Source organism: Streptomyces sp. WAC03905, assembly GCF_057371075.1.
Genome location: NZ_JBXYDZ010000003.1, coordinates 1,134,010 through 1,191,680, shown reverse-complemented (window position 1 = coordinate 1,191,680; position 57,671 = coordinate 1,134,010). Strand labels below are relative to the sequence as shown.

Here is a 57,671-nt window from a genome sequence, read left to right as displayed (position 1 = left end):
GCTCTTGTTGCCGGCGGCGGCGGACTTGGCGTCGGCCCCGGCCTTCAGCGCCGCCGCGCCGCCACCGTCCTCCTCGGCGGGTGCCTTCTTCATCTCACAGGAACTCAACTGGGCTATGTCCGCCGGCGGTTCGGCCACGCGGTCGATCGCGTCGGACACGCCCTTGATGGTCTTCTCCCGCTGTCCCTTGAGGTCCCCGAGGAGGGCCTTCTCCTGGGCCTCGCCCGCGGCGAGGCGCCGGTAGGCCTCCGCCACCTGGTCGTCCAGCTTGGCCAGGTTCGCGTCGACCTCGGCCTTGGCCTGCTCGGGCACGGCGGTGAGCTTGTCCCCGACGTCGGGACAGTCGATGGTGGTCGTCATCTGCGTCCTGCGGTTGCCGTCCTGGCCCGCGGACGCGTTGCCTGCGATGAAGGCGACCCCGCCGCCGCCCAGCACGAGCGCGGAGACCACTCCCACGATCTTGGTCGTCAAGCGGTTGCGTTTGTGGCCCTTTTGCCTCATGCGATCACTCACTTCGTCGGTGGGACATTGTCGGAGAGCCCGTCGAAGTCGACCAGCCCGGTGTCCTCCAGGACCGTGATGTGGTCCAGCACCGTGGCGTTGGCGGACGTGGCGAGGGCTCGCACCATGGAGTTGCGGGTCTGTGCCCGGATCCCGGCCAGCAGGCCGAACACCTTGCCGTGCGCTCGGCGCAGCAGCTGGGTGAACAGCCGTTCGTACTCGTCTCCCTTGGCGCGGTTCATCTGGCCCAGCCAGTCCTGCTGCTGGGCGGAAGGCTGGTTGGGCAGGTCGATGCCGAGGGCCTGGCCGACCTGGATGACCTGTCGGTCCAGTTCGGTGTGACCGTCGACGAGGTGGTCCCCTGCCGTCCGGATCGCGGGGCGCGAGCCGCGCTGCTGGGCCTGCCGCCCGGCGGGCAGCTCCCACAGCCCGGCGAGGCGGACCTTGCGGACGAAGTCCCGGTCCGCGGCCGTCAGCGGCCCGTAGGCCGTGCTCACCGTGCCGAGGCCGTCGTCATCCGCCGCCGCCGGTGCGGCGGCAGCGGCCGTGGCCCGGCTGCCGAACTTGTCCACCGGGACCAGCAGGGCGACCAGGGTGAGCGCGAGGGCGGTGATGACGACGCCGCTCGCGATCGAGTACCTGGTGGCCGTGGACCAGCCTCGTGTGGTTCTCCGCCGCAATGACAGCAATGTGCCTCCTCGCTCCGTGGGGCCGGGAAGGTGGCGGGGCAGGGAGGTTCCGCAAGCATGGTGCGGTGCAACACCCGCTTTCCCGGGGGTGACACGGGACGGTAGTGCCCGGTGTGACGCCCCCGCCGGAGCACATCACCATCGGACAAACACTCTGGCGCTTTCCGGAAAGGCTGATATCTTGCCGCGCGGGCGCCCGGGGCGTGCCGCACGCCCCCGCCTGCTCCGCGAGGGCGGCGGCCAAGGCGTGTCCGACGTCTCCTACACCTCCGGCGCAGGTGCCCCGTGGCGGGCGGCGATCGCCGTCGCGCGCGCGTGCTGGCCGTCGCGCAACCACTGCGGGGCCAGTACCCCGGCGCCCGGGACGAGTTGCCACAGAGCCCATTCGGCGTGCCGGCGGTCCTGGAAACGCACCTCCAGCCGCAGCCGGGCCCTCCGCATCGGCCTCCGCCTCCTCGGCGAGAACGGCCACCGCGCCGCCCGCCAGTTCCTCCCGCCGGGCCGCGTCCACCCGTACCAGCACGGTGACCTGGTCCGCGTCCGCCCGGAACCGTCTGCCGCGCTCCTGCCAGACCCGGTCCAGGTCGACGCGCTCCGGCCGCCGCGCCGGTTCGTCCCGTTCCTGCGCAGCCAGGACCCGCGCCAGCCGGTAGGTGCGGTCCGCCCCGGCCCGTGTGGCCGGCAGGTAGCCCTGGCCGCCCACCGTAACCAGGCCGACCGGGTCCACCGTGCGCCACTCGGGGGCCTGGTCCGCGGCGCGTAGTGGATGCGCAGCCGGTGGCCGGCGAACACCGCGCGCCGGACCTCCGTCACCACGGCGTCGGGCAGCTCCTCGGTGACCAGCCGCCGCGCCAGGGCGTCGGTCTCCGGGTCGATCAGCAGGCGCCGCGCCGCCACCGTCCCCGCCGGTACGGGACTGGTCCTCGTCGCGGGCCAGTACGGATCCGACCCGGACGGCGCCGTCGTCCCGGGACCGGAGCGCACCGGGCCCGGGACGGCGCCCTGCGGATCAGGCGGACGCAGCCGCGAGCACCACCTCACGCGCTCCCAGCGGGGCGCGCTCGGGCCGCTCGGCCGGGGCCGGGGGCTCCGGCGCGGCCGTTCGGGTGTCCGTCAACAGGGCGATGAGGGAGGTACGGGCCCGGGCGACGCGGGAGCGGACCGTGCCGATCGGGCATCCGACGGCCTCCGCCGCCTCCGCGTAGGGCAGGCCCAGCAACTGCGTGAGCACGAAGGCCTCCCGCCGCTCGGCCGGGATCGCGGCCAGCAGCTCCGCCAGGGCGATGCCGTCCTCGAAGCCCGGTACGCCGTGCGGCTGCGCCTGCTCGGCGGCCGTCTGCCAGTCGCAGCGGTCCGACAGCCGCGGCCGCGCGGCGGCGTGGCGCAGGCTGTCCACGACGGTGCGCCGGGCTATGGACAGCAGCCACGTACGCGCGGAGGAACGGCCCTCGAACCGGTGCAGTCCGGCGAGCGCGCGCAGGAACACGTCCTGGGTCAGGTCGTCGGCCGCCTGCGCGTCGGCGCTCAGGTAGGCGACGTAGCGCCAGACGTCGCGGTGGAGTGCGCGCACAAAGCGGTCCGTCTTCGCGCGGTCGCCGTCGCGGGCGTCGAGCGCCAGCCGGGTCACCGCCTCGTCGGAGGCCTCCGTGTGGCGGGCGGGACGCGCGCCGGTGGTACAGGAAGGGGTGGTCGGGGCAGCAGTCATCGCCAAAGGTCCTTATGTGCAAGGGGAGTCCGGCGCCGCGCGTGCGACGGGGCCGGTGAGGGCACGGCCTGCCCGCAGGCACGGCCGAGGGCCCGAGGCGCGGCAGCCACGTGCCTGGTGCGGGAGACGAGACGCACGAGGTAGGGCAGTGGCGGTGCGGGGCGTGCGCGAGAGGGGTCGCGCACGCGGACGCGGCTCGGGTGACCAGCTGTCAGAGGACAGCGGTCGCCGTCGGCGGACCCCTTGAGGTGATGGCATGGACGAGCAACAGCCGGCGCGGTGCCCGCGGGCGCCGCCTCCGGCGCACCCGCGGACGCGGCCGGTGCGCGACGACGGCCGGTCGCAGCAGCAGGCACATCGGGACCCACAGCCGTGCGGCCGCGGCACGCAGCACGCGGAAGAGGGCCCGCTCGCCGTGGGCGAGCCACAGGCCGCACAGCACGGCGGCCAGCAGGTGGGCGACCAGCATTCCGGCCGGTGACATGAACACCGGTGCCACGAAGGAGGATCCATGGCCCCCACCGGCCATGTGCAGGGCCGCCGGGGCGGAGGCCGCGTCGGCCGTCCCGTGCCCGGCGTGGTGCGCGTGCCCCGCCACTTCCACGGCCGCGGACTCCGGCGCGGGCCGCACGAGGGACTGGGCCAGGGAGAATCCGGAGTGGAGCACGGCCTGTACGGCGACGGCGGCGCCCGTGACGGAGAGGATCCCGCGCTCACGGCCGGCGAGGGACCAGGCCGTCGCCGCCGCCGCTCCGAACCCGACGGGCAGCGCCCACCAGGGCACCGCCGCGCCCGACATGAGCACGTGTCCCGTCGCCGCGAGCAGCACGCAGAGGGCTGCGAACATCGCAGCCCTCAAGGCGCGTAAACAGCGGACGACCGGCTCCATGGCGGGGCTCATCCTCGCACCGGCCTCCCGAGCCGCACACCGGGGTACGCACTTCCGGACAAGTTTCCGCAACTCGGCCGTGGCACGGCCGGACCGACTGCCTCGTGTGGTGCAGGGCACAGCGGAACGCGGGAACCCGCCCGCCGTTCCACCCGACTGACTACCCGTTCGATCGAGGAGTTCAACGTCCCGGGAGGGGAGACTTCGTGGTGTCGGAAGGCACGGCGACGGTATCGCCGGCAGGGCAGGACGGCGCGGCGGGCGGACGGCTGACGGCGCTCCTGACCTGCGCCATGGCGTTCTCGATGCTGCAACTGTTCCTGCTGGGGGCGCTCGGCCCGCGTCTCGTGGACGAACTGGGCGTATCACCTGCACTGTTGGGTCTGACCACGACGATCGGCTTCGGAACGGCCGCCGCCCTCTCTCCGGCGGGCGGCCGGATCGTGGACCGGATCGGCCCGCGGCGCTCGCTCGTCGCACTGCTGCTGCTCTCCGCGGCCGCTCTCGCCCTGATCGGCGCCGCCCCCGGCGCCGGCCTGCTGCTGGGCGCCGTCGCACTGGGCGGCGTACCGCAGGCGCTGGCCAACCCCGCCACCAACAAAGCCGTCCTGCGCGCCGTCCCGCCCGCCCGGCGCGGCGCCGTCACCGGCCTCAAGCAGTCCGGCGTACAGCTGGGCGCCTTCGCGGCCGGGGCGCCGCTGGCGGCGCTCGCGGGCGGGATCGGCTGGCGGGGCGCGGTGTGGACGGGCGCGGCCGCCGCCCTGCTCACCGGGCTGTGGGCACTGCGGGTGCTGCCCGCGGACCCCCCGCCGCCGCCCGCCGGCCCCCGTACGGAACTCGTCCCGCGCGCGATGGTGGCCTGGCTGGCCGCCTTCTCGCTGTTCCTCGGCGCGGGCATCGCCTCCGTGAACACCTACCTCGCCCTCTTCGGCGCGCAGCGCCTGGGCCTGGGGCCGACGACCGCGGGCGCCCTGGTCGCCGTCCTGGGAGTGGCCGGGATCGCCGGCCGCGTGGGCTGGTCCAGGGCGGCCCGCCCCGGACGGGCCGAATGGCTCCCCGGATGGCTCGCGCTCGGCGCGCTGGGCGCCGCCGCCCTGCTGGGAGCCTCACTCCTGCTGGGCCCGCTGGTGTGGGCCGGCGCGGTGGCCGTCGGAGTCTTCGCCGTCTCCGGCAACGCGGTCTCGATGGTGCTGGTCCTCCAGCGGGCCGCCCCCGGCCGGGCCGGACAGGACTCCGCGCTGGTCGCGGCCGGGTTCTTCGCCGGATTCGCCCTGGGTCCGCCGCTGTTCGGGCTGCTCGCGCAGAGCGGACGGTACGGACCGGGCTGGTTCCTGGTGGCGGCGGAGTTCGCGGTCGCCGCGGCCGTCGCGTTCCTGTGGGCGGTACGGGACCGGACCCGCCGCGGGGGCACGCGGTGAGCGCCGGCACCGGCCGGGCCCTGGCCGCGGTCATGGAGCGGGTCGCGGTGACCGCGGCCCACGTGGGACACCGCTTCCCGCTGTACGCCGACCCCGCCGACGGGCGGTGGACCACGACCGGCCGCGGTTCCTGGACCGGCGGCTTCTGGGCCGGGCTGCTCTGGCTGCGGGCGCGGTACACCGGGGCCGCGTCCGACCGGCGGGCCGCCGCCGCGTGCACGGCCCGGCTCGCGCCGTGGGCCCGCGCCGACACCGCCACCCGCGGCCTCATCTTCTGGTACGGCACCGCCGCGGCCGGCGACGACGCCGGGGCCGCCTCGATCCGGGCCCTGGCGGCCAGGGCCTGCCTGGCGGACTGGGACCCGGAACTCGGGATCCTGCCCTGGGGCGACGCCCTCGGCGGGCCCCGCCTGCTCGCCCGCGTGGACGCCGTACCCGGCACGGTGCCGCTCCTGGCGGCCGCCGGACCGGGCGGTGCGGACGCGGCGGCCGCCCACCTCCACCGTCACCTGGACCTCTGCCTCGGCCCGCCCGGCGGCGCGGACGACGAGGCGACCGCGGGGCCGCGGCCCGCCCTGCGTTTCGAGCCGGACACCGCCCGGTGGCTGCCGCGGGAGGACCCGCCGCCGGGCTGGAGCCGGGGGCGGGCCTGGCTGCTGCTGGCGGTGGCCGACGCACTGCTCTCTCCGCCCGGCCCGGCGGCCGACCCCGTACGCCTCACCGGGGCGGCCGCCCGGCTCCTCGCCGGGGGCGCCCTGCTGACCGGACATCCCGTCCCCCGGGCCGACACCGCCCTCCCGGACGGCCCCCGCGACACCTCGGCCGCCGCGATCACGGCCGTCGCCCTGCTGAAACTGGCCCGGACCCCCGGCCCCCGCGCGGAGCAGTACGCGCTGCGGGGCGCGGAGATCCTCGACCACCTCGTCCGCTTCCACCTCACCGCCGACGGCGGCGGCCGCCCGGCCGGAATGCTGCTGGACGGCTGCTACGACGCGGCCGCCGGGACGGCCGTGCGCCACGAACTGGTGTGGGGCGACTTCTTCCTGGCCCTCGGCCTGGCCGCCCTCCACGGAGTCGTGGACCTCACCCGTACATAGGGGACGCGCGACGCCCCGGAGGACGTACCGGCCTCAGTGCTCGCAGAGGGAGAACTCCCGCTCGAAGAGCTGCTCGTTGTGTTCGTCGACGAAGAACTTCCGCTCGTGCATCAGCTGTTCGCGGTACTCCTTCGCCTGCTCCAGGGTCATCGTCGAGGTCTCGGCCCAGGGCTGCTGCGGCGGCACGTCGGACGTCGAGACGATCCGCCGCGACGGGTCGACCAGGAAGAAGGCGAGGATCTTGCGGTGTCCCGGGCGCGTGGGATCCGCGAGGCGGAACGCGTCGACGCGGTGCTGCAGGACGTTCGGGAACGCCAGGCAGCGGCCCGCCGGCGTCGCCGTCGAGCCCAGCGGCTGGTTCAGCGCGTCCTCGTCCTCCAGGCCGTAGACCTCGCGCAGGCCGTCGTCGTCGTTCTGCTCGTAGTCCGGGTCGTCGAGCGCGGCCCGGAAGCCCAGCCGGCTCTCGGTGATGTTCTCGCTGTCCCAGTAGTAGAGGGCGGTGGAGACGATCCGCTCGTTCAGCATCCCCTCGACGTGCCAGGAACCGCCCGCGTACTCCGGCCGGTCCGGGGTCAGGTGGATCGTGGCGAGCTTGACGATGACCTGGAGGCCGCGCCCGCGCAGATCGACCCGGTCCGACTCCGCGAGCGGCTCGGGCGCGGTGAAGGCCGGGGCGTCCGGCACGACCGGCCGCCGGGTCTCCCACCACTGCTCGTGGGCGTCCGCCCACGCGTTCCGGGCCTCCTTGTACGCCGCGTCGTCGCTGAAGTCGGACTTGTGCGGGTACACCGGCTCCGAGTCGTACCACCCGTAGGGGTCGGCCTCGATCCGCAGGGGCCGCGGGTGACGCAGGTCCGTGAGGACGTTCTCCAGCAGCGGGCGCATGCGCGCGAACAGGTCCGGCAGGACCGAGACGAGCCCGGCGTGGGTCTCGGGGTGGACGTTGTTGACGTACGAACGGAAGGCGACGCCGCCGTCCTCATCGACGTCGACATCGGTGGGCAGCCACTGGAACTTCTCGGAGAACTCGTACTTCGACCAGCGGTCCGTCGGGTTCTTCCAGGCGCTCTCCGGAGCCCCGCTCGCCTCCCGCACCAGGCAGAACAGCGAAGGATGCACCAGGTCCAGCACCTGGCCGTCGGACCCGGGGTGCCAGTCCTTCTCCGCTTCGGGCACCTCTTCCAGCACCCGCACCGCCTCCCGCAGCCGGGACCTGAGCGCGTCGTCGACCAGCGAGTCCGACTGCCACACCCCGTCGACGGCGGACACCTCGACGCCGGTCCGCGGGTCCCGCAGCGAGGCGTAGTACCGCAGTTCGTCCAGCACGTAGCGGACCTGCGCCTCGGTGAGGCCCTGGGCGACCGCCTCCCGTGTCCACCGGGCGGTGATCTCGGCGTCGTTCATCTTGTCGAACCACCCCGGCTTCGACCGGATGAGCGCGCTGCACTGCATCATCTGGACCTCCCGCAGCGTTCGGGGTTTCGCGAACGCTATGGAACGTGACGTGTTGAAGGGCAGCGGGAAGGCAGACATGCCGGTCAATTCTCTCGGTCCTCCGAGTCGGTGTGCGGTGGCCGGAAGAATACTTCAGCGCACTGACACCGGCCCCGACCCGCTACCCGGCACGGCCGTGCCCCCGCAGCACACGGCTTGACGAGCCCCCCTTCCGTACAGGCGCCCTGCCAGGCGGCTGCCCGGCGCGCGGCCCGCGCGCACACCAGGTCGAAGGCCCGCTGTGCCTGGCCATGACGGCGGGATGGAACGCTACTGCCCGAGGATCCGGGCGCCTGCGGCAACGAGGCCAAGGTGGGCGACGGTCAGCAGGAGCCACCCTCCGAAGCCCATGCGCCAGCGGTTGCGTGCCAGCGCCTGCCATTCGAGAGCGACGCTCCCGATGGTGACGGCCAGCAGCGGGATCCAGAGCAGGGCCCACCAGGACCAGACGCCGCCGTAGTGGAGCACGGCACCGGTCGCTCCGGTGAGGGGCACCTGCAGCTGCCAGGAAGGCGTTCGCTGCGCGGCGTCGGTGGGCTCGGCAGTGGAGGGACGGTGCATCGCTGACGACCTTTCATTCGGTGATGCGTCCGGAAATGGCCACATGTGCTCAATGGTCCGTCAGTTCGATGGGGGGCGGAGTATGCAGGGGTGAGGAGAACGTCAACGAGGAAAAGGCGGCGGCGCAGATGGGAATGAAGAGGTTCGCAGTCGTGGGAGCGCTGGCGCTCCTGTCGACCGTGGGCGTGGATGGCGCGTTGGCGGCGCCCGCCGAGGACCCTCCCGAGCCCGTGCCCAGCGGTGGGGAGGTATTGGTGAGCCCTGGTGGGCGAGTGGCGGTGACGACCGAAGCCGTGAGGTCCGGGGACGCCTTCAGCGGGGTCAGGATCACCTCCGCCGCCTTCGCCGCCGACGGCGTCTTCCGTAGGGACGACAGTCTGCTCAAGGCGGTGGCAACGGTCGCCTGTACGGCCGAGCCCGGTTCGTACCAAGTGCGGTTCGGCGCGTCCCCGACCGAGGACATCGGCGGTGAGATCAATCGTCTGTGGGGGACGGTCGTCGTGGCTCCGGCCGGGCCTGAACAGCGGGCGGAGTGTGCGCGGCAGGTGGCGGCGCGCCCGCCGGAGTCGATGGAGGAGCGCTATCCCGCCGACTCCTCCTGGCCGGCATCCCCGTGGGACGTACGTTCCGTACCCGCAGGCGGGGAACTGGAGGCCAAGGACGGCCTGGAAACGGGCAGCGACGGCATGGTGGAACTGTCGTCACCCGGCTTCACCGAGCCGGTGGTGATGCACGGCGACAAGCTGGTGTCCGCCACGGTCCGGATCCGGTGCGACGCCGAGCCCGGAATCCACGTCGTGCACTGGAACGAGAAGGGCAGGCCGGCCAAGGAGTGGGCCCGCTACCGTGTGACGTCCGCACCGGCGAACTGCAACGACGCGGCGTCCGCGCCCGAGGGGACCGGGGCCCGAGCATGGAGGCCCTGGACGTACGGCACGGCAGTCGCCCTCGCGGCCGGTGGTGTGGGCGCAGCACTGTGGCTCCGGACGCGGCGGGTCCGCTCGGCCCGGTGAGCCGCGGGACGTCCCGCCCCCTGCCGTTGTGGCGGCTGCGGCCCGCCAGGCGTGCGCAGAGGACCCGGCTCGGCTGGTCCCCAGGCACCGCGGGGGCCGGCACGTCACCCCATTCGGTCGGTCCGGTCGGTCACGGTGTTCTCGCTGTGGGACGGTCGACTCGGCAACCCGCAGCTGCGCGGCGGGCCCTTGGCCCACGTGCAGTGCTCCTCGTGCTCGAAGGGAAGAACGTCCATGTCGCACTCGCCGTCACCCACTCCCGAGCAGCACCTCGTCTCAGCGAAGCGGGGGCTCGGACTGCCGGTCATCGTCGTCATCTGCGGGTCCACCCGCTTCATGGACGCGATGACCGAGGCGGACCTCCAGGAGACCGTGGCCGGTCGGATCGTGGTCCGTCCGGGCTGCAACATGAAGGAGCCGCACCCGCTGTGGGCCGACGCGGCGGAGGCGGCGGAGCTGAAGCACCGCCTCGACGACCTGCACCGCGCGAAGATCCGCCTCGCCGACGAAGTGCTGGTCGTCGGCGACCACATCGGGGACTCAACCCGCTCGGAGATCGACTACGCCCGGGCCCTGGGCAAGCCGATCCGCTTCACACACCCCGAGGTCGAGAACGGTCGGCACGCCCCTGGGACCGGCGAGAGCTGCGCCGGGGTCACGGCCTCCGGCCCGTAGGTGCTCGCTGCGCGGGTCCAACCCGCCCATCACAGTGGTCGGGCGCGCGGCGCCCCGGGGTTCCCGCCGCTGCGAAACCCCCGGGTCGGCTCAGGCGGGCTCGTCCTGGAGGTTCAGCTGCCAGGACACGCCGAAGCGGTCGTTGACCCAGCCGAACCGGGCGCTGAAGCCGTACGCGCCCACGGGCATCAGTTCCCGGCCCTGGTCGGCGAGGGCCGCGTAGAGCCGGTCCAGCTCGGCCGCGGTCCCGCACTCCACGAAGAGGGAGACCGCCGGAGTGAAGCCGAACTCGTGCTTGACGTAACTGTCGATGCACATGAACCGCTGTCCGGCGAGCGCGAACGTGGCGCGCAGCACCGTGCCCTCCTCGCCCGGGCCCTCGGGACCGTAGCGGGTGATGTCGACGACCTCGGAATCCTCGAAGAGGGAGGTGTAGAAGGTCAGCGCCTCCTCGGCCCTGCCCTCGAACATCAGGAACGTGGTGATCTTCTGCGGTGCCGAGGCCATCGAGCCGGTCCTCCGGGTGACGGGGCGGGTGCGGGTACGGGTACGGGTACGGGTGCTTCGCGGCCGAGGGTAGGACACGGCACCGACAACGGCTCCCGCGACGCGCGACGCGGCAGGTGCCAGCCAGGAGGGTGGTCGTGGTCGGCGGATGAGAGGGGTCCTGAACGGGGACGGGCAGGCCCGCCTACTGTCGGTCACGCGCCGTCCGTTCGGGCCGCGCACCGTTCACACAAGAGGTCTGCCCTTCATGAGTCTCAGCATCCGCAACCGGATCGCAGGAACCGTCACCGCCGTCACCGTCGGCGAGGCCATGGCGGCGGTCAAGGTCCGCCTGGAAGGGGGCCAGGACATCACCGCGGCCATCACCGCCGACGCCGTCAAGGACCTCGGCCTCGCCGCGGGCTCCGCGGTCACGGCCCTGGTCAAGGCCACCGAGGTGGCCCTGGCCACCGGAGCGGTGGAGAACATCTCCATCCGCAACCAGCTCACCGGCACCGTCGTCGACGTGGCCGCCGGCCCGGCCATGGCGGTGGTACGCGTGGACGTGAACGGCGGCGGCCTGACCGCGGCCGTCACCGCCGAAGCCGTCGAGGCGCTGGGCCTGGCCGCCGGCTCGTCCGTCGTGGCTCTGATCAAGTCGACCGAGATCTCCCTCGCCACGGCCTGATCCGTCCTCAGATGTCCGGTGCGGCCAGCGCACCGAACCACACGTGGGTGACCGCGCTGACGTAGCGCGCCCCGCACCGGTCCGACGGGACCACCAGCTGCGCCCCCGCCTCGTCGAGGTCCTCGCCGTCGAGGCGGGTCGCCAGCAGCACCGGGCTGTCGCGGAAGTCGGCGTCCAGCTCGGCCCACGCCAGCACGCTGTGGTGGCCGTCGCCGCCGCTGACGGCGAGCAGGAACCGGGACCGGTCCTTGCGGCGGTCCGCGTCGTAGGCCGGGCCGGCCCCCGCGACCACGTCGCGCAGCAGCGCTCCCTCGAAGACGTGACGCTGCGGACCGTTGGTTGCGCAGTCGAACACCACCTCCGCGCGGTGCTGTTCCCATCCCCGAAGGTCCGCGACGCTCAGCGTCGCCGGGTGGTCCAGGTCCCCGTGCAGCATGAATGTGGCCATGGCAGTGCGATGCCCAGGAACCCTCCCTCCGGAAACGTATCTGCCACCCGCATCTCACGATGTGACTGGCAATTCGGCGGCTTCTACGCGGGCTCGGCTTGCATTCTCTGCCACACCACGTCCCGGGTCACCGGCAACCGTGTGAACCGCACCCCGGTGGCGTCCCGCAGGGCGTTGGCGAAGGCCGGGGCCACGGGGTTGAAGGGGCTCTCGCTCATCGACTTGGCGCCGAGCGGGCCGATGGCGTCCGAGGTCTCCATGAAGTGCACCTCGGTACGCGGGACGTCCGCGTACTGCGGAAGGCGGTAGCGGCGGAACGTCGCCGTGGTCACCTCGCCGCGCTCGTCCACCCGTACCGTCTCGAAGAGGGTCGCTCCGAGCGCCTGGGCCACGCCTCCCTCCACCTGGCCGCGGCACTGCATCGGGTTCATGACCTTGCCGGCGTCCGCCGCGTGCACGCTGCGCAGGATCCGCATCTCGCCGGTGTCCGGGTCGACCGCCAGACGGAACCACTGCGCGTTGAAGGCGACCGAACGCGGCGAGCCGCTCCAGTGGCCGTCCGCCGCGATCTCGTCCAGCCTGCCCGCCTGGTACGCGGCCTCGTACAGCTCCTTGAGGGTGACGACGCGGCCCGCGCAGTCGAAGGCCTCCGCCCCCAGCACGCACAGGTGCCGGGCCACGCCGGTGTGGCGGGCCGCGAAGGTCTTCAGGCGCTGCGCGAGGGAGTCGGCCGCCAGCATCACGGCCTTGCCCGCCACCACCGTGCCGGCCGAGCCGAACGCGCCCGTGTCGTGGCGGACCACGTCGGTGTCGGACTGGCGGACCGCGATCCGGTCGACCGTGGTGTTCAGCGCGCCGGCGGTGATCTGCCGGTGGACGGTGGTCGTGCCGTTGCCGAACTCGGCGGTGCCCACCGCGATGTCGTACGTGCCGTCGCGCAGCAGGGTGACGCGCGCGTCGGCGAAGTGGCCGCCCGGGGGACCGGTCGCGATCATCGCGACCGCCGAGCCGGTGCCGGTGAGCCAGCCCTCCGGCACGTCCTCGTGGCTCGTGTCCTCGGCGACGGCCCTGCGGATGACGTCCATGCACTGCTTCATCCCGTACGAGGCGATGAAGAGGTCCGGTTCGTGGCCGATCGGGGTGACGATGTGGTCGCCGGCACCGATGACGTTCTTCTCGCGCAGTTCGAGCGGGTCCATGCCGAGCCTGACGGCGAGTTCGTCCATCACCGATTCGAGGGCGAAGAGGACCTGGCCCAGGCCGTAGCCGCGGAACGCCCCGGCCGGCACGCCGTTGGTGTAGACGGAGTACGCCTCCACCTCCTTGTTCGGCGCCTTGTAGACGGCGAAGGACTCGCCGACGCTGTGGAACATGACCGCCGGGCCGTGGTTGCCGTAGGCGCCGGTGTTGGAGACCACGCGGATGCGCAGCGCGGTCAGGGTGCCGTCGGACCTGGCCCCGATCCTGATGGTGATCTTGAAGGGGTGGCGGGTGGTGGCCCCGTGGAACTGTTCGGCCCGGGTGAACTCCAGCTTCACCGGGCGCCGCAGCTTCAGGGCGGCGAGGACCACGATGTCCTCGGTCAGCATCTCCTGCTTGCCGCCGAAGCCGCCGCCCACGCGGCCCGCGACGACGCGGACCTCGTCCTCGCCCAGGTCGTACAGGGCGCACAGCGCCCGCCGGGTCAGGAACGGCGCCTGGGTGGAGGAGCGGACGGTGATGCGTTCGCCGTCGCCCTCCTCCTTCGGTTCGAAGTACGCGACGCTGCCGTGGGTCTCCAGGCTGGCGTGCTGCACGCGCTGGGTGTGGAAGGTCTCCTCGTATACGACGTCCGCCTCGGCATAGCCCCGCTCCATGTCGCCGATGGTGTGGTGGACCTCGCCGCACACGTTGTTCCCGGCGCGGGCGATCCCCGACTCGGGCCCCTTGGGGTGGAGCACGGGGGCACCCGGGAGCATGGCCTCCTCCGGGTCGATGACGTACGGCAGTTCCTCGTACGTGACGACCACACGGCGGCAGCCCTCTTCGGCGGCCTGCTCGCTGTCGGCGACCACCGCGGCCACGCGCTGGCCGACGAAGCGCACCACGTCGTCCAGGACGCGGGTGTCCATCGGGTCCTCGGTGGGATGCTCGTGCCGCGCCGAGGAGTAGAGCCGGTCGGGCGCGTCGTGGTGGGTGAACACGGCGTGCACACCGGGGACCTGCAACGCCTCGGTGGTGTCGATGGAGACGATCCGGGCGTGCGGGTGCGGCGAGCGCAGCAGCTTCATGTGCAGCAGCCCCGGCACCTCGACGTCGAAGGTGTAGCGCGCGGTGCCGGTGACCACCTGGGGGCCGGCGGGCGCACCGAGGCTCCTGCCGACCGCCTCGCCCGCGCAGGGGCTCTCGGTGTGCTTGACGCCGCGCACCGCGTCCTCGATGGCGCGGTAGCCCGTGCAGCGGCAGATGTTGCCCTTGAAGGCGCGCGGGAGGTCCTCCAGCTTGCCGTCGTCGTGCGCGGTGCCCCGCTCGGCCCGGAGGGCGGAGGTGGTCATCAGGAACCCGGCGGTGCAGAAGCCGCACTGGAAGCCCTGGGCGTCGAGGAACTGCTGCTGGACGGGGTGGAGTTCGCCGTCCGCCCTGGCCAGGCCCTCGACGGTGGTGACGGCGCGGCCCCGGGCGCGGACGGCCGGGTACAGGCAGCTGTGCACGGGCTGCCCGTCCACGTGGACGGTGCAGGCACCGCAGTCGCCCTGGTCGCAGCCCTTCTTCACGCCGAACCAGCCGCGCTCGCGCAGATAGGTGCGCAGGCACTGGCCGGCGCGCGGCTCGGTGCCGAAGCGCTGCTCGTTGATCTCGATCTCGTACGTCATCGGTGTTCCTCGGGGGTAGCTCGCGGCGGATCTCCTCGGCCTGGAGCAGGGCCATGTGCCGACGCCAGGCGGGCAGGCCGTGGATGTCGTCGAACCACTCGTCGGCCCGGACGGTGCCGTCGATCGCCGCGCGCAGTTCGGCGGCGGTCGGCGGCAGCGCGAACCAGAAACGGAAGGGTCGGGTGGTGGCGGCGCTGACGGTGACCGCGAGGGAGCCGTCCGCGGGGTCGCTCGCGCCGATGACGAGGGAGCCGGAGCGTCCGAGTCCGTAGAGGGAGGCCTGCCGGAAGGCCGTACGGCAGTCCAGTGCCCGCGCGGGAAGCCGTACGGAGCGCAGCAGCTCCCCGTCGCGCAGCACCTTGGTGCCGGCGCCGGTGATGAAGTCGGGGACGGGCAGCCGGCGCGTGGCACCGTCCTGGCCCTGGAGCAGGACGGTGCCGTCGAGGGCGGCGGTGAGGGAGATCATCGGGCCGGCCGGGAGGCCGTTGCAGAGGTTCCCGCCGACGGTGGCCATGTTCCAGATCTTGAAGCTGGCGAGGAACGCCCGGCAGCACTGCTCGAAGAGCGGGGCGGCGGTGGTCGGCAAGGTCCGGGCGAACCGCGAGAGTTCCGTGATCGTGCAGGTCGCGGCGATGTCGAGGGATCCGTCGGGCTGCCAGGACAGGGGCGGCCAGCCCATCCGGGACAGGTCGACCAGGCGGCGGACGTGCGGCTGCGGCTCGGAGAAGAGGTAGGTGCCCCCGCCGAGCCAGGCGTCGCCCGGGCGCCAGGGTTCGCGATGCCGCGCATCGCGCACGTCGAGCACCGTGTGGAGATCCAATTCGCGCCACCAGCCTTTCCGGCCTGACATGGGGTTTCAGCCAGTGAAGCAACGGGGGAGGGGGCGGGACGACTGGTCCCGGGCACGGAATCCAACGAGTCGGGAGAGCCGGTGTCTGGAGGATCGACCAAGAGCCTGATCGGGCGATGTGCCTAGCATTTACTATGTCCAGGCCTCTGTTTGCCTCGCGAATGTGGGCAGCCGCCTACCGCTGGGAGTTACCGCCATGCACGTCCACGACCTGCTCCAGCTCGACAGCCTCGGCCTCAGCCTGCTCTGGGGCGAGGAGGCCCTTCTCGGCCAGGAGGTCGTCGGGGTCACCGCCACCGACCTGGAGGAGCCGGGTCGCTTCCTCGGGCCCGGCGAGCTCGTGCTGAGCGGCCTGGTGTGGTGGGCCGACGGCGACGCCGCCAAGGCGGACCGTTTCGTCTCAGCCCTCGCCGAGGCCGGGGCGACCGCCCTGCTGGCCGGGGAGGAGACCCACGGCCGGGTACCGGACGCACTCGTCGCCGCCTGCCGCAGCCACCGGGTGCCGATCGTCGCCGTGCCCGCCCGGACCAGCTTCCGGGCCGTGACCGAAGCGGTGTACCTGCGCCAGTGGGGCGACCTCAGCCGCCGCCCGACCCGGCTCTTCGCCCTGCCGGAGAACGTGCGCGCCGAACTGAGCCGGCTGGTGGAGGACGGCGCCGGCCCGGCCGAGCTGCTGGACCGGGCGTGCGCCCACCTGGGCCGGGTCGCCTGCTACCTGCTGACCGCGAGCGGCCGCACGGTCGCCCGGACGCCCTCGGCGCCCGAACTCCCGGCCCGGCAGGCCTCGGCCGCCGCGGCGCGGGGCGGAGTGTGGCTGCGGATCGAGGCGGAGAGCTCCCCGTACGACGCCTGGCAACTGCACGTGCCGGAACCGGACGTGGCACCGCCGCGCGTGCTCCACGAGATCGCCGACGTCCTCGCCCGGTGCCGCGAGGGGCAGGTCCGCCGGCTCGCCGCGGACCGGCCGGCCGGCCGGGAGCTCATCGGTGTGCTGGAGGGGACCCCGGCCGTCCCCGCCCGGGCCCCGGCCCCCGCCCAGGCCGCGGCCGACACGGGAGCGCTGGAGAAGGCGCTCGCCGTCGCCGGTCTGCCCGCGGGCGGCCCGTACCGGGTCCTGGTCGCCACCTGTGGCGACGCCCTGGCGGAGGGACTGGCGCACCTGGACGGCGCCGCCCACGCCGTCGGCCGGTCCGTGGCCGTGCTGCACGACGACCCGGCATCCGGGTACGACGCGGTGGACCGGCTGCGCGCCGTGTGGCCGCTGCTCCAGCAGTGCGGGGACGGGCAGACGCCGCTGCGGCTGGGCGTGGGGGCCCGCACCGAGGGCGCGGAGGGGCTGCGCGCCTCCCTCAACCAGGCCAGGTTCGCGCTGACCGCGGCGGACGAAGCGGCAGCGGTGCGCGAGGTCGAGCAACTGGACACCCTCGGCCGGCTCATGGCGGGGATCCCGCCGGAGGTGCGGACGGTCTTCGGCACCCGCATCCTCGGGGCGCTGGGGGACGGGATGCTGCGCGAGACCCTGGAGGTCTTCCTGGCGAACAACTGCTCCTGGGCGCGCACGGCCGAGGCGCTCCACCTGCACGTCAACACGGTCCACTACCGGATCGAGCGGGTGGAGACCCTCACGGGCCGGGACCTGTCCCGCCTCGACCACAAGCTGGACCTGTACGCGGCACTGCGCTGCGGCTGATCGATCCGCAGCGAGGTCAACCCGCCCGCCAGCAGCGGCACTTGTGGTCGCGGCTTCGGGTTCTACCGGGGTGCGACTGCCGGTGCGCCGGGATAAGGTCCCCCCACGTCCCGCACGTGCGAGTACTCAAGGGGGAGATCAGCCATGAGCAGTACGGAAAGCGCCAGACACGAGGGGTTCACGGCCGAGGAGCGGGCCGCGATGAAGGACCACGCCCAGGAGCTGAAGACGGCGGCGCGGCGCGGCTCGCGCGCGGACAAGGCGGCGGCCGCCGAACAGGACGTGCTCGCGAAGATCGCCGAGATGCAGGACTTCGATCGGATCATGGCCGAGCGCGTCCACGCCGTCGTCAGGTCCAGTGCCCCGTCGCTCGCGCCGAAGCTCTGGTACGGGATGCCGTCCTACGCCCTGGACGGGAAGGTCGTCGTCTTCTTCCAGAGCGCGGAGAAGTTCAAGGCCCGGTACGCCACCCTCGGGTTCAGCGACCTGGCGAAGCTGGACGAGGACACCATGTGGGCGGCCGGCTTCGCCCTGACCGAGGTGACGCCCGAGGTGGAGGAGCGGATCGCCGCGCTCGTGAAGCGGGCGGTGGGCTGAGCGGCGGCCGCGCGGACCGGCCCGGTCCGCGCGGCACCGGCGTCAGTAGGTGGGGCAGATGTTGGCCTGCACGGTGGCGAGGATGAGCGCGCTCTTGGTCGGGCCGAAGCCGCCCGGGTGGCCGGGGCCGGTGAAACGCTGCTCGACCTGGGCCACGCGCTTGGTGGGATCCTTCTCGTCCTTCATGGCGGCGCACTGGTCGCGTCCGCGGCTGATGGCCTTGTCCTCCTTGCCGTTCACGATCTCGGGGTCGATGCCGTTGAGCGTGGCGAGGTAGATGGTGCGCTTGTCGCCGGTGGGCTCGGGCGGCACGCCAGGGGCGTCCGCGGGGCCGGTGGCCGCGGTGGGCGCGGCCGACGGGGTCGTGGCGACCGGCGTGGGTCGGGCGTCGGTCTCGGGCTCGGGTTCGCTGGTGCAGCCGGTGAGGACGAGGAGCGTGACAGCGGCCAGCAGCGTGACGGTTTGAGGTGTGCGCATCAGGACATGGTGGGTGCCGAGTGGTGCGGATCGTGTGCCCTGTGACGCACCTGTGACGCGCGATCTCACGGCAGGGCGGTCCGTGGGGCACCGTCACGACCACCGTGCGGCCGTCGGGGTCGGTGAGCGCGTGCCGGCCGGGCGTGAGCCCGTCGCCCGCCGGCGCAGTCAGAGCGAGGCGCGGGGCGCCGGTCTCCGGCCGGTGCGTCGCCGGTGAGAGCTCCGGCACGGCTCCGTCGGTGAACGTCGCCGCGTCGTGCTGCGGGCCGCTGTCGTGCTGCTCCGGTACGAGGCCGGGCCCGAGGCCGGCGCAGCCGGTTGCGCCGCCGTGACGGGGCGCGGGCCCGAAGCCGCTCCGACCGGTCAGGGGCGGGCCGGGGGCATGTCGTAGGTGACCCACATCGTGCGGGTGGCCACCTGGTCGTACTTGGCCCTCGCGCGGTGGTTGTCGTCGGCGGTGATCCAGCGGACCACGCTCCAGCCCCGCTCGGCCGCGCGCTCGCGCAGGGCGCCGAGCAGCAGGTCCGCGGCGCCCGAGCCGCGGTGTTCCGGGGCCACGAAAAGATCGTCGAGGAAGCAGCCGGTCGTCGCGGAGAGCGGCCGGGCGAAGGGGCGGTAGTGCGCCAGGCCGAGGAGCCGGCCGGCGGAGTCCTCGGCCACCAGGGCGCTGACCTCGTGGTCCGGGTCGGTCACCCACGACCACACCGTGGCGGCGGCCTCCTCGGTCTGCTGCACCTGGTAGAAGTCGGCGTAGCCGCGGTACAGGGCGCGCCACTGCGCGAAGTCCCCGGGCCGTACGGCGCGCACGGTGATGTCGGACATGGGGCTGGACTCCTGGGATCGAGGGGTGCGGAGAATCGATCATGCGGGAGTCCGGCCGGTGGGGCAGCTGCCACGGTGTCGAAACGGGGACGGCCGCATCGCCACCGTGGACGATGGCGCCCGGCGCCCGGCCCGCTTCCTTCACCCGGGCGCTGAAGACGCCGGCACGGTCGTCCGAGGGATGACCGCGCACCATCTCATCAAGGACGCCTACCGGTTCAGGCGGGCGACGCGGTGCGCGTGCATGCGGGTGCCGGTGGCACGCGGACGCGCTGCCACACCGCGCCGGGCGGAGCCCCACCCGTCAGCCGTGTTCACAATTTTGCGGGTCACACACCTAGGGGGTGCTGATGTTGACGAGCCAGGTGATGCCGAAGCGGTCCGTGCACATGCCGAAGACGTCACCCCACATCTGCTTCTCCAGCGGCACCGAGACCGTGCCGCTGCCGGAGAGCCGGTCCCAGTAGCCGCGCAGCTCGGCGTCGTCGTCGCCGCTCAGGCTCACCGAGATGTTGTTGCCCGGGTCGTGCCGGGTCCCCGGAGGGTTGTCGGCGCCCATGAGCGTGAAGCCGCCGGTGGTCTCCAGCATGCCGTGCATGATCTTGCCGGCTGCTCCACCGGCGTCCGCGCCGCCGAAGTCGCCGTACGTGTTCAGCGCCAGCGTGCCGCCGAAGACCTCCTTGTAGAACTCCATGGCCTGCCGGGCGTCACCGTCGAAGCTGAGGTACGGGTTGAGTCGCGAGGGCATGACGTGTTCCCTTCGTGCTGTTCTGCGGTGGTTCTCAGGTTAGGCCAGGCGGCAGCGGCGCGCCGGTAACCGTGGTGGACTCGGCAACGCCCCGTCACCAAGCTGTGAAGCTTCGGCGGGATCCTGGTGCCAGGCCCGCCGGAAAAGGCCCGGGCCGGCCCGCGCTCGTCGCGCCTCATCAGGGGGAACACCATGAGCACCGTTCGCAGAACCGCCGTCGCCCTCGCCGCCCTGTCCGCGCTGGCCCTGACCGCCTGCGGGCCCACCGGGGACGACGCCGCCGGGGGCACCGGCACGCCGTCCGCCGGCACGACCCCGAGTGCGACCGCGAGCGCGTCCCCGTCTGGTTCCGCCGCGCCGTCGACGTCCGCGACGCCCGCGGCCAAGCCGTCGAAGTCCGCCGGGTCCCCCGGCGCGGGCGCCCCGACCGACCCCGACTTCGACGTCTTCCCGTGCAGCACCCACGACGTGACCGCCAGCGTGAGCCTCGCGGAGCCCACGACCAGCAGCTACCTGCTCAAGATCACCAACAAGGGGAAGAAGGCGTGCCGGGCGCTCGGGCACCCGGTCGTGACCTTCGGCGGTCTCGACGGACAGGCCACGGAGCGGGGCAAGGCCCCCGGCATCGAGGACGCGATCCGGCTGGAGCCCGGACAGAGCGCCTACGCCGGGCTCATGGGCGGCGCCGTCGACGGCACCGGCAAGACCGTCGACTCGATCGCCATGACCATGAACACCGAGTCCGATCTGGCGCAGACCCCGCTCAAGGCGGCCACCCCGGGCCTGTACGTCTCCGCCACCAAGAACTCCGTGACCCCCTGGGTGGACAACGCGGAAGACGCCCTCAGCCTGTAAGGGCCCTGCCGGCGACGCTGCTCGGGTGACCGTGAACCGGCGAACGCCCGACGCACGTCCGCCGGTTCGCGGTCAACGCGGGCACCTGAGCCGTCTGCGGGACGTGCGCCGCCGTACCCTGGCCGCACCGGACGACCCCGCGCTGCGCGCCGCGTTGGGGCACGCCGCGCACACGCTGTGCGTGCTGATGGGCCGGCGCGACGCCCACGGCGCACTGCTCGCCGCCGAGGAGCGGGTGGCCGCTCACCGGCTTCCCCCGTACGCGGCTCCGGGCGGCCCCGCCTGATCCGCGCCCCCGCCGCCCAACGTCGCCACGGCCGCCAGCAGCCGGTCCCAGAACAGGTCGGCGCGCAGTGCGACGGCCACCCGGGCGTTCGCCGGCCGTCCCAGCGTGCCGTGCAGGTCCACCACGGTGGCCCCGCGCGTGTGCCGGCCGTGGAGTTCGACGGCCACATGGGCGTCCACGCAGGTCACCAGGGCGGGGTCGATGACCCGGGCGACCGCGACCGGGTCGTGCACCGGTGGCGAGGGGAAACCCCACAGCCGCCGGTAGGTCCCGGCGAAGAAGCCCAGCAGCTCGGCGCAGATCCGCCCGAGGCCGGTGTCCAGGGCCTCGAACCGGGCGACGACCTCGGGCGTCGCGACGGCCTGATGGGTGACGTTCAGCCCGCACATGGTCACCGGTACGCCGCTGCGGAAGACGATGTGCGCGGCCTCCGGGTCGGTGTGGATGTTGAACTCGGCGGCCGGGGTCCGGTTCCCCCGGTCCGTGGACCCGCCCATCAGCACGATCTCCCTGATCCGGCCCGCCAGCTCGGGGTACCGGGTCAACAGCAGGGCGATGTTCGTCAGCGGCGCCGTGGGCACCAGGGTGACCGGCTCCGGGTGCCCGGCGAGAACGCGCCGCAGCAGCTCCACCGCGTGCTCGGGCTCGGCCGTCAGGGACGGTCGGGGGAAGCGGGGGCCGTCCAGCCCGGACACCCCGTGCACGTCCTCGGCCACCCGCAGCGGCTCCACCAGCGGACCCGCGCACCCGGCGGCGACCGGGACGCCGGTGATGCCGGCGACGGTGCACACCCGCAGGGCGTTCAGGGTGGTCTTCTCCACGGTCTGGTTGCCCGCCACCGTGGTGATCGCCAGCAGGTCCACCGCCGGGTCGCCCGCGGCGAGGAGGATCGCGAGGGCGTCGTCGTGCCCGGGATCGCAGTCGATGACGACGGGGACCGGGACGGGAACGGCAGCGCTCACGACGGACACCTCTCCTCGGACCGCCGCCTGCGCGGCGCGGGCCACCTGGTCGGCTCCCGCGTCCAGTGTGCGCACCGAGACGCCCGAAGGGGCGCAGAATGGCCGGTTTGACCGGGTTGTGTTAGGAGTGGGTCCGGTGGGGCAACCGCCCCTCGACGGGCCCGGACGCCGGGGCGGAGACCTGAGGAGCGGTGCGATGACCACGAACAGCCGTGACGTGTTCGGGGCGCCCTGCTGGGTCAACCTCACGGCCCCCGGACTCGCGGAGGCGGAGGAGTTCTACGGCGGCGTCCTGGGCTGGACGTTCCGTGCCACCCGGCTCGGCGAGAACTTCCGCGTCGCGCTGCTCGACGGCAGGCCCGTCGCTTCCGTCGGGGCACTCGGCCCGACGTCCGGCGTGCCGACCGCGTGGACGCCCTACTTCGCCGTCGACGACGCGGAGGTGACCTCGGCCCGCGTGCGGGAGCGGGGCGCGACGATGGCGGTCGGGCCGCTCGCCTTCGCCACCGGCAGGGCGGCGCTGGCCGCCGACCCGTCCGGAGCGGTCTTCGGCTTCTGGGAGGGCGAGGTCGTCCCGGAGTGGCACGCCGGGCAGGAGGACGCCGCGGCCTGGGTCGAGCTGCGCACCCGCGACGCGTTCGCCGCCGCGGTCTTCTACGGGGAGGTCCTGGACTGGGCCTGCGACCGGCCCGGCTGCTGCGACGTCGCGTACGAGGACGACCACGTGGTGGTGCGCCGGGGCGGCCAGACCGTCGCGCGGATCGACGCCGGAGCCGTGGAGAACGCCCCCGACCCGCAGGTCCGGCCCCGCTGGCACGTCCACTTCGCCGTGGCCGACCTCGACGGCGTCGTCGACCGGGCGGTCCGCCGCGGCGGCGCCGCCGCGACCCCCGTACGGTCCACCGGGGCGGACCGCCGGGTCACCCTCCGGGACCGGACCGGGGCCCTGTTCACCGTCAGCGAGGCCGTCGGCTGAGCCCCGCCCGGCGCCGCCGTCAGCCCGCCGGAGCCAGCTCCCACAGCCGGTGGTCCCAGCCGATGTCGCGGCGCGAGGCGACGCGCAGTCCCGCCAGCGCGGCCAGCCGCTCGAAGTCCGACTCCGCGCGCACGCCCGAACCGAACGCCGCCTTCAGGCGCAGGTGGTGCAGGGCCGCCTCGGTGTCCAGCTCGATGCCGTCCGCCCCCTCGACCTGTTCGACCAGCAGCAGCGCGCCGTCCCCGGGCACGGCGGCCGCGTGCTCGCGCAGCGCGAGCACCGCGTCCTCGTCGGGCAGCTGCTCCAGCAGCCTGCACAGCAGTACGGTGCGGTCGCCCGCCGGGACCGCCCCGCTGGTCGGCACCAGCTCCACGCGGTCGCGCACGGCGGAGTCCAGCACCCGGTCGGCAACCGTGCGCAGCGCCGACGGCAGCCCGGCCACGCGGACCCGCAGGCCGGGGAAGGCCGCGGCGAGGGAGCCCGCCACGGCGCCGGCACCGGGGCCCGCCAGCGTGACCGACTCCGCGGCGGCCCAGTCGTACCCGGTGCGCACCCCGGGGGCGATCCACAGCGCTTCGTCCTCCACGGCCTCCCGCGCGGACGCGCCCAGCCGCTCGTCCGCGGCGAGAGCCACGGCGAGAGGGGCGCCGGACGCGGTACGGAACCCGGCCCGGCCCGTGCGCAGCGTCTCGTGCAGGCCGGACAGCGACAGGTCCAGCGCGGCGTGCGCCCCGCGCAGGTCGTACTCCTCCAACGAGTGGTCGTCCTCGACGAGTTCCTCGCCGACCGGGGTCAGCCGGTAGCCGTCCGGGCCGGCCGCGAGGACCTCCAGCTCGACGAGGTAGGCGAGGAGCGCCGCCAGCGTCCGCGGGTCGGTGCCGGAGCGGTCGGCCAGCCCGGCCGCCGTACGCACGCCCTGCCAGACCAGGTCGACCAGTCCGACGGTCACCGCCGCCCGGATGGCCAGGCCCGGTGCCAGGTCGGTGAGTTCGTGCAGCCGCTCGTGCGGGTCGACCTCTTCGGTGGCGTCGGCGGGCTCCGCCTCCGCGGCCCCGGCGGCCGGGACGGCCGCGGGCACGGCCGGCACGGGCGCGTCGGTGCGCCGCCAGTAGCCGGTGATGTGGGTCTGCTCGCGCGGCACCTTGCGCTCCACCGCCAGGTGGCGGCGGATGCCCTTCAGGGTCACGGCCTCCCCGGCCGCCCAGGCGAAGACGGTGCCGGGCAGCCACTCCATGGCGCGCACGGCGCGCTCCAGCAGGTCGGTGGTGCCGGCCGGGGCCCCGTCGCGCACCAGCCAGGTGACCTCCGCGTCGGCGCGGGTGGGCAGGTCCTGGCGGTGGCTGTCCTCGCCGACCTCGATGAACACCCGGGCCCGGGTGCCCTCGGGCATCTCCGCCAGCCAGCGGCCGATCGCCGGGAGCGCGGTCTCGTCCCCGAGGACCAGCAGCCAGTCGGCGCCCTCGGGGTGCCGGTGCGACATCTTCGGGCCGGCGATCCAGGTGACGTCGCCGGGCACGGCCGCCCGCGCCCAGGCCGAGGCCACTCCGCCGGCGTGGTTGACGAAGTCGAAGTCGATCTCGCCGGCCCGCGGGTCGTAGCGCACCGGCGTGTAGTCCTTGGTCAGCGGCCGGGCGTCGGCGGGCCAGTCCAGGCTGGAGACGTTCTGACCCGGAAGCACCGGGGCGTCCGCGCCGTCCTCGGCGAAGAAGAACTTGACGTGGTCGTCGAAGCCTTCGCTGCTCAGTTCCGGCAGGTCCAGCCCGTCCTTGTGGAACGCTCCCAGCTGGGGGCCGCCCAGGGTGACCCGCCGCATGCCCGGCGTCACGTCGGCGACGCGCAGCACCGTCAGCTGCCGCAGCACGATGGGGAAGGTGACGACGGAACGGGGGTTGCGGGTGGACATGACGGGCTCCTCACGTGGCGGGACTTCGGTGGTGTGCGGCCGGCGTACCGCCGGCCCGGCCGGTCCCGCGGCAGCGGGGACCGGCCGGGCCCTACGGTCCGGCCCTGACGGCGCGGCGGCCGTACGCTCCGGCTACTGGCCGGCGACGGCCTTCTGCAGCAGCGGCGTCAGCTGCTCGGTCGCCCACGACGCGTTGAGCGCGTCGGGGTAGGCGATGGCGGAGGCCAGGTTGTTGTCCGAGGGCACCACCTGGAAGTGCTTGCCCTTGACGGCGTTCAGCGACTGGAACAGCTTGTTGCCCTCCAGCTCCGCCGGGCTGATCACACCGCGGTCGCCGAAGGGGTAGGTGACGAGCAGGACGTCGGCGTCGAGCTGGTCGAGGTTCTCCAGGCTGATGCCGTTCTTGTCGGGCCCGTAGTTCTTCGCCTTGTCGGTCTTGACGAAGCCGAGCTTCTCGAAGACGCCCGGGTCCTGGGCCCCGTAGGACATGAAGCTGATCTGCTCGGGGTGGACGACCGCGTAGGTGTACGTCTTGCCCTTGAACTCGGGGTGGGCGGCGGCCGCGTCCGCCGTGGTCTTCTCGCTCGCCCTGATGACCTCCTCGGCCCGGGCCTCCAGGCCGAGGGCCTGGGCGGCCCGGCGCAGGCGCTCCTGCCAGGTGAGGGTGTCGGCCTGCGGCTTGTCGGTGTAGGTCACGACGGGGGCGATCGGCGCGAGCTTGGCGTAGTCCTTGTCCATCTCCCAGGTGTTCATGCCCAGGATGATGTCGGGGGCCTCGGCGGCGATGGCCTCGTAGGCGGTGCCGTCGGTGTCGTCGTACGTCTTCAGCTTGCCGGCCTTCAGACCGTCGATGGCGCGCTGCTTGAACTGCGGTACGGGGGAGCCGTCCTCGACGTCGGGGGTGATGACCGGGACGATGCCCAGCGCGAGGGCGATCGAGGTGTCGCCGTCGGAGACGGTGGCGACCTTGACCGGCTTCTTCTTGACCTCGGTCGTGCCCCAGGCGTTCTTCTGGCTGACGGTCTTGAAGGAGCCCTCGGCCCCGGCGGAGGCGGCCGGCTTGTCCGAGCCCTTGTCGTCGGTGCCCCCGCCGCACGCGGCGAGCAGGGCCAGCGAGAGCGCGGCGGCGGTGGCGGTGGCGGCGCGCCGCAGACGACGGGCGGGGGTGGTGCGGGTTCTGGCGTGGGTGGACAAGGGGGTTTCTCCTATGCGGGGTTGCGGTGCCGGCGGCCGAGCGGGAATATCTGCGGCCGGTCGGATCGGGGGTGGGGGACGACGAGGCAGTCGAGGCCGAACACCTCGGCGACGGTCTGCTCGGTGAGGACCTCGTGGGGGCTGCCCCGGCGGACGATCCGGCCGTCACGCATGGCGACGACGGTCGAGGCGTACAGGGCGGCCTGGTTGAGGTCGTGGGAGACCAGGACGATGGTCCGGCCGGTCTGCTCGTTCAGGTCGGCGAGCAGGTCCATGACCTCGATCTGGTGCGCGATGTCGAGGTAGGTGGTGGGTTCGTCGAGGAGCAGGGTGGGGGTCTCCTGCGCCAGGGCCAGGGCGATCCACACGCGCTGGCGCTGGCCTCCGGAGAGCTGGTCCACGGGCCGGCCGATGAGCTCGGCGGTGCCGGTGGCCTCCAGGGCCTCGGCGACGACCATGTCCTCCGCGGGGTTCGCGCGCTGCCCGAACCGCTGGTGCGGGTGGCGGCCGCGGCGGACCAGGTCCCCGACGGTGATGCCCTCGGGGGCGATCGGGGTCTGCGGCAGGATGCCGAGGCGGCGCGCGACTTCCCGGGTGGGGAGCGCGTGGATGTCCCGGCCGTCGAGGAGCACCGCGCCGGAGGCCACCGGCAGCAGCCGGGCCATGGACTTCAGCAGGGTGGACTTGCCGCAGGCGTTCGGGCCCACCAGGGCGGTGATCCGGCCCGGTTCGATCTCCAGGGACAGGTCGTCGACGACGGTCCGCCCGTCGTAGCCCGCGGTCACCGCGCGGGCCGCCAGGGCGGACGGGGCGGGCGGGGCGGGACGGTCCGCGGCGGGGTGGTCCTTGACGGGGTGGCTCATGAGGGGGCTCCTTGCCCGCGGCGCAGGATCAGCAGGACGAAGTAGGGGGCGCCGATCAGCGCCGTGACGGCCCCGGTGGGCACGGGTGAGATCACCGGGCCGTGCTGGGCCAGTACGTCGGCGGCCAGGACGATCACCGCTCCGACCGCGGGGGCCAGGGCGAGGGCGCGCTCGGTGCCGGCGAGCCGGGCCGCGACGGGACCGCTGACGAGGGACACGAAGCCGATCGGGCCGGTGACGCTCGTCGCCAGCGCGGCCGCTCCGGCGCCCAGCAGCAGGGCCGCCGTGCGCGCCGCGCCCACCCGGGTGCCGAGGCCGGAGGCCAGGTCGTCGCCCAGGGACATCGAGGCGAGCGGGCGGTACAGCCCGGCCGCGCAGGTCCCGCAGACGGCGAGGGCGACGGCGAGCGTGGTCACCCCCTCCCAGGTGGCGCCGCTGACGCTGCCGACCAGCCAGCGCATGACCTGGGCCAGGCCCTGCTCGCCGGCCATCGTGAACAGGTAGTTGGTGTAGGCGGTGGCGACGGCGGCCAGGCCGATGCCGATGACGACCAGCCGGTGGGTGTCCACCGTGCCGCCCTGCCGGCTCAGCAGCAGCACGGCGCCGACCATGACGAACGCCCCGGCGACGGCCGCGGCCTCCACCCCGTAGGGGATCGCCGGTACGAGGAGCAGCACGGTGACGGCGCCGGCCCCGGCCCCGGCCGAGATGCCGACCACGTCGGGGGTGGCCAGCGGGTTGCGGATCAGTCGCTGGTAGAGCGCGCCGGCCAGTCCGAACAGCGCGCCGCCCAGCAGGGCCGCGAGGGCCCGGGGCAGCCGGATGCGGTGGATGACGTAGTCGGCGAGCCCGGTCCGCAAGCCGAACGCGGCGGGCAGCACGTCCCCGGCGGGGATGTTGCGCAGCCCGCCCAGCAGGACGGAGGCCCCGAGCAGGGCCAGGAGCATGAGGACGAGCAGGATCCAGGCGCCGGCCAGCCGGCGGTTCGCCGCACGCCGGGCGGCGGCCAGCAGTGCGGCGGTGGCGGCCGGCCCGTCGCGGCGTACCGGCGGCGCGGAGCCGGGGTCCGTCTGCGCGGCGGTGCGGGACGGGGCGGGCCCGTCCGTGAGCACGGGGTTGTTCGACATGGCCCTCACATCCGCACCAGGTCGCGGCGGCGGGCGAGCCACACGAAGAAGGGCGTTCCGACGATGCCGGTCATCACCGACACCTGCACCTCGCCGTGGTCCAGGACCACCCGGCCCACGGTGTCGGCGCCGATGAGCAGTACGGCCCCGCAGACCATCGACAGCGGCAGCGACCAGCGGTGGTCGGAGCCGACGAGCATGCGCGCGACGTGCGCGGCGACCAGCCCGACGAACGCGACCGGGCCGACGGCGGCGGTGGCGGCCGCGCACAGCAGCACCGCCACGGCGGCGCCGGCCAGTTGGGCCCGCTCCACGCGGACGCCCAGCCCGCGGGCGGTGTCGTCGCCGAGGGCCAGCACGTTCAGGGTGCGGCCCAGGGGCAGGGCGAGGAGCAGCCCGGCGATCACGAAGGGGGCGATCTCGTCCAGTACCTGGGCCCGGCCGGCGAGCTGCCCCACCGACCAGAACCGCAGGCTGGAATACACCACTTCGTCGCGGACGACCAGCAGCGTGACCACGGAGGCGAGGAGCGCGGCCACCGCCACCCCGGCGAGCACCAGGCCGAGCGTGCTGCTGCCGGTCCGGGTACGGGTGCCGATGAGGTAGACGGCGGCGGAGGTGACGGCGGAACCGGCCAGCGCCAGCCAGAAGAACCCGCTCGCGTCGTTCACGTCGAGGAGCAGGATGCCGAGCACCACGCACAGGGCCGCGCCCTGCTGCACGCCGAGGATCCCGGGGTCGGACAGCGGGTTGACCGTCAGGGCCTGCATGACCAGGCCCGAGGCGCCGAGCGCGGCGCCGACGGTGAGCCCGAGCAGGGTGCGTGGGATCCGCTCGGTCCAGAGCACGTCGTGGTCGTAGCCCGTGCCGAACGGATCGAACAGGATCCGCACGACGGACGCCGGCGCGATGTCGCGGGCGCCGAAGCCGATGCCGGCGACCACCACCGCCAGCAGGATCAGGCAGGCGAGCAGTACGACCGGGGCGCCGCGCGCGGCACGGGTCCGTGCGACGGGCGGCGGGGGCGGCGCCGCCACCGGCGGGGCGGATGGGTTCATGGTGGTTCGGGGGCTCCTCACCGGGTTCCACTGGACGGAAGTTAGGTTAGCCTTACCGCAGTGGCAGTCGGTCCAATGCCGGAGGCAGACCGATCGCAGTGAGGGGTCAGATTCAGGCCCTGCCACGTACGGGAGGGAACGCATGACCACGATGACCGCGCACACGACGTCGGACGGCACGCGCCGCACGACCACGCCGCACCGGCGTCCGCGGCCCCGCGCCACCGCGAACCGGCGGCCGGAGCCCGCGCCGGCGATGCCGGCGGTGCTCGCCGACGACAGCCTCATCACCACGGGCGGACACCCGCCGCACGTCCACGACTTCCACCAGTTCCTGTACGTGCCGCTCGGCGCGATCACCGTGTCCGCCCTCGGCCAGGACCACGAACTGACCGCCTCCGTCGCCCTCTGGATGCCGGCGGGCGTCGTGCACAGCGCCCGCTTCGGGCCGGACGCGGTGGTGGTGTCGGAGTCGTTCGACGCGGTGCGGTTCGACCTGCCCTACGCCGAACCCACCCCGGTCAACGTCACGGACGCCCAACGCGCCCTGCTGCTGGGCCGGATGCGCAGCAGCACGGCCGAGCCGGACGACCCCAGGGCGTTCGCCGTGCTGGCCGCCGCGCACCCGGACAGCCTGCCGCTGCCGCAGCCGGTCAGTCCGGCCGCCCTCGCGGTGGCCCGCGGCCTGGCCCGCGATCCCAGCGACGGCCGCACCGCGACCGAGTGGGCGGCCGGCCTCTACACCAGCTCCACCAGCCTGCGCCGGGCGTTCCGCGCGGAGACCGGCATGGCGTTCTCCGAGTGGCGCACCCGGCTCCGGCTCAACCACGCCCTGTACCTGCTGGATCAGGGCCAGTTGGTGGGGCTGGTCGCCGCCCGGGTCGGCTTCGTGAGCACCAACGGATTCATCCTGGCCTTCCGCCGGTACTTCGGCCGTACCCCCGGCTCCTACGTCCAGCAGCAGGCGCCCGGTTCGCCCTGACGGGGCGTCACACCCGGCTCGCGGACGTGGCCGGGGTGGCCTCCGCCCCGGTGCGCCGCCCGCCCGCCACCCGGTCCAGGGCGAACGCGCCCGGACCGGTGAAGACCAGCAGCAGGAAGGCCCAGCAGAACATCGCCGAGGACTCTCCGTTGTTCTGCAGCGGCCACAGCGCGTCGGCCTGGTGGTGCACGAAGTAGGCGTACGCCATCGCCCCGGACGCCAGGAACGCCGCACTGCGCGTGCCCGCGCCCAGCAGCACCAGGCCGCCGCACACCAGCTGGATCACCGCCGCGTACCAGCCGGGCCAGGCCCCGACGGGCACGGTGCCGCCGCCGTGCGCCCCGCCCAGCACGCCGAACAGCGAAGCGGCGCCGTGGCAGGCGAACAGCAGACCGATGACGATCCGGAACAGGCCCAGGGCGTAGGGCTGTACGGACGAGAGACGCTCGGACATGGGGAACTCCTCAAAGGGGGACGTGGGGGCGAGCGGTCGGTGGTGGGGGTGAGGGACGGACGGGGTCCGGTGGGGACCGGAGGTCACCAGGCGGCGGCGACCCGGTCGGCGGCCGTGACGTGGGCGCACCGGCCGGCCGCGTACTCCAGCGCCATCCGGTGGTCCCGGGCGGAGAAGTCCGCGACGGCGTCGGCCACCACGAAGGCCTGGATGTCGCGCATCCACGCGTCGGCGGCCGTCAGCAGCACACCGATGTGCGCGTACACGCCGGTGATGACCAGCTGGTCACGGCCGAGGGCCGCCATCCGCTCGGCCAGGTCGGTGCGGACGAAGGCGCTGTACTTCCACTTGGTGAGCACGCTGTCCGGGGACGAGGGCGTCACAACTTCCGGGATGGCGGCGGCCGTCGGGTCCGCGGGCAGCCCCGGCCCCCAGAAGTCCTGCTGGAGGCCGCGTTCTTCGGCGCTCTGGCCGCCGCGCTGCGCCGTCCACAGCACGGGTACCCCGGCCCGCTCCGCCGCGGCGCGCAGCCGGGCGACCTCCCGCAGCAGGGCGGCGACCGTGGGCGAATCCTCGCCGTACGCGGACAGGAAGTGGTTCTGCAGGTCGTGCACGAGCAGCACCGACCGGGCCGGGTCGGGCTTCCAGCCGACCCGGTTGGCCGGCAGGTCCTCCTCGGCCGGCAGGGGATAGGCGTCGATGCGGGGGAGAGCCATGGGGACGTCCGTTCGTTTGTGTGGTGGGGCAGGGATGGGCCGAAGGGCGGGGTGAGGGGTCTCAGGCCCCGTCCCCGGTGGCGCCGGCGGCCGCGGCGCGCAGGTCCTTCTTGGAGACCTTGCCGACACCCGTGGTGGGGAAGGCGGCGACGAACTCGACCCGGTCGGGCACCTTGTAGGCGGCCAGGCCGCGGCCGCGCAGGAAGGACTTCACGGCGGCGGGGCGCAGCGGCTCCGCGCCGGCCTGCAGGATCACGTAGGCACAGGTGCGTTCGCCGAGGTAGGGGTCCGGTTCCGCGACCACGTTCGCGTCGTGGACGGACGGGTGGGCGAGGATGTGGTTCTCCACCTCCTCGGCGGCGATCTTCTCGCCGCCCCGGTTGATCTGGTCCTTCGCCCGGCCCTCGACGACCAGGTGGCCGGTGGGCAGCGCGCGGACGACGTCGCCGGTGCGGTAGAAGCCGTCGGCGGTGAACGAGCGCGCGTTGTGCTCGGGGGCCCGCCAGTAGCCGCGGATGGTGTACGGGCCGCGGGTCAGCAGGTGGCCGGTGGCCCCCGGCTCCACCTCGCGGTCCTCGTCGTCCACGATCCGGATCTCGTCGTCCGGCGAGACGGGGCGCCCCTGGGTGCCGTTGACCAGCTCCTCGGAGTCGTCCAGCCGGGTGTAGTTGACCAGGCCTTCGGCCATCCCGAAGACCTGCTGCAGCCGGCAGCCGAGGGCCGGACCCGTCCGGCGGGCAGCCTCCTCGGGGAACTTGGCGCCGCCGACCAGCAGGACGTCCAGGCTGCTCAGATCGTGCTCCGTTGCGGCCGCGGCGTCGGTCCACAGCAGCGCCAGCGGCGGCACCAGCCCGGTGATCGTGACCCCTTCGCGCTCGATCAGCGGGAAGGCGGCCTCCGGCGCCGGCTGCGGGCACAGCACCACGCGGCCGCCCGCGTACAGCGCACCCAGCGAACCGGGCGAGGACAGCGGGAAGTTGTGCGCCGCGGGCAGCGCCACGAGGTACACCGACTCGGCGGTGACCCCGCAGATCTCGTTGGAGCCGCGCACCGAGTAGAGGTAGTCGTCGTGCGTGCGGGGGATCAGCTTGGGCACACCGGTGCTGCCGCCCGACAGCTGCAGGAAGGCGACGTCCTGCGGGCGCGGCCGGTACGCGGGCTCCGCGGCCGGTTCCACGGGCACGTCGGCCAGCGCCGTGAACCCGCCCGGGTCCGCGTCCGCCACGAACACGTGCCGCAGCGTGGGCACCTCCGCGCGTACCGCGGCCGCGAGCGTCCGGTGGTCGAAGCCGGCGAGCCTGCCGGGCACGACGTAGGCCACGGCCTGCGTGAAGGAGCAGAAGTAGCCGATCTCCGCCTGCCGGTGGGCGGGCAGCGCGAACACGGGCAGCGCCCCGATCCGGAACAGGGCGAACACCACCTCGAAGAACTCGGCCGTGTTCGGCAGCTGCACCACCACCCGGTCGCCGGCCGAGACGCCCCGGGCGGTGAACCCGGCCGCCATCCGGTCGGCGCGGGCGTCGAGTTCGGCGTAGGTCCACTCCCGGCGCCCGCCGTCCGGGCCGCCCGCCGGATCCACCACGGCCACCCGGTCCGGGTGGGCGGCGGCCCGCTCGCGCAGCACCCCGCCGAAGGTCTCGCCGCGCCAGTAGCCGGCGGCCCGATAGCGCTCGGCGAACGCGGCCGGCCACAGCGGGGCGTCGGGCGACACCGGGACGGACTGCCGGTGCGTGTCGGTCGAGGTCACAGGGAGGCTCCCACGGCGCTGAGGAAGGTACGGAACTTCGCCGCGGTCTCCGCGGTTTCGGCGAGCGGGTCGGACGCGGGCACCACACCGGCACCGGCGTACAGCCGCAGCAGCCCGTCGACGGCCTCGGCGCAGCGCAGGGTGACGACCCACTCGCCGTCTCCGCAGGCGTCCTGCCAGCCGAGCATCCCCGTGTAGAAGCCGCGGTCGAAGGGCTCCACGTCGGCGATCATGCGGCGGGCGGCCGCCGTGGGCGTCCCGCACACCGCCGGCGTCGGGTGCAGCGCGACGGCCACGTCCAGGGCGGTGGTGGCCGGGTCGGCGAGGGTCCCGGTCACGGTGGTCGACAGATGCCACATCGTGGCGGTGCGCACCAGCGCGGGGCGGGCGGGCACGTCCAGGGAGGAGCAGTAGGGGGCCATGGCCCGGCGCACCTGCTCGACGACGACGGCGTGTTCGTGCAGGTCCTTGGCCGAGTCCAGGAGTGCGGCGGCGCGCCGCACGTCCTCGGCCAGGTCCGCGCTGCGCGGGGCCGACCCGGCCAGCGGATTGGCGACGAGCCGCCCGCCGTGGCGGGCCACCAGCAGCTCGGGGCTGGCTCCCAGCAGGGTGCGGCCGGGGCCCACGGGCAGGGCGAAGGTGTGGCCGGACGGGTCGAAGCGGGCCAGCCGGCCGAGCAGCGCGGCGAGGTCGGGCTCGCGGCCGGGTGCGGACACCTCCAGGGTGCGGGCCAGGACGACCTTCTGCGCCTCGCCCGCCGTCATGCGGGCCACGGCCTCGGCGGTGGCCCGGGCGTACTCCTCCGGCGCGGGCACCTCGATGACCTTCCAGTCCAGTGCCTCCGGCGGGTCCGCGGGCAGCGTCACCAGCGGGTCGGCCTGCAGCGGCGGACCGGTACGGACCTGCTCCGGTACCGCCAGGGCGGCGGGGGCGGCGGTGTCGAACGCAACCGCGCCCAGGACCAGGGGCCGGTCGTGGCCCCCGCGGCGGGCCCGCGCCAGGGCGGTGCGGACCCGCTCGGTCAGCGGCGTGCCGTCGTCGGGGACGTCGGTGACGGGCCCCTGCGCCAGCAGGGTGCGGGTCGGCGTGGCGAGGAAGCGGTCGCCCGGCCGGTAGGCGTCGAGCAGGGCGGTGGCGGCGCCCACGGCGGGACGGGCCGTGACGTCCGACGCGGCGGGTGCGGGGGGCACGGGGGGTGCGGCGACTGGGCGGACCGTCGGCACGGTGTCTCCTCATGGCTGCTGTGCGCGGCGTGCGCAGGGTCTTGGCAGGTGGGTGCGGGTGGTGCGGGTGGTGGTGAGGGTGGCGCCCGGGACACGGACGCGGGGCGCGCGGGGCGCGGAGCGCGGACGGCGCGGCGGTCCGTCAGCGCAGGGAGGCGCCGCCGTCCACGTACAGCTGCTGCATGGTGATGTGGCGAGCCTCGTCGGAGGCGAGGAAGGCCACGGCGTCGGCGACGTCCGCCGGTTCGGCGATCCGGCCGAGGGGGATCGCGGTGCGGTAGCGGCTCGCGTCACCCTCCAGCACGCGGTGCGGGACGCTGTCGTCCTCCCACAGCGAGCGCTGCATGGCGGTGTCGGTGGAGCCCGGCGCGACCACGTTGCAGCGGACGCCGCTGCGGGCGTATTCGAGGCCCAGGCACTTCGTGAACATCGTGGCGGCCGCCTTGGAGGCGGCGTAGGCGGCCATGCCGACGCGCGGTACGCCCGCCGCGTCGGAGGCGACGGTGATGATGCTGCCGCGGCCCCGTGCGGCCATCGCCGGGGCGAGTTCCCGGGCCGTGTGGAACACGCCGCCCGTGTTCACCGCGAAGAGCCGGGCCCATTCCGCGTCGTCGACGGCGGTGGCCGGGCCGGTGTGCAGCACCCCGGCGACGTTCACCAGGATGTCGACCGGCCCCGCTTCGGCGACGGCGGCGGCGACCGCGGCGCGGACCGCGTCCGGATCGGCCACGTCCAGGCGGCGGGGCAGGAAGCGGCCGGGCGGCGGGGCGGCGTCCGGGCGGGACGCCCGGCCCTCCTCGGCCACCCGCACGGCGAGCGCGGCGACGGCCTCGCCGTCGATGTCGGTGGCGACCACCGAGGCGCCGTGGGCGTACAGGGTGCGGACGACCGCCTCCCCGATGCCCCGGCCGGCGCCGGTCACGAACGCGACGCGGCCCGTGAACCGCGAGTGCCCGGGGGCTGCGGCTTCAGGCATCTCGTCCTCCAAGTCAACTGGTGCGGAAGGTGTTCCAGGGGGTGGGGGCCCGGCCCGGGCGGCCTCGGAGGGCGGCCCGGACCGGATCCCGGGGCGACGCGTCAGCCGGACACGGGGACGGCGGCCAGCGCACGGGCCACCACCGGTCCGATCTCTGCCAGCGCGGCCGGGGACATCAGCTCGTCGTGGCCGAGGTCCAGCACGTGCTCCTCCAGCCGGCCGTCCAGGTACGGCGGCCACACCAGGGCCGGCGCCTGGTCCTCCGGAGTGGTCCGGGCGGCCGTGAAGAACAGCACGTCACCGCGGTAGCGCCGGCTCCGGCTGGCGGACAGCAGGCGTACGCAGTGCACGTTCACCGACACGATCGCGTCGAGCAGGTGCTCGTCGAAGCCGGCGAGCAGGCCGCGGCTGTCACGGATAGCGGCGATCCGCTCGTCCCGGTCGGCCGCCGCGGCGCCCTCCCGGGCGTCCACCCCGGCCACCGACAACAGGAAGCCGGACTCCTCCCGCTCCAGCCGCTCCCGCCAGTCCGGGGCGTCCGCGTACGACCAGTCCTCGGTCTCCGGCGGGTAGGCGTCGAGCAGGCCCAGGAACGCGACCTCCTCGCCGCGTTCCCGGAGCAGCGCCGCCAGGGTGTGGGCCACGGTCCCGCCGAAGGAGTAGCCGAGGAAGTGGTAGGGCCCCTCGGGCTGCACGGTACGGATCTCCGCGAGGTACAGCTCCGCGAGCCCGGCCACGTCCGCGACCCCGGGCAGCGCTCCGGCCAGACCGGGTGACTGGAGTCCGTACACCGGCCGGTCCGGATCCAGGTGGCGCAGCAGCCCGGTGTACTGCCAGGCGAAGCCCGACGCCGGGTGGAAGCAGAACAGCGGTGCCGCGGTGCCCCGTTCGCGCAGCGGCATCAGCACCCGCAGCGCGTCGTCACGGGCGTCGCCGGCGATCCGCGCGGCGATGTCGGCGACGGTCGGTGCGGACATCACCGCACCCACCTGGAGCGGGACCCCGAGCTCGTCGCGGATCCGGCTGACCAGGCGCATCGCGAGCAGCGAATGCCCGCCCAACGCGAAGAAGTTGTCCTCGACGCCGACCCGCTCCAGGCCGAGCACCTCCGCGAACACCCGGACCAGCACCTCCTCGCGGGCGTCCTTCGGGGGCCGGCCGGAGCCGTCGCCGAAGTCCGGCGCGGGCAGGGCGGCGCGATCCGTCTTGCCGTTCACGGTCAGGGGCAGCGCGGCCAGCTCCACGAACGCGGCCGGCACCATGTACTCCGGCAGCGCCGCCGCCAGCCGGGCCCGCAGCGCGGCCGGTTCGGCGGTCCGCCCGGCCGCTCCGGCGGCCGGCACGGTGTGGGCGACGAGGCGCTTGACCCCGGTCGGCCCGGTGTGGACCGAGACGGCCGCCGCGGCCACCTCCGGGAGCCCGGCGAGCACGGACTCGATCTCGCCCAGCTCGATCCGGAAGCCGCGGATCTTGACCTGGTCGTCGGCGCGGCCCAGGTAGTCCAGACCGCCGTCGGCCCGCCAGCGCACCAGGTCGCCGGTGCGGTACATCAGCGTGCCCGGCTCCCCGAACGGATCGGCGACGAACCGCTCGGCGGTCAGCGCCGGCAGGCCCAGGTAGCCGCGGGCCAGCCCCGCGCCCGCCAGGTACAGCTCGCCGGGGACCCCGTGCGGTGCCGGGCGCAGGGCTCCGTCCAGCACGTAGGCGCGGGTGTTGTGGATGGGGCGGCCCACGCAGGAGCCCGCGCTGTCGGCCACGTCGGCGCCGAGCGCGTTGATGGTGTACTCGGTCGGCCCGTACAGGTTGTAGGCCATCGTGCCGTCCGTCGCGGCGAGCAGCGTCCACAACGAGTCCGGCACGGCCTCCCCGCCGAGCAGGAACAGCGCCGGCCGGTGCCGTCCGGCGTCCAGCAGACCGGCGTCCACCAGCTGCTGCCCGTACGACGGCGTCACGTTGACCACGTCGATGCCGACCCGGTCGTAGTGCGCGGTGAGCGCCGCCGGGTCCAGCCGCAGCTCTTCGCCGATGACGTGCACCTCGTGCCCGTCGACCAGCCAGAAGAACTCCTCCCAGGACATGTCGAAGGCGAAGGAGACGGTGTGCGCCACCCGCATCCGGCGCCCGCCGGCCAGTTCCACCGCGGGCGCGAAGATCCGCTCGCGGTGGTTGGCGAGCATGTTCGTCAGGCCCGCGTACGGCACCACCACGCCCTTGGGGCGGCCGGTCGAACCCGAGGTGTAGATCACGTACGCCGGGTGCCTGCCGTCCCGGGGCCCGGTCAGCTCCGCCTCGGCCAGCGGCCCGTCGGACAGGGCGGCCAGCTCGCCGACGGTGTCCGGCGCGTCCAGTTCCAGCAGCGGTACTCCGGCCACCCGCGGCACCCGGCCGGCCACCTGATCCACCGTCACGATGCACAGCGGTCCGGCGTCCTCGACCATGGCCGCCAGCCGGTCCACCGGATGGTCCAGGTCCAGCGGCAGATAGGCGGCGCCCGTCTTCAGCACGGCGAACAGCGCGACCACGAAGTCCGCCGAGCGCGGCAGGCCCAGGGCCACCACCCGCTCCGGACCGGCCCCGCGGGCCCGCAGCGCGCGGGCCAGCCGGTTCGCCCGGGCGTCCAGTTCGGCGTAGGTCAGCCGCTCGTCCTCGAAGACCAGGGCGGTGTCCCCCGGCGTACGGGCCGCCTGAGCGGCGAACAGTTCCGCCACCGACGCGTCGGGGAACTCGTGGCCCATGTCGTCGCCCAGCTCCAGCAGCCCGGCCCGCTCCGGCGCGGGCAGCGTGTGCAGCCGGCCCACCGGCACCGCGCCGTCCGCGACGATCGACCGGACCAGCAGCGCCAGCAGGCCGGCCAGCCGCTCCGCCGTCGCCGCGTCGTACAGGTCGGGCCGGTAGGCGAGGGTCAGCTCCAGTGCCCGCCCCGGCGTCACCGCGAGGGTCAGCGGGTAGTGGGTGCCGTCGACGCCGTGCGTCCACCCGATGTGGTGCTCGGCCACCGCCTCCTCGCGGGCGGAGTCGTCGAGCGGCGTGTTGCGGAAGACGTACAGCGTGTCGAAGAGCTGGCCGATGCCGGTCTCGCGCTGGATCCGGCCCAGGCCCGTGTAGTGGTGCGGCAGCAGGTCGGCGTGCTCGGCCTGGACCCGCACCAGCAGGTCCCGCACCGGCTCCGCCGGCCGCAGCGACACCCGGAACGGCAGGGTGTTCATGAACATGCCGATCATCCGGTCCACGCCCGGCAGGCCGGCCGGGCGGCCCGACACGGTCGCGCCGAAGACCACGTCGTCCCGGCCGGTCATCCCGGCCAGGGCCATCGCCCACGCCGTCGACAGCACCGTGTTCAAGGTGATCCCGGCGCCGCGCGCGAACTCCCGCAGCCGGTCGCTGGACTCCTCGTCCAGCGACAGGTCCACCACCTCGGCCGTCACCGGCGGCCGCGCCGGGTCGGCCCCGGCCACCAGCGTGCCCTGGTCCAGCCCCGCCAGGTGGCCGCGCCAGGCGCGCACCGCCTCCTCGGTGTCCACCGCGGCCAGCCACCGCAGGTAGTCGCGGTACGGGGTCACCGGCGCCAGCACCGACTCGTCGCCCCGCGCCCCGTACAGGGCGAACAGCTCCTCGAAGAACAGCGACTCCGACCAGCCGTCGGTCAGGATGTGGTGCTGCGTCACGCACAGCACCCACCGGTCGGCGGCCATCCGGATCAGCGTCACCCGCAGCAGCGGAGGAGCGCCGAGGTCGAACCGCTCACCGGCGTCGGCGAGCGAGAAGTCCCGCAGCGCGGCGTCCTGCCCCGCCCGGTCCAGACCCGACCAGTCCAGCTCCCGCCACGGCAGTTCCCACGCGGAGGGCACCACCTGGACGGGCTGCGGCAGCCCCTCGTGCCGGAAACCGGAGCGCAGATTGGGGTGGCGGCGCAACAGGCCGTCGAAGGCCTCCCGCAGCGCGGGGGCGTCGACCTCGTGGAGGAGCTCCACGAAGTTCTGCATCAGGTACACGTCCAGGCCCCGGTCGTCGTACTGGGCGTGGAAGTACAGGCCCTCCTGGAGCGGGGAGAGCGGCAGCACCTCGCCCGCCGACGGGAACGCGCCGTCCAGCACGGCCCGCTCCGCCTCGGACAGCTCAACCAGCGGACCCGTACCGGACAGGAACCCGGTGCCGGACCCGGCCGCCGGCGTCGCGTCCGCGGCGGCCGCCGACACCGCCATCCGGGCCGGCGTACGGTGCTCGAACACGTCCCGCGGGGAGAGCAGCAGGCCCTCCTTGCGGGCCCGCGCCACCAGCCGGATCGACACGATGCTGTCGCCGCCCAGCGCGAAGAAGTCGTCGTCGGCGCCGACCCGCTCCACGCCCAGCACCTCCGCGAACACCGCGCACAGGGCCTCCTCACGGGGCCCGCGCGGGGCCCGCGAGGACGCGGCGCCGGTCAGCACCGGGGCCGGCAGCGCCGCCCGGTCCAGCTTCCCGTTCACCGTCATGGGCAGGGCCGGCAGCACCACCACGGCGGACGGCACCAGGTACTCCGGCAGCCGCTCCCCGAGCTGCTTGCGGGCCTGCTCGGGGTCGGCGGTACCGGTCACGTAGCCCACCAGCCGTCGCACGCCCGGGGTGTCCTCGCGGACCACCACGGCCGCCGACACCACCCCGTCCAGGGCGGCCAGCGCGGCCTCCGCCTCGGCCGGCTCCACCCGGTGTCCGCGGATCTTCACCTGGTCGTCGGCCCGGCCGAGGAACTCCAGCTCCCCGTCCGGTCGCAGCCGCACCAGGTCGCCCGTGCGGTACATGCGCCCGCCCGAAGCACCGAACGGATCGGCGATGAAACGTTCCGCCGTGGCGGCGGGCCGCCGCAGGTAGCCGCGCGCCTCGCCCGCGCCCGCCAGGTACAGCTCACCCGCAGTGCCCTCCGGCACCGGCCGCAGCGCACCGTCCAGGACGTACGCCGCCGTGTTGCCGATCGGCCGGCCCACGACCGGCGTGGCGGACACGGACAGGTCGGCCGCCAGGGCGTCCACCGTGTACTCGGTCGGCCCGTAGAGGTTGACCGACATCACCCCCGGGGTGTCCCGGACCTGCTTCCACAGCGTGTCCGGCACGCCCTCGCCACCGAGCAGCACCAGCCCCGGCCGGTGCGCGTCCCGGTCCAGGAGCCCGCACTCCAGCAGCGCCTGCGCGTGCGTCGGCGTCACGTCCAGCGCGTCGATCCGCCTTTCGCGGACATAGGCCACGGTGCATTCGGCGTCCCGCCGGTCCGTCTCGTCCAGGACGTGCAGCTCGTGCCCCAGGACCAGCCAGAACAGCTGCTCCCAGGAGGTGTCGAAGGAGAACGACGCGGTGTGCAGGGCCCGCAGCCGGCGCCCGCCGGTCGCGGCCACCGCCGGCCCGAACACCGCCGCGACGTGGTGGGCGTACAGCGCCGACAGGCCGCCGTGGGTCACCACGACGCCCTTGGGCACGCCCGTCGAGCCGGAGGTGTGGATCACGTACGCCGGGTGGCCGGGCAGCGGCCGGCGGGGCGCGGTGAAGGAGGCCGGGGCGGTCGCCAGTTCGGCCGCGGTGTCCGGCGCGTCCAGCACGATCCGCGGGGCCCCCGCGCCGTCGCCGGCCGGCAGCAGCGCGAGCGCCGCCGAGGTGGTCAGCACGCAGGCCGGCCGGGCGTCGTCCAGCATCAGCGCCAGCCGGTCCGCCGGATGGTCCAGGTCCAGCGGCAGGTACGCGGCACCCGTCTTGAGCACCGCGAGGATCGCGGCGACGGCGTCCGTGGATCGGGGCACGGCCAGCGCCACCACGTCCTCGGGGCCCACGCCCCGCCCGGCCAGCAGCCCGGCCAGGGCGTTCGCCCGGGTGTCCAGCGCTGCGAACGTCAGCCGCCCGTCGCCGGAGACCACCGCGCACGCCTGCGGGGTCGCCGCCGCCTGCTCCGCGAACCGGTCCGCGACCGTACCGGACGGCACCGCGCGGACTTCGCCGCGCAGCCCCGCCCGCCCGGCGCCCGGCTCGTCGCCCGCGAGCATCCGCAGCGAGCCCACCGTGGCGTCCGGGTCCCCGGCGAGCTGCTCCAGCAGGCCCGCCAGCCGGTCCGCGATCCGGGCCGCGGCCCGGGCGTCGAACAGGTCCGGCCGGTACTCGACGGCCAGTTCGGCCCGCTCGTCCAGGTTCACCGCCAGGGTCAGCGGGTAGTGCGTGCCGTCGCGGGCCTCGACGCCGGCCACCCGGACCCCGTCGGACAGCGCCGGCCCCGCGGACGGGTCCACCGGATAGTTCTCGACCACGACCAGCGTGTCGAACAGCTCGCCGCCGCCCGCCTGCTTCTGGATCAGCCGCAGCCCCAGGTGGTGGTGGGCCAGCAAGCCGTTCTGCTCGTCCCGGAAGCGGCGCACGAGTCCGCCCACGGTGTCCCACGGTCGGGCCGCCAGCCGTACCGGCACGGTGGTGATGAACAGGCCCACCATCGACTCGACCCCGGGTATCTCCTCGGGCCGTCCGGACACCGTCAGCCCGAACACCACGTCGTCCCGGCCCGTCAGCGACCCCAGCAACAGGCCCCACGCCGCCTGCACCAGCGTGCTCGGCGTGGTGCCGAGACGCCGGGCGGCCCCCGTCAGCCGGGTGGTCGCCTGCGCCGTCAGCTCCAGCCGGTGCACACCCGGCCGGACCGGCAGCCGGCCGGTGTCGGCCTCCGCCACCAGCGTCGGCCCGTCCAGGGCGGCCAGCGCACGCCGCCACGCGCCCTCCGCGGCCGGCGCGTCCTGCGCCTTCAGCCAGCGCAGGTAGTCCTTGTACGGGCGGACCGCGCCCGGACCGCCGGGCCCGCCGTCGGCCTCGTACAGCGCGAGCAGGTCCCCGACCAGCAGCGGCATCGACCAGCCGTCCACCAGGATGTGGTGCACCGTCACCACCAGGAGGTGGTCCTCGGGGCCGCGCCGGGCCAGAGTCAGGCGCAGCAGCGGCGGCCGGTGCAGGGAGAACCGCTTCGCCAGCTCGGCGCGCTCCACGCGGCGCACCGCCGACGGCGACGGGTCGTCGGAGAGGTCCACGCGGTCGAGGGCGAAGGGCACCTCGGCCGGGACGAACTGCACCGGCTGCGGCACGCCCTCGTGCCAGAACCCGGCCCGCAGGTTCGGGTGGCGCCGCAGCAGGGCGGCGCCGGCCCGCTCCAGCCGCTCCGCGTCCACGGGGCCGGCCAGCGACACCGACACCTGCACGGTGTAGACGTCCGGCGCGGCGCCGTCGTACAGCGAGTGGAACAGCATGCCCTGCTGCAAGGGGGACAGCGGAAGCATGTCCTCGATCTTGGCCTGGGTCACTGCTGTGCCCTCCACATGTCTTCGAGCATCGTGATCTGGTCCTGGTCGAGATCGACCAGGTCGAGGTCCGAGGGGGTGTACCCCCCGGTCGTGCCATGTGCCGCCCACGCGGCGAGGGCGTCCACGGCGGCCAGGAAGCCGTCCGCGAGCTTCTCCCACGACCTCCTGCGCGACGGCCTCGCCCGCCCACGTGAACGTGGTGGTCAGTTCGGGCCCGTCCGGGCCGTCACCGATCTCGGTGGTGATCTCCAGCGGGTGCGACAGCGGCAGCAGCCGATCCGGCCGGGCAGCCAGGGCGTCGGCCTCCGCGGCCGGACCCCAGTCGGGATCCGCCGCGCCCGTCTGCCGGCCCAGGTAGTTCCACAGCACCTCCGCCCGGGCCGCGCCGTCGAACAGCCGCGCCGTGGCCGGGTTGGCGTAGCGCAGCAGGCCCGCGCCGACACCGCCGTCCGGGACCTGCCGCAGCAGCTCCTTGACCTCCTTCAGGGCGGCGCCCGCGTCGTCCCGCCCGGCCAGCACCCCGGCCGCTTCGTAGGACCGGGCCGTCACCCGCAGCGGGTGGATCGCGGTGAACCAGCCCACCGTCCGGGTCAGGTCCGCACCCGGCAGCAGCTCCTGCTCCCGGCCGTGACCCTCCAGGTCCACCGTGAAACCGTCCCCGAACGGCAGCCCGCGGCGGGCCGCGAGATCACCGACGGCCAGGGCCAGCGCGGTCAGCAGGGTGTCACCGACCGTGCCGTGGAAGGCCGTCGGCACCTCGCGCAGCAGGGGCGCGGTGCGCTCCGCCGACGCCCGGACCGTCAGCTGCCGGGCCGTCGCGACGGTGTCGGTACGCGCGTGCAGCGGACGGTGCGCCAGCAGCGGAGCCGTCGCCGCGGACGCGGCCAGCCAGTGGTCGAGTTCTGCGGTCCGCCGCGGGTGCTGGGCCTCGGCGAGCAGGTGCGAGGTCCAGGTCCGCAGGGAGGTCGGCACCGGCTCCAGCACCGGGGACCGGCCCGCCGCGAGCGCCTCGTACGCCGCCCGCAGGTCCGGCAGCAGGATCTGCCAGGACACCTCGTCCACCGCCAGGTGGTGGGCCGCCAGCAGCAGCCGCCCGGAGGCGTCCGGGCCGCGGTCGAAGTGGACCGCCCGCAGCATCACGCCGGACTCCGGATCCAGCAGCCGCGAGACCCGCCCCGACTCCCGGGCCAGCAGCCCGCGCAGCTCGTCGTCGTCGCAGCCCGCCGCGTCCACCGGGTCCAGGACCGACCCGGCCGGCACCGCGCCCACGGGCCGCACCTCGGCGCTCCACACCCCGGGTCGGGCCACCACCAGCGTCTGCCGGAGCCCGTCGTGGTGGTCCAGTACGGCTTGCAGCGCGGCCACCAGGGCCGCCCGGTCCGTGCCGGCCGGCAGGCGCACCAGCCGGGCCTGGGCGAACGACGCGAACGGGCCGCCGCGTTCGGCGAGCCACTGCGCCACCGGAGGCAGTGGCAGCGGTCCCGGCCCGCCGTCCGCCGGACGCGCCGGGGCCGCCGGGGCGTCCGCGCGCCGGACGGCGACCGCGGCGAGGGCGGCCGGGGTCGGGTGCTGGAAGACCTGCCGTGCCGAGATGGTCAGCCCCGCCTTCCGGGCCAGGCCCACCAGCCGGATGGAGACGATGCTGTCGCCGCCGAGCTCGAAGTAGTTGTCGTCCGGGCCGACAGCGGACAGCCCGAGGACCTCGGCGACCAACGCCCGCAGCACGTCCAGGGGCTCCCCGGCGGCCACGGCCGCGACGGGCGTCGCCGGTGCCGCGGCCGCGGCGGCGACCGCCGCGGCCGGAAGGGCGGGCACGGGCAGCGCCCCGCGGTCCAGCTTGCCGTTGGCCGACAGCGGCAGCCGCTCCAGCGTCACGAACACCGACGGGACCATGTACTCCGGCAGCCGGGAGGCCGCCAGCGCGCGCAGCTCCTCCACCTCGACCGTCCGGCCCTCGGCGGGCACCACGTAGGCGACCAGCCGGCGCACCCCCGGGGTGTCTTCGCGGAGTTGGACGGTGGTGTGGGTGAGGTGGGGGTGGGTGGTGAGGGTGGTTTCGATTTCTGCGGGTTCGATGCGCAGGCCGCGGAGTTTGATCTGGTGGTCGGTGCGGCCGAGGTAGTGGAGGGTGCCGTCGGGTGTTTGGCGTACGAGGTCGCCGGTGCGGTACATGCGGGTGCCGGGGGTGCCGTGGGGGTTGGCGGTGAAGCGTTCGGCGGTGAGGTCGGGTCGGGTGAGGTAGCCGCGGGCGAGTTGGGTGCCGGCGAGGTAGAGCTCGCCGGGGGTGCCGGGGGGTACGGGGTTGAGGTGGTGGTCGAGGACGTAGGTGTGGGTGTTCCAGATGGGGGTGCCGATGGGTGTGGTGGGGTGGGGGTTGTGGGTGGTGGTGGTGTGGGCGGTGACGTCGACGGCGGCCTCGGTGGGGCCGTAGAGGTTCGCCAGCTCCGCGTGATGGGTGTTGTGGGCGTGGAACTGCCGGGTGTGGTCGGCGGTCAGGGCCTCGCCGCTGCACACCACCAACCGCAGGGACGGGGTGCTGTCGATGGTGTGGTCGGCCAGGTAGGCGCCCAGCATCGACGGCACGAAGTGGCAGACGGTGACCTGCTGTTCCTCGATGAGGGCGTTGAGGTAGTCGGGCTCCTTGTGGCCGTCCGGGCGGGCGACGACGAGCGGGACGCCCTGGGCGAGCGGCCAGAACAGCTCCCACACGGAGACGTCGAAGCCGGTCGGGGTCTTCTGCAGCACCCGGTCGGACAGGGTGAGTCCGTAGGCGTGCTGCATCCACTCCAGGCGGTTGACGATGGCCTCGTGCTCGATCAGCACGCCCTTGGGCCGCCCCGTCGAACCACTGGTGAAGATGACGTAGGCGGGGTGGCGGGGCAGGAGCGGCGCGACCCGCTCCGCGTCCGTCACCGGACCGTCGTCCCGCAGGACGAGTTCGGCCTCCACCGCGGGCGACCCCAGCACGACCAGGGGTACCTCCGGACCGGCCGGCAGCAGCGCCGCCGAGCCGAAGTCCGTCAGCGTGAGCACCGGGCCACCGCTGTCCAGCAGGTACGTCAGCCGGTCGGCGGGCAGCGACAGGTCGAGCGGGAGGTAGGCGCCACCGGCCCGGACCACGGCGTGCAGCGCGATCAGCAGGTCGGCGGAGCGGGGCAGGGCGACGGCGACGATGCTCTCGGGACCGACACCCCGGCCGATGAGGAGTCGGGCGAGCCGGTTCACCGCGGCCTCGAAGTCCGGCCGGGAGGTCTCCGTGCCCTCGAAGACCAGGGCCGGCCCATGGGCGCGGTCCGCGCCCGCCGCGACCAGGTCGGCGAGGGTGGCCGGACCCTCCAGCGCCATGGCCGTGTCGTTGAAACCGGACAGGATCCGCTCCCGCTCGGCCCCGTCCAGCAGGGCGATCGCAGACAGGGGCGCCGACGGATCGTCCGTCACCGCCGCCAGCAGCCGTACCAGCCGCCCGGCGAGCGCCTCGACCGTCGAAGCGTCGAACAGGTCAGCGGCGTACCGGATCCCGCCCTCGAAGCCGCTGCCCGGCCGCAGGGTGCCGAAGGCGAGCTCCAGGTCCACCTTCGCCCCGCCGGTCTCCACCCGGAACTCCTCGGCGGGAGCACCGAACAGCTCGTCCGGCGACTCCGGCGCCGAGTGGTAGGTCACCATCGTCTGGAAGAGCGGATTGCGGGCGCGGGACCGCTCCGGCCCCACCGCCTCCACGACCGCCTCCAGCGGCAGGTCGGCGTGGGCGAAGGCGGCCAGCGCCGTGTCCCGCACCCGGGCCACCAGTTCGGTGAACCGCGGGTCGCCGGACACGTCCGTGCGCAGCACCAGCGTGTTCAGGAAGTACCCGACGAGGCCGTCGAGTTCCGCCCCGCCCCGCCCCGAGACCGGGCTGCCGAGCGGGATGTCCTCGCCCGCGCCCAGCCGGTGCAGCAGGGCCGCGACGGCCGCGTGCACCACCATGAAGGGGGTCGCCCCGGTGGTGCGGGCGAGGCGCAGCAGCCCGTCCGCCGTGTCGGCGGGGACGGTGAACGGCACCACCCCGCCCCGGAACGTCGGCTCCGCCGGACGGCCGCGGTCGGCCGGCAGTCCCAGCTCCGCGGGGACGCCCGCCAGTGCGTCCCGCCAGTACGCGGCCTGGGCCGCGGCCACCGACCCGGGGTCGGAGACCTCGCCCAGCAGCTCCCGCTGCCACAGCGCGTAGTCCGCGTACTGCACCGGCAGCGGGGCGAACTGCGGTGCCCGGCCCGCCGTACGTGCCGCGTACGCCGCGGACAGGTCCGCCAGCAGCGGGCCGGTGGAGGCCTCGTCGGTGGCGATGTGGTGCAGCAGCACCAGCAGTACGGCGTCGTCCGGCGCCGTCCGCAGCAGGGTCACCCGCAGCGGGAGATCCCGCTCCAGGTCGAAGGCGTACGATCCCGCCTCCTCCGCCTCGGCGCGCAGCCGGTCGGCGGGCACGTCCCGGACGTCCACCGGAACGGCGGCCCGGTCAGCGGGCAGCACCCGCTGGTACGGCCGGCCGTCCTCCTCCGCTACGACGGTGCGCAGCACCTCGTGCCGGGCGGACAGGTCCTGGACGGCGGCGCGCAGCGCCTCCGTGTCGACCGGGCCGCGCAGCCGCACCGCGACCGGGACGTTGTAGACCGCGCCGGTGCCGCGGAGGGCGTCCAGCAGCCACAGCCGGTGCTGGGCGTAGGACAGTTCGGGACGGTCGGTACGGCGGGCGGACGCCTCGGCGAGGACGGGCAGCCGGCGACCGTCGCCCGCACCCCCGCCGCGCTCGGCGAGGCGCGCGGCCAGCCGGGCCGCGGTCCGCAGTTCGAACACGTCGCGCACGGCGCAGTCCCCGCCCAGGGCCTCCCGCAGCCGGGCGGCCACCCGGGCCGCCAGCAGGGAGTGCCCGCCGAGCGCGAAGAAGTCGTCGTCCGCCCCGACCGACGACCGGCCCAGCACGTCGGCCAGCACACCCGCGGCGATCTCCTCGCGGGCGTCGCGCGGGACCCGGGAAGAACCGGCCCCGGGCAGCTCCGGGGCGGGCAGGGCCTGCCGGTCCAGCTTTCCGTTCGGGGACAGCGGCAGCTCGGGCAGCGTCACGAAGAAGCTCGGCACCATGTACTCGGGCAGCCGCTCTCCCGCCCACGCCCGCAGCTCGGCCGCGTCCGGGTCCGGCATCCCGGCCGCGGGGACCACGTAGGCCACCAGGTGCTGGACTCCCGGGGTGTCTTCGCGGAGTTGGACGGTGGTGTGGGTGAGGTGGGGGTGGGTGGTGAGGGTGGTTTCGATTTCTGCGGGTTCGATGCGCAGGCCGCGGAGTTTGATCTGGTGGTCGGTGCGGCCGAGGTAGTGGAGGGTGCCGTCGGGTGTTTGGCGTACGAGGTCGCCGGTGCGGTACATGCGGGTGCCGGGGGTGCCGTGGGGGTTGGCGGTGAAGCGTTCGGCGGTGAGGTCGGGTCGGGTGAGGTAGCCGCGGGCGAGTTGGGTGCCGGCGAGGTAGAGCTCGCCGGGGGTGCCGGGGGGTACGGGGTTGAGGTGGTGGTCGAGGACGTAGGTGTGGGTGTTCCAGATGGGGGTGCCGATGGGTGTGGTGGGGTGGGGGTTGTGGGTGGTGGTGGTGTGGGCGGTGACGTCGACGGCGGCCTCGGTGGGGCCGTAGAGGTTCGCCAGCTCGGCATCGTGCGCGTTGTGGGCGTGGAACCGGTCCGTCAGGTCGGTCGTCAGCGCCTCACCACTGCAGACGACCAGGCGCAGCGAGGGCGTCGCGTCGATGGTGTGCTCGGCCAGGTAGGCGCCGAGCATCGACGGCACGAAGTGGCAGACGGTCACCCGCTGTTCCCCGATCAGACCCGCCAGGTACGCCGGCTCCTTGTGGCCGTCCGGGCGGGCGACGACGAGCGGGACGCCCTGGGCGAGCGGCCAGAACAGCTCCCACACCGAGACGTCGAAGCCGGTCGGGGTCTTCTGCAGCACCCGGTCCCGCGCCGTCAGCGCGTAGGCGTGCTGCATCCACTCCAGGCGGTTGACGATGGCCTCGTGCTCGACGAGCACGCCCTTCGGCCGCCCCGTCGAACCACTGGTGAAGATCAGGTACGCCGGGTGGTGCGGCAACAGGGGCGCCGTACGGTCCGCGTCGGTGACCGGACCAGGCTCCAGCCCGGTCAGCTCCGCCGCCGTCTCCGGAGCGTCCAGGAGGACCACACCCACCCCGTCGGCCGTCGGCACGGCCGCCGCTGACACCGCGTCCGTCAGCAGGCACACCGGGCGCGCGGTCGCCGTCATGTACGTCAGCCGGTCGGCGGGCAGCGACGGATCCAGCGGGAGGTAGGCGCCACCGGCCCGGACCACGGCGTGCAGCGCGATCAGCAGGTCGGCGGAGCGGGGCAGGGCGACGGCGACGATGCTCTCGGGACCGACACCCCGGCCGATGAGGAGCCGGGCGAGCCGGTTCACCGCGGCCTCGAAGTCCGGCCGGGAGGTCTCCGTACCCTCGAAGACCAGGGCCGGCCCATGGGCGCGGTCCGCGCCCGCCGCGACCAGGTCGGCGAGGGTGGCCGGACCCTCCAGCGCCACGGCCGTGTCGTTGAAACCGGACAGGATCCGCTCCCGCTCGGCCCCGTCCAGCAGCGCGATCCGCGACAGCCGTACCGAGGGATCCGCGATCACGGAGTCGAGCAGCCGGACCAGACGCCCGGCGAGCACCATCACCGTCGGCTCGTCGAACAGGTCGACCGCGTACCGGATCCCGCACGTCATCCCGATCGGCGTGCGCCGGAACAGCACCTCCAGGTCGAACTTCGCGGCGCCCGCGCCGACCGTCTTCTCCCGCGCCGTCACCGCCCCGCCGAACAGGCCGGCCGGGACCGCCGCCCCGCCCTCGTACGCCACCATCGTCTGGAACAGCGGGTGGCGGGAGAGCGAGCGCTCCGGGGCGACCGCCTCCACCACCGCGTCGAACGGCAGGTCGGCGTGGTCCAAGGCCTCCGTCGCCGCCCGCGCCGTACGCGACAGCAGCTCCGCGAAGTCCGGGTCTCCGGACAGATCCGCCCGCAGCACCAGGGTGTTCACGAAGAACCCGACCAGCGCGTCCAGGGACTCCGCCGAGCGCCCCGACGCCGGGAAGCCCAGCGGCAGGTCCTCGCCGGCGCCCAGCCGGTGCAGCAGCGCCGCCACCGCCGAGGACACCACCGCGAACATGGTGGTCCCCGAGGAGGAGGCCAGTGCCTCCAGCCCCGCCACCAGGTGCTCCGGCAGGCCCACCGTCACCGTCCGGCCCTGGTGCGAGGGCACGGCCGGGCGGCCGCGGTCCGCGGGCAGCGTGACCTCGGCCGGGATCCCGGCCAGCGCCACGCGCCAGTACGCGGACTGCTCGGCGGCCACCGAGCCCGGCTCCGACGCCTCACCCAGCAGCGCGCGCTGCCACAGCGCGTAGTCGGCGTACTGGACGGGCAGCGGGGCGAACTCCGGCGCCCGGCCCGCGCGGCGGGCCGCGTACGCCTCCCCGAGATCGGTCAGGAAGGGTCCCGTCGACCACTCGTCGGAGGCGATGTGGTGGAAGAGGACCAGCAGCGTGTGCGCCTCCGGCCCCTCCCGCAACAGGGTCACCCGGACCGGGAGCTCCCGCTCCAGGTCGAACGCGTGGCCGGCGGCCTCGTCCAGGGCCGCGCCGGCCCCGCCGGCCTGCACGGCCGTCACCGCGAACGGTACGTCCGTCACGCCCGGCTCCAGCACCCGCTGGTACGGGCCCGCAGCGTCCTCGCCGTACACCGTGCGCAGCGCCTCGTGCCGGGCCACCACGTCGGCGACCGCGGCCCGCAGCGCGGCCGCGTCCAGCGGCCCGGTCAGCCGCAGCGCCAGCGGCACGTTGTACGTCGCCGACGCGCCGTCCAGCCGGTCCAGGAACCACAGCCGCGCCTGGGCGAAGGCCATCGGCAGCCGCTCCGGCCGCGCCGCCGCCACCGGTTCCGGGCGGCCCGCGCCGCCCCGGTCCGCCAGCCGCCGCGCGAGCCCGGCCACCGTGCGCGCCTCGAACACGTCCCGTACCGAGCACGCCGTACCGGCGGCCCGGATCCGGGCGACCAGCCGCGTCGCCAGCAGCGAATGCCCGCCCAGCCGGAAGAAGTCGTCCTCCGCGCCGACCGACGCCAGCCCCAGCACCTCGGCGAACACCGCCGCGATCCGCTCCTCGGCCGCGCCGCGCGGTGCCCGGGACTCCCCGGCCGCCCGCAGGCCCGGCACCGGCAGCGCCGCCCGGTCCAGCTTGCCGTTCACGTTCACGGGCAGCGCCGGCAGCACCACCACCGCGGCCGGTACCAGGTGCTCGGGAAGGACCGCCGTCAACTGCCGCCGCAAATGCTCCGGTTCGGCCCGGTCCGCCACCGCGTACCCGACCAGCTCCGGCAGTCCGGCGGCGCCCGGGAGGTCCTCGCGGACCAGCACCGCGGCCGCCGACACCCCCTCCAGGGCGGCCAGCGCCGCCTCCACCTCGCCCGGCTCCACGCGGAAACCGCGGATCTTCACCTGGTCGTCGGCCCGGCCCAGGAACTCCAGCAGACCGTCCGCCCGCCGGCGGGCCAGGTCGCCGGTGCGGTACATGCGGGTGCCGGGCGCCCCGTGCGGGTCGGCCACGAACCGCTCCGAGGTCAGCGCGGACCGTCCCAGGTAGCCGCGTGCGTTCTGCTCACCGGCCAGGTACAGCTCGCCGGGCACGCCCGGCGGAACGGGACGCAGCCGCCCGTCCAGGACGTACGCCCGGGTGTTGTCCAGCGGCCGTCCCACCACCGGGGTCGGGCTGTCGGTCACCCGCGCCACCAGCGCGTCCACGGTGAACTCGGTGGGCCCGTAGTAGTTGACGGTCTCCACGCCGGAGACCCCGCGCAGCTCCGCCCACAGACCGGCCGGCACCGCCTCGCCGCCGAGCAGGAACAGCGGCGGCCGCCACGCACCGGCCAGCAGCCCGGCGTCCACCAGCCGGTGCCCGTACGAGGGCGTCACGTCCAGCGCGTCGATCCGGTGTTCGCGCACGTACGCGACGACCGCCTCGGCGTCACGGCGCCCGAACTCGTCCAGGACGTGCAGCTCGTGCCCGGCGACCAGCCACAGCAACTGCTCCCAGGAGGAGTCGAACGAGAACGACGCCGTGTGCAGCGCCCGCACCCGGCGGCCCAGCCGGGCCGCCACCGGCCCGTACAGGTCGCGCTCGTGGTCGCGGAAGAGCCGGGTCAGGCCCGCGTGCCGCAGCACCACGCCCTTCGGTACCCCGGTGGAGCCCGAGGTGTAGATGACGTACGCGGCGTGCTCCGGGTGCACCGGCACCTGCGCCAGCGGCTCCGCCTCCGCCAGCCGGCCGGCGGTCTCCGGGTCGTCCAGTACCAGCGCCGGTACGCCCGGCACGCGCCCGGCGGCGGCCCGCGTCGTCACCACGCACACCGGCGCGGCGTCCGCGAGCATGAAGGCGAGCCGGTCGGCCGGGTGGTCCAGGTCCAGCGGCAGGTACGCCGCTCCCGCCTTCAGCGCGGCCAGCAGGGCGACCACGGTGTCCGCGGACCGGGGGACGGCCAGCGCCACCACGGTGTCGGGGCCCGCACCGGCGGCGGCGAGCAGCGTGGCCAGCCGGCCCGCCCGCTCGTCCAGTGCGGCGAAGGACAGCCGTTCGGCGCCCGCCACCACGGCGGTGGCGTCCGGGGCGGCCGCCGCGCTCGCGGCGAACACGGCCGTCACCGGCTCCGGATCGACCGGCCTGCCGGTGGCGTTCCACCGCTCCAGCGCGGTGCGCTCGGGCAGGTCCAGCAGCTCCCAGCCGGACACCCGGCGGGAGGGGTCCGCGACCGCCTCGGCCAGGACCCGCAGCAGCCGGTCGGTGAAGGCCTCCGCGGTGGCGGTGTCGAAGCGGGCCGTCGCGTAGAACGCCTCCAGCTCCAGGCCGGTGCCGTGCGCCGTGTCGGAGAAGGTGACGTCCAGGTCGAACCTGGCGGCGCCCGGGTCGATCCGGTCCACCCGCGCGGCCAGCCCGAACAGCGTCCGCAGGTCCTGGCTGACCGTGCTGTGCGACACCATCGTCTGGAACAGCGGGTGCCGCACCGGTGACCGCTCGGGCGCCACCGCCTCCACCACCGCGTCGAACGGCAGGTCGGCGTGGTCCAGCGCGGCCAGGTCGGCGGTCCGCACCCGGGCCAGCAGCTCCCCGAAGGTGGGGTCGCCGCTGAGGTCGGTGCGCAGCACCAGGGTGTTGACGAAGAAGCCGACCAGGTCGTCGAGGGCGCTGTCGGAGCGGCCCGCGACGGGCGTGCCGAGGACGACGTCCTCGCCCGCGCCGAGCCTGTGCAGCAGACCGGCGACGGCCGCGTGCACCACCATGAACACGCTGGTGCCGGTCTCCCGGGCCACGTGGCGGATCCCTTCGGCCACGTCGTCCGGCACCCGCCGGTACACCATGGCGCCGACGGCCGCCGCGGCCGCGGCGGCCGGGCGGGGGCGGTCCGCGGGCAGGTCCAGCTCCGGCGGCGCACCGGCGAGCGTCCGGCGCCAATAGGCGGCCTGGGCGGCCGCCGTCGAACCCTCATCGGCCCGGTCGCCCAGCAGGTCGCGCTGCCACAGTGCGTAGTCGGCGTACTGGACGGGCAGCGGGGCGAACTCCGGTGCTCCACCGGCGCGTCGGGCCTCGTACGCGCGGGTCAGGTCGGCCAGGAAAGGCCCCATGGACCATTCGTCGGAGGCGATGTGGTGCAGCAGCACCACCAGCACGTCACCGGCGCCGGACCGCGGCCGGACCAGGGTCACCCGGACCGGGGCGCCCGCCGACAGGTCGAAGCGGTGTCCGAGGGCCACCGCCACCGCGCTTCCGGTGTCGTCCGCGTCGGCGGTCTCCACAACGTGCAGCCGTACGCCCGCGCCGTCCGCCGGCAGCACCCGCTGCGCGGGGACGCCGTCGCACTCCTCGAACACGGTGCGCAGCGCCTCGTGCCGAGCCACGGTGTCGGTGAGGGCCGCGTCCAGGGCGCCCTCGTCCAGCCGGCCGTCGAACCGTACGGAGAAGGGGATGTTGTAGGTGGTGGACGGGCCTTCCAGTTGGTGCAGGAACCACAGCCGCGCCTGCGCGTACGACAGGGGAAGGACGGCGGGCCGGTCGGCCGGGGCCGGGGAGCGGCGGGCCACGGACGTCCGGCCGCCCAGCCGCGCGGCGAGCACCCGTGCGGTCCGCGCCTCGAACACGTCGCGGATCGCGCAGTCGGTGCCCAGGGCGGTCCGCAGCCGGGCGGCCGCGCGGGACGCCGGGAGCGAGTGGCCGCCGAACGCGAAGAAGTCGTCCTCCGGGCCCAGTCCGGGGGCGTCGAGCACGTCGGCGAGGACGCCGGTGACGATCTCCTCGCGGGCCCCGCGCGGGGCGCGCCCGCCGCCCGGGCCGGCCGAGCCCTCCGCGGGCGCGGGCAGGGCCTTGCGGTTCACCTTGCCGTTGGCGGTCAGCGGGAACGCGTCCAGCACCACCACGGCGGCGGGCACCATGTACGCGGGCAGGGCCTCGGCGGCCGCCCGCCGGACCGCGGCCGGGTCGGGCGCGGAGCCGTCCGCCGCCCGGGTGACGTAGCCGACCAGCATCTGCCGGCCGGGCTCGTCCTCCCGTACCAGCGCCACGGCCCGGCCGGTGCCGGCGGCCGCGGCGAGCGCCGCCTCGACCTCGCCCGGCTCGATCCGGTGCCCGCGCAGCTTCACCTGGTCGTCGGCGCGGCCCAGGAACTCCAGCAGCCGGCCCCGTTCCGCCGCACCAGGTCGCCGGTGCGGTACATGCGGGAACCCGCCGGTCCGAACGGGTCGGCGGTGAACCGCTCCGAGGTGAGGGCGGGGCGGCCCAGGTAGCCGCGGGCCAGCTGCGCGCCGGCCAGGTACAGCTCGCCGGCGCGGCCGGCGGGGACCGGGCGGAGCGCCGCGTCCAGGACGTGGGCGCGGGTGTTCCAGAACGGCAGGCCGATGCCGGGCACGCCGGTGTGGTCCGCGGCCAGGACGGTGGAGGTGGCCCACACGGTGGCCTCGGTGGGCCCGTACACGTTGGTGACCGACGCCGCCGTGCGGGCGAGGCGCTCGGCGAGCGCGGCGGGCAGCGCCTCGCCGCCGACCAGCACCCGGGTGCCGGACAGCGCCGTGGGCCGGCCGTCCTCCAGCAGCGCGTGCCACAGCGAGGGGGTGGCCTGCATGACGGCGGGGCGGTGCGCGTCCACCAGGGCGGCCAGCGCGGACGGTTCGCGCACGGTGTCGCGGTCGGCGAGGACGATCGTGGCCCCGCACAGCAGCGGGGTGTGGATCTCCAGGACGTGGATGTCGAAGGAGACGGTGGTGACCGCGACGAGGCGGTCCCCGGGGGCCAGGGCGAGCACCTCGGACTGCATGTGCAGGAAGTTGGCGAGCGCCGCGTGCGGGACGACCACGCCCTTGGGGCGGCCGGTGGAGCCGGAGGTGTGGATCACGTACGCCGGGTGGGCGCCGGTCAGCGGGGCGGTGCGGTCGGCGTCGGTGACGGGGGCGGCCGGGAGGGCGGCCAGTGCGGCCAGGGTGTCGGGGGAGTCCAGCACGATCCGCTCGGTGCCGCAGGCGTCGGGCGCGAGCGCGGCGCTGTCCAGGGTGGTGAGCACGCACACCGGGCGGGCGTCGTCCACCATGAACCGGAGCCGCTCCGCCGGGTATTCGAGGTCCAGCGGCAGGTACGCGCCGCCCGCCTTGAGGACGGCGAGGAGTGCCACCACCAGGTCGGCGGTGCGGGGCAGGGCGAGGCCGACGAACGACTCGGGGCCGACGCCCCGCGCGATCAGCAGCCGGGCGAGCCGGTCGGCCCGCGCGTGCAGCTCGGCGTGGTCCAGGACGGTGTCCCCGGCGATCACGGCCGGGACGGCGGGGTGACGGCCGGCGGCCTCCTCGAGGGCGGCGACGACCGGGCCGGCCGGTACGGGCCGGGCGGTGTCGTTGCCGGCGGCGACGGCGGCCGCCAGCGCGGCGGGGGCGAGCAGGTCGGGCCGGCCGACCGGGGCGTGCGGGCCGGCCGCGGCGCAGGCGGCCAGGAAGCGCGTGAACTCGGCGAGCAGTGCGGCCGCGGTGTCCTGGTCGTAGGCGTGCGGGTTGGCGTCCAGCTCCAGCCGGATCCGGCCCTCCGCCTCGTCGTGGTGGACGCCGAGGGTCAGGTCGTCGACGGGGCCGGCGGCTACGTTGTGCACGGTGGCGGGCGATCCCGCGAAGTCCAGGCCGTAGTCGAAGGCCTTGACGTTGAGCATGGGGCCGAACGCGCCCGCGCCCTCCGCGCGGCCGGGACCCAGCTCCCGGCGGATGTCCTCGGCCCGGTGGCGCTGGTGCCGGCGCAGTCCGCGCACCCCGGCCGCCACGGCGGCCACCAGCTCGCCGAACGGCGTCCCCGGCCGTACGGCGACCCGCAGCGGCAGCACGTTGACCACCATGGCCGGGACGCGCAACGCCGCGGAGCCCAGCCGGGCCATGGCCGGCAGGGACAGGACGACGTCGCGGGCACCGCCGGCCCGGTGCAGCCAGGCGGCGAACGCGGCGGTCACCGCGTCGGCCCAGCTGGCGCGCACGGACCGGGCGGCGGCGAGCAGGTGGCCGGTCGGCTCCGGACCGAGTTCGGCGCGGGCGCGCAGGAACGCGTGCCCCGCCGGGTGCGCGGCGCCGCTGAGCGGGGCGGGTTCGGGCAGCCCCGTCAGGCGGTCCAGCCAGTACGCCCGGTCCGCCGCGTGGCGTTCGGAGCCGCGGTGGGCGGCCTCCTCGTCCAGGACGGCGGACAGGCCGGGGAAGGGGGAGGGGCCGGGCTCGTCGCCCCCGGCGAGCGCCGTGTAGACCTCGGCGGCACGCCGCGACAGCAGGGAGAACCCGTAGGCGTCGAGGGCGATGTGGTGGACCCGCTGGTACCAGAGCGTCCGGTCGGTGGCCACCCGGTGCAGGCTGAAGAAGGACAGCGGGTCGCGCGCCGGGTCCACCGGGGTGGCCATGTCACGGTGCATCAGCGCGAGCGCGGTGCCGTACGGGTCGTCCTGGCCGGTGTGGTCGAGGACGGGGACGGCCACCGGCGCGCGGTCCGCTGCGGGCCGCGTCAGCTGGTACGGCTCCCCGTCGGCGTCCTCGGCGAAGGCGACGGTGAGCGCCTCGCACTCGGAGACGGTGTGCCGCAGCGCGGCGGTGAACAGCTCGGGGTCGAGCGGCCCCTGGATCTCGACGTACTGGCCGACGTTGAAGACCGGGGATTCCGGGTCGAGCCGCTGGCCGTACCAGACGCCGGTCTGGGCCCCGGTGAGGGGGAGACGCTGGGGGGTGCGGTCGCTCATGGGTGGTGCTCCAGGGGTCGTCGGCGGGACCGGGACGGCGGCCGGCCGGGGGTGTGAAGGGTGGCGGAGGGATCAGGCGCGCGGTGCGGCCGGGGCGGCGGCGGGATCCGCGGCGCCCGGCGGGGCGGCGTCCACGTCCGGGGCGGGCGCGGGGAGCGTGGCCCGGCGCAGTCCGGGGACGGCCAGGGCGACGGCCACGGCGGCGGCGGCGCAGACCGCGCCGTTGACGACCGCGGCGCCGGCCGGGCTGAACCAGCGGGCGATCGCGGCGACTTCGGCGTCGCCGACGATGTCGCCGCTGGTGCCCTGGGCGGTGATCACGCTGACGACGCGGCCGCGCATCGCGTCCGGGGTGTGGTGCTGGACCAGGGCGTACTCGAGGATCTCGTACACGGTGCCGGCGGCGCCGCCGACGGCCAGCAGGACGAAGGCGAGCGCGGGGTCGCCGCTCAGCCCGAAGCCGAGGGTCGCCAGGCCGCCGGTGAACGCGGCGCCCAGCAGCAGCCGTCCGGGGCGGGCGGCGCGGCCCAGCCAGCCGCTGGTGGCGGAGACCAGGACGGCGCCGACGGCCGGGGCGGTGTAGAGGAGGCCGAGCATCACTTCGCCGCCGCCGAACCGGCGGTCCACCATCTCGGGGAACAGTACGACGGGCACGTTGAAGACCGCGGTCACGCCGCCGAGCAGAATCAGGCCGCCCACCACGCGGTCGCGCACGGCGAACCGGAAGGCCGCCAGCGGGGACCGGAAGCGCGTGCTGTCGCCGTCGCGGTCCTCTCCCTCGTCACCCTCCTCGCGGCCGGGGGGCAGCGGCCGGACCCGGGTGATCAGCAGGGTGGTGAGTGCGGTGGTCACCGCGGTGAAGGTGAACACCGGCGCGGGCCCCCACAGCGCCAGCAGGACGCCGCCGAGGAACGGCGCGCTGATGGAGCCGATCTCGCCGGTCAGTGACATGAGCGCGCCGGCGGCGGGCAGTTGGTCCTCGCGGACCAGGCCGGGGGCGGCGGCCATCAGGGCGGTGACGCTGACGCCGGACGCCAGCCCG

General features: G+C 74.7%; 37 protein-coding genes and 2 pseudogenes (2 of these 39 only partly in view). 11 read left to right on the top strand and 28 right to left on the bottom strand.

The features are described from left to right. From AC2RP6_RS08245 to AC2RP6_RS08225, 5 genes and pseudogenes are all read right to left on the bottom strand, one after another. A protein-coding gene (locus AC2RP6_RS08245) for a DUF1996 domain-containing protein (RefSeq protein ID WP_486445593.1) crosses the window boundary here: on the bottom strand, window positions 1-501 show its 5' portion. It extends 879 nt beyond the left edge of the window; only the first 501 of its 1,380 coding nucleotides appear in the window; its start codon is at window positions 499-501; its stop codon lies off the left edge, out of view. An 8-nt stretch (window positions 502-509) separates the two neighbouring features. Then, window positions 510-1,181 carry a DUF4142 domain-containing protein gene (locus tag AC2RP6_RS08240; protein WP_486445592.1) on the bottom strand — a complete coding sequence of 224 codons (672 nt, stop codon included), beginning with the start codon at window positions 1,179-1,181 and terminating at the stop codon, window positions 510-512. Window positions 1,182-1,451: 270 nt separating this feature from the next. After that, window positions 1,452-2,084, bottom strand: a pseudogene (locus AC2RP6_RS08235) (helix-turn-helix transcriptional regulator); the annotation flags it as partial. Window positions 2,085-2,199: 115 nt separating this feature from the next. Next, window positions 2,200-2,895, bottom strand: a complete 696-nt coding sequence (locus AC2RP6_RS08230; RefSeq protein ID WP_486445591.1) for a sigma-70 family RNA polymerase sigma factor — start codon at window positions 2,893-2,895, stop codon at window positions 2,200-2,202. A 211-nt stretch (window positions 2,896-3,106) separates the two neighbouring features. Beyond that, complete coding sequence (locus tag AC2RP6_RS08225; RefSeq protein ID WP_486445590.1) at window positions 3,107-3,742, bottom strand: hypothetical protein; 636 nt, start codon at window positions 3,740-3,742, stop codon at window positions 3,107-3,109. Window positions 3,743-3,993: 251 nt separating this feature from the next. On the opposite strand from AC2RP6_RS08225, the gene AC2RP6_RS08220 reads away from it, so the two are divergent. Both AC2RP6_RS08220 and AC2RP6_RS08215 read left to right on the top strand, forming a co-directional pair. Next, window positions 3,994-5,202, top strand: coding sequence for an MFS transporter (locus tag AC2RP6_RS08220; protein ID WP_486445589.1), 1,209 nt, complete (start codon window positions 3,994-3,996; stop codon window positions 5,200-5,202). Next, entirely contained in the window at window positions 5,199-6,299 is a 1,101-nt protein-coding gene (locus AC2RP6_RS08215) for a sugar ABC transporter permease (protein ID WP_486445588.1), read from the top strand. Before AC2RP6_RS08220 ends, AC2RP6_RS08215 begins: the two co-directional genes overlap by 4 nt. Before the next feature lie 33 nt (window positions 6,300-6,332). Here the strand turns inward: AC2RP6_RS08215 and AC2RP6_RS08210 are convergent, their stop codons facing one another. Beyond that, a complete protein-coding gene (locus AC2RP6_RS08210) occupies window positions 6,333-7,841 on the bottom strand; it encodes a DUF4246 domain-containing protein (RefSeq protein ID WP_486445587.1) in 1,509 nt (502 codons plus the stop codon). A gap of 222 nt (window positions 7,842-8,063) precedes the next feature. Then, window positions 8,064-8,354 carry a hypothetical protein gene (locus tag AC2RP6_RS08205; protein WP_486445586.1) on the bottom strand — a complete coding sequence of 97 codons (291 nt, stop codon included), beginning with the start codon at window positions 8,352-8,354 and terminating at the stop codon, window positions 8,064-8,066. Between the two features lie 278 nt (window positions 8,355-8,632). Between AC2RP6_RS08205 and AC2RP6_RS08200 the strand changes: the two genes are divergently transcribed. Both AC2RP6_RS08200 and AC2RP6_RS08195 read left to right on the top strand, forming a co-directional pair. Beyond that, a complete protein-coding gene (locus AC2RP6_RS08200) occupies window positions 8,633-9,367 on the top strand; it encodes a hypothetical protein (protein WP_486445585.1) in 735 nt (244 codons plus the stop codon). A 234-nt stretch (window positions 9,368-9,601) separates the two neighbouring features. Next, window positions 9,602-10,042: a hypothetical protein gene (locus AC2RP6_RS08195; protein ID WP_486445584.1), complete on the top strand. Its 441-nt coding sequence runs from the start codon at window positions 9,602-9,604 to the stop codon at window positions 10,040-10,042. 90 nt (window positions 10,043-10,132) lie between these two features. Here the strand turns inward: AC2RP6_RS08195 and AC2RP6_RS08190 are convergent, their stop codons facing one another. Continuing rightward, complete coding sequence (locus AC2RP6_RS08190; protein ID WP_486445583.1) at window positions 10,133-10,549, bottom strand: VOC family protein; 417 nt, start codon at window positions 10,547-10,549, stop codon at window positions 10,133-10,135. A 247-nt stretch (window positions 10,550-10,796) separates the two neighbouring features. Between AC2RP6_RS08190 and AC2RP6_RS08185 the strand changes: the two genes are divergently transcribed. Next, on the top strand, window positions 10,797-11,216 hold the full coding sequence (locus AC2RP6_RS08185) for a TOBE domain-containing protein (protein WP_486445582.1): 420 nt from the start codon (window positions 10,797-10,799) through the stop codon (window positions 11,214-11,216). Window positions 11,217-11,223: 7 nt separating this feature from the next. Here the strand turns inward: AC2RP6_RS08185 and AC2RP6_RS08180 are convergent, their stop codons facing one another. The 3 genes and pseudogenes from AC2RP6_RS08180 to AC2RP6_RS08170 form a co-directional block, all read right to left on the bottom strand. Further along, on the bottom strand, window positions 11,224-11,664 hold the full coding sequence (locus AC2RP6_RS08180) for a molybdopterin-dependent oxidoreductase (RefSeq protein ID WP_486445581.1): 441 nt from the start codon (window positions 11,662-11,664) through the stop codon (window positions 11,224-11,226). Between the two features lie 83 nt (window positions 11,665-11,747). Then, window positions 11,748-14,516 carry a molybdopterin-dependent oxidoreductase gene (locus tag AC2RP6_RS08175; protein WP_486445580.1) on the bottom strand — a complete coding sequence of 923 codons (2,769 nt, stop codon included), beginning with the start codon at window positions 14,514-14,516 and terminating at the stop codon, window positions 11,748-11,750. 16 nt (window positions 14,517-14,532) lie between these two features. Continuing rightward, a pseudogene (locus AC2RP6_RS08170) lies at window positions 14,533-15,336 on the bottom strand (FAD binding domain-containing protein); the annotation flags it as partial. Window positions 15,337-15,562: 226 nt separating this feature from the next. Here AC2RP6_RS08170 and AC2RP6_RS08165 point away from each other — a divergent pair. Both AC2RP6_RS08165 and AC2RP6_RS08160 read left to right on the top strand, forming a co-directional pair. Beyond that, complete coding sequence (locus AC2RP6_RS08165) at window positions 15,563-17,056, top strand: PucR family transcriptional regulator (RefSeq protein WP_486445579.1); 1,494 nt, start codon at window positions 15,563-15,565, stop codon at window positions 17,054-17,056. Between the two features lie 144 nt (window positions 17,057-17,200). Further along, window positions 17,201-17,653 (top strand): iron chaperone, encoded by a 453-nt coding sequence (locus AC2RP6_RS08160; protein ID WP_486445578.1) that lies wholly within the window; start codon window positions 17,201-17,203, stop codon window positions 17,651-17,653. A 42-nt stretch (window positions 17,654-17,695) separates the two neighbouring features. Here the strand turns inward: AC2RP6_RS08160 and AC2RP6_RS08155 are convergent, their stop codons facing one another. The 3 genes from AC2RP6_RS08155 to AC2RP6_RS08145 form a co-directional block, all read right to left on the bottom strand. Beyond that, entirely contained in the window at window positions 17,696-18,130 is a 435-nt protein-coding gene (locus AC2RP6_RS08155; protein WP_486445577.1) for a hypothetical protein, read from the bottom strand. Window positions 18,131-18,493: 363 nt separating this feature from the next. Continuing rightward, on the bottom strand, window positions 18,494-18,952 hold the full coding sequence (locus tag AC2RP6_RS08150; protein ID WP_486445576.1) for a GNAT family N-acetyltransferase: 459 nt from the start codon (window positions 18,950-18,952) through the stop codon (window positions 18,494-18,496). Between the two features lie 337 nt (window positions 18,953-19,289). Beyond that, window positions 19,290-19,700, bottom strand: coding sequence for a VOC family protein (locus tag AC2RP6_RS08145; RefSeq protein WP_486445575.1), 411 nt, complete (start codon window positions 19,698-19,700; stop codon window positions 19,290-19,292). 192 nt (window positions 19,701-19,892) lie between these two features. Here AC2RP6_RS08145 and AC2RP6_RS08140 point away from each other — a divergent pair, with 192 nt between their 5' ends. Further along, entirely contained in the window at window positions 19,893-20,555 is a 663-nt protein-coding gene (locus AC2RP6_RS08140; protein WP_486445574.1) for a DUF4232 domain-containing protein, read from the top strand. Between the two features lie 31 nt (window positions 20,556-20,586). Further along, window positions 20,587-20,841 carry a DUF5133 domain-containing protein gene (locus AC2RP6_RS08135; RefSeq protein ID WP_486450256.1) on the top strand — a complete coding sequence of 85 codons (255 nt, stop codon included), beginning with the start codon at window positions 20,587-20,589 and terminating at the stop codon, window positions 20,839-20,841. Here AC2RP6_RS08135 and AC2RP6_RS08130 read toward each other — a convergent pair. Beyond that, window positions 20,799-21,803 (bottom strand): nucleoside hydrolase, encoded by a 1,005-nt coding sequence (locus AC2RP6_RS08130; protein ID WP_486445573.1) that lies wholly within the window; start codon window positions 21,801-21,803, stop codon window positions 20,799-20,801. The genes AC2RP6_RS08135 and AC2RP6_RS08130 overlap by 43 nt on opposite strands. Before the next feature lie 196 nt (window positions 21,804-21,999). Between AC2RP6_RS08130 and AC2RP6_RS08125 the strand changes: the two genes are divergently transcribed. Then, window positions 22,000-22,779, top strand: coding sequence for a VOC family protein (locus tag AC2RP6_RS08125; protein ID WP_486445572.1), 780 nt, complete (start codon window positions 22,000-22,002; stop codon window positions 22,777-22,779). Between the two features lie 19 nt (window positions 22,780-22,798). On the opposite strand, the gene AC2RP6_RS08120 is transcribed toward AC2RP6_RS08125, so the two are convergent. The 5 genes from AC2RP6_RS08120 to AC2RP6_RS08100 all read right to left on the bottom strand — a co-directional run bounded on the left by AC2RP6_RS08120 (window position 22,799) and on the right by AC2RP6_RS08100 (window position 28,924). After that, window positions 22,799-24,682, bottom strand: coding sequence for a siderophore-interacting protein (locus tag AC2RP6_RS08120; protein WP_486445571.1), 1,884 nt, complete (start codon window positions 24,680-24,682; stop codon window positions 22,799-22,801). A gap of 132 nt (window positions 24,683-24,814) precedes the next feature. Beyond that, window positions 24,815-25,876 (bottom strand): ABC transporter substrate-binding protein, encoded by a 1,062-nt coding sequence (locus AC2RP6_RS08115; protein WP_486445570.1) that lies wholly within the window; start codon window positions 25,874-25,876, stop codon window positions 24,815-24,817. Between the two features lie 11 nt (window positions 25,877-25,887). Next, window positions 25,888-26,739 (bottom strand): ABC transporter ATP-binding protein, encoded by an 852-nt coding sequence (locus AC2RP6_RS08110; RefSeq protein WP_486445569.1) that lies wholly within the window; start codon window positions 26,737-26,739, stop codon window positions 25,888-25,890. Then, window positions 26,736-27,866, bottom strand: a complete 1,131-nt coding sequence (locus AC2RP6_RS08105; RefSeq protein WP_486445568.1) for a FecCD family ABC transporter permease — start codon at window positions 27,864-27,866, stop codon at window positions 26,736-26,738. Before AC2RP6_RS08105 ends, AC2RP6_RS08110 begins: the two co-directional genes overlap by 4 nt. 5 nt (window positions 27,867-27,871) lie before the next feature. Continuing rightward, window positions 27,872-28,924 (bottom strand): FecCD family ABC transporter permease, encoded by a 1,053-nt coding sequence (locus AC2RP6_RS08100; RefSeq protein WP_486445567.1) that lies wholly within the window; start codon window positions 28,922-28,924, stop codon window positions 27,872-27,874. Window positions 28,925-29,066: 142 nt separating this feature from the next. On the opposite strand from AC2RP6_RS08100, the gene AC2RP6_RS08095 reads away from it, so the two are divergent. Continuing rightward, on the top strand, window positions 29,067-29,906 hold the full coding sequence (locus tag AC2RP6_RS08095; RefSeq protein WP_486445566.1) for a helix-turn-helix transcriptional regulator: 840 nt from the start codon (window positions 29,067-29,069) through the stop codon (window positions 29,904-29,906). 7 nt (window positions 29,907-29,913) lie between these two features. Here AC2RP6_RS08095 and AC2RP6_RS08090 read toward each other — a convergent pair whose 3' ends face one another. From AC2RP6_RS08090 to entS, 8 genes are all read right to left on the bottom strand, one after another. Beyond that, a complete protein-coding gene (locus AC2RP6_RS08090) occupies window positions 29,914-30,360 on the bottom strand; it encodes a DoxX family protein (RefSeq protein WP_486445565.1) in 447 nt (148 codons plus the stop codon). An 83-nt stretch (window positions 30,361-30,443) separates the two neighbouring features. After that, complete coding sequence (locus tag AC2RP6_RS08085; protein ID WP_486445564.1) at window positions 30,444-31,076, bottom strand: isochorismatase family protein; 633 nt, start codon at window positions 31,074-31,076, stop codon at window positions 30,444-30,446. Window positions 31,077-31,137: 61 nt separating this feature from the next. Next, window positions 31,138-32,787, bottom strand: a complete 1,650-nt coding sequence (locus tag AC2RP6_RS08080; RefSeq protein ID WP_486450255.1) for a (2,3-dihydroxybenzoyl)adenylate synthase — start codon at window positions 32,785-32,787, stop codon at window positions 31,138-31,140. Window positions 32,788-32,819: 32 nt separating this feature from the next. Continuing rightward, on the bottom strand, window positions 32,820-34,046 hold the full coding sequence (locus AC2RP6_RS08075; RefSeq protein ID WP_486445563.1) for an isochorismate synthase: 1,227 nt from the start codon (window positions 34,044-34,046) through the stop codon (window positions 32,820-32,822). 142 nt (window positions 34,047-34,188) lie between these two features. Further along, window positions 34,189-35,022 carry a 2,3-dihydro-2,3-dihydroxybenzoate dehydrogenase gene (locus tag AC2RP6_RS08070; protein ID WP_486445562.1) on the bottom strand — a complete coding sequence of 278 codons (834 nt, stop codon included), beginning with the start codon at window positions 35,020-35,022 and terminating at the stop codon, window positions 34,189-34,191. Window positions 35,023-35,123: 101 nt separating this feature from the next. Further along, complete coding sequence (locus AC2RP6_RS08065) at window positions 35,124-54,023, bottom strand: non-ribosomal peptide synthase/polyketide synthase (protein WP_486445561.1); 18,900 nt, start codon at window positions 54,021-54,023, stop codon at window positions 35,124-35,126. Beyond that, window positions 54,020-56,629: an amino acid adenylation domain-containing protein gene (locus AC2RP6_RS08060; RefSeq protein ID WP_486445560.1), complete on the bottom strand. Its 2,610-nt coding sequence runs from the start codon at window positions 56,627-56,629 to the stop codon at window positions 54,020-54,022. Before AC2RP6_RS08060 ends, AC2RP6_RS08065 begins: the two co-directional genes overlap by 4 nt. A 72-nt stretch (window positions 56,630-56,701) precedes the next feature. Next, a protein-coding gene (gene entS / locus AC2RP6_RS08055; RefSeq protein ID WP_486445559.1) for an enterobactin transporter EntS crosses the window boundary here: on the bottom strand, window positions 56,702-57,671 show its 3' portion. The gene runs 359 nt beyond the window's last position; 970 of the gene's 1,329 nt are visible here — the last part of the coding sequence; its start codon lies beyond the right edge, outside the window — the gene reads right to left on this strand; the stop codon is at window positions 56,702-56,704.

Excerpts from the sequence above, each read along its gene's own strand:
- AC2RP6_RS08125 (WP_486445572.1), top strand. The coding sequence starts at position 22,000 with ATGACCACGAACAGCCGTGACGTGTTCGGGGCGCCCTGCTGGGTCAAC.
- AC2RP6_RS08195 (WP_486445584.1), top strand. The coding sequence starts at position 9,602 with ATGTCGCACTCGCCGTCACCCACTCCCGAGCAGCACCTCGTCTCAGCG.
- AC2RP6_RS08155 (WP_486445577.1), bottom strand. The coding sequence starts at position 18,130 with ATGCGCACACCTCAAACCGTCACGCTGCTGGCCGCTGTCACGCTCCTC.
- AC2RP6_RS08095 (WP_486445566.1), top strand. The coding sequence starts at position 29,067 with ATGACCACGATGACCGCGCACACGACGTCGGACGGCACGCGCCGCACG.
- AC2RP6_RS08085 (WP_486445564.1), bottom strand. The coding sequence starts at position 31,076 with ATGGCTCTCCCCCGCATCGACGCCTATCCCCTGCCGGCCGAGGAGGAC.
- AC2RP6_RS08120 (WP_486445571.1), bottom strand. The coding sequence starts at position 24,682 with ATGTCCACCCGCAACCCCCGTTCCGTCGTCACCTTCCCCATCGTGCTG.
- AC2RP6_RS08230 (WP_486445591.1), bottom strand. The coding sequence starts at position 2,895 with ATGACTGCTGCCCCGACCACCCCTTCCTGTACCACCGGCGCGCGTCCC.
- AC2RP6_RS08205 (WP_486445586.1), bottom strand. The coding sequence starts at position 8,354 with ATGCACCGTCCCTCCACTGCCGAGCCCACCGACGCCGCGCAGCGAACG.
- AC2RP6_RS08110 (WP_486445569.1), bottom strand. The coding sequence starts at position 26,739 with ATGAGCCACCCCGTCAAGGACCACCCCGCCGCGGACCGTCCCGCCCCG.
- AC2RP6_RS08105 (WP_486445568.1), bottom strand. The coding sequence starts at position 27,866 with ATGTCGAACAACCCCGTGCTCACGGACGGGCCCGCCCCGTCCCGCACC.
- AC2RP6_RS08145 (WP_486445575.1), bottom strand. The coding sequence starts at position 19,700 with ATGCCCTCGCGACTCAACCCGTACCTCAGCTTCGACGGTGACGCCCGG.
- AC2RP6_RS08190 (WP_486445583.1), bottom strand. The coding sequence starts at position 10,549 with ATGGCCTCGGCACCGCAGAAGATCACCACGTTCCTGATGTTCGAGGGC.
- AC2RP6_RS08185 (WP_486445582.1), top strand. The coding sequence starts at position 10,797 with ATGAGTCTCAGCATCCGCAACCGGATCGCAGGAACCGTCACCGCCGTC.
- AC2RP6_RS08140 (WP_486445574.1), top strand. The coding sequence starts at position 19,893 with ATGAGCACCGTTCGCAGAACCGCCGTCGCCCTCGCCGCCCTGTCCGCG.
- AC2RP6_RS08180 (WP_486445581.1), bottom strand. The coding sequence starts at position 11,664 with ATGGCCACATTCATGCTGCACGGGGACCTGGACCACCCGGCGACGCTG.
- AC2RP6_RS08160 (WP_486445578.1), top strand. The coding sequence starts at position 17,201 with ATGAGCAGTACGGAAAGCGCCAGACACGAGGGGTTCACGGCCGAGGAG.
- AC2RP6_RS08165 (WP_486445579.1), top strand. The coding sequence starts at position 15,563 with ATGCACGTCCACGACCTGCTCCAGCTCGACAGCCTCGGCCTCAGCCTG.
- AC2RP6_RS08150 (WP_486445576.1), bottom strand. The coding sequence starts at position 18,952 with ATGTCCGACATCACCGTGCGCGCCGTACGGCCCGGGGACTTCGCGCAG.
- AC2RP6_RS08225 (WP_486445590.1), bottom strand. The coding sequence starts at position 3,742 with ATGTTCGCAGCCCTCTGCGTGCTGCTCGCGGCGACGGGACACGTGCTC.
- AC2RP6_RS08070 (WP_486445562.1), bottom strand. The coding sequence starts at position 35,022 with ATGCCTGAAGCCGCAGCCCCCGGGCACTCGCGGTTCACGGGCCGCGTC.
- AC2RP6_RS08175 (WP_486445580.1), bottom strand. The coding sequence starts at position 14,516 with ATGACGTACGAGATCGAGATCAACGAGCAGCGCTTCGGCACCGAGCCG.
- AC2RP6_RS08060 (WP_486445560.1), bottom strand. The coding sequence starts at position 56,629 with ATGAGCGACCGCACCCCCCAGCGTCTCCCCCTCACCGGGGCCCAGACC.
- AC2RP6_RS08100 (WP_486445567.1), bottom strand. The coding sequence starts at position 28,924 with ATGAACCCATCCGCCCCGCCGGTGGCGGCGCCGCCCCCGCCGCCCGTC.
- AC2RP6_RS08090 (WP_486445565.1), bottom strand. The coding sequence starts at position 30,360 with ATGTCCGAGCGTCTCTCGTCCGTACAGCCCTACGCCCTGGGCCTGTTC.